The sequence below is a fragment of the Clostridium sp. LS3 genome (genome assembly GCF_055330225.1).
In genome coordinates this window covers 2770728-2828398 of the sequence record NZ_CM143921.1, presented here as the reverse complement: position 1 = coordinate 2828398, position 57671 = coordinate 2770728, and the positions used below count along the sequence as shown (strand labels likewise).

Annotated in this window: 49 protein-coding genes, 2 pseudogenes and 1 other annotated feature (1 of these 52 only partly in view); of the genes and pseudogenes, 43 read left to right on the top strand and 8 right to left on the bottom strand. The window is 27.9% G+C overall.

Annotated features, from left to right (window positions below; all coding sequences use genetic code 11):
• The 3 genes from ACZJV1_RS13240 to ACZJV1_RS13230 form a co-directional block, all read left to right on the top strand.
• Positions 1 to 1107 carry the 3' portion of an FprA family A-type flavoprotein gene (locus tag ACZJV1_RS13240; RefSeq protein ID WP_463650425.1) on the top strand. It extends 93 nt beyond the left edge of the window, so 1107 of the gene's 1200 nt are visible here — the last part of the coding sequence; its start codon lies beyond the left edge, outside the window; its stop codon occupies positions 1105 to 1107.
• Positions 1108 to 1340: 233 nt separating this feature from the next.
• A complete protein-coding gene (locus ACZJV1_RS13235; protein ID WP_463650424.1) occupies positions 1341 to 3362 on the top strand; it encodes a methyl-accepting chemotaxis protein in 2022 nt (673 codons plus the stop codon).
• A gap of 314 nt (positions 3363 to 3676) precedes the next feature.
• On the top strand, positions 3677 to 4246 hold the full coding sequence (locus ACZJV1_RS13230; protein ID WP_411168364.1) for a hypothetical protein: 570 nt from the start codon (positions 3677 to 3679) through the stop codon (positions 4244 to 4246).
• Between the two features lie 190 nt (positions 4247 to 4436).
• Here the strand turns inward: ACZJV1_RS13230 and ACZJV1_RS13225 are convergent, their stop codons facing one another.
• The gene (locus tag ACZJV1_RS13225) at positions 4437 to 4958 is read right to left on the bottom strand and encodes an excisionase family DNA-binding protein (protein ID WP_411168363.1); all 522 of its coding nucleotides are present in this window, start codon (positions 4956 to 4958) and stop codon (positions 4437 to 4439) included.
• Between the two features lie 319 nt (positions 4959 to 5277).
• Here ACZJV1_RS13225 and modA point away from each other — a divergent pair, with 319 nt between their 5' ends.
• The 6 genes from modA to glpK all read left to right on the top strand — a co-directional run bounded on the left by modA (position 5278) and on the right by glpK (position 11219).
• The gene (gene modA / locus ACZJV1_RS13220; protein ID WP_463650423.1) at positions 5278 to 6078 is read left to right on the top strand and encodes a molybdate ABC transporter substrate-binding protein; all 801 of its coding nucleotides are present in this window, start codon (positions 5278 to 5280) and stop codon (positions 6076 to 6078) included.
• Between the two features lie 9 nt (positions 6079 to 6087).
• Positions 6088 to 6759, top strand: a complete 672-nt coding sequence (gene modB, locus ACZJV1_RS13215) for a molybdate ABC transporter permease subunit (RefSeq protein ID WP_411168361.1) — start codon at positions 6088 to 6090, stop codon at positions 6757 to 6759.
• 11 nt (positions 6760 to 6770) lie between these two features.
• Positions 6771 to 7838 carry a sulfate/molybdate ABC transporter ATP-binding protein gene (locus tag ACZJV1_RS13210; RefSeq protein ID WP_463650422.1) on the top strand — a complete coding sequence of 356 codons (1068 nt, stop codon included), beginning with the start codon at positions 6771 to 6773 and terminating at the stop codon, positions 7836 to 7838.
• 432 nt (positions 7839 to 8270) lie between these two features.
• Positions 8271 to 8831, top strand: coding sequence for a glycerol-3-phosphate responsive antiterminator (locus ACZJV1_RS13205; RefSeq protein ID WP_411168359.1), 561 nt, complete (start codon positions 8271 to 8273; stop codon positions 8829 to 8831).
• A gap of 100 nt (positions 8832 to 8931) precedes the next feature.
• Positions 8932 to 9687 (top strand): MIP/aquaporin family protein, encoded by a 756-nt coding sequence (locus ACZJV1_RS13200; RefSeq protein WP_463650421.1) that lies wholly within the window; start codon positions 8932 to 8934, stop codon positions 9685 to 9687.
• 32 nt (positions 9688 to 9719) lie between these two features.
• Positions 9720 to 11219 (top strand): glycerol kinase GlpK, encoded by a 1500-nt coding sequence (gene glpK / locus ACZJV1_RS13195; protein WP_411168357.1) that lies wholly within the window; start codon positions 9720 to 9722, stop codon positions 11217 to 11219.
• A 290-nt stretch (positions 11220 to 11509) separates the two neighbouring features.
• Here glpK and ACZJV1_RS13190 read toward each other — a convergent pair whose 3' ends face one another.
• Positions 11510 to 12259, bottom strand: a complete 750-nt coding sequence (locus tag ACZJV1_RS13190; RefSeq protein WP_411168356.1) for a MurR/RpiR family transcriptional regulator — start codon at positions 12257 to 12259, stop codon at positions 11510 to 11512.
• Between the two features lie 183 nt (positions 12260 to 12442).
• Between ACZJV1_RS13190 and ACZJV1_RS13185 the strand changes: the two genes are divergently transcribed.
• From ACZJV1_RS13185 to ACZJV1_RS13170, 4 genes are all read left to right on the top strand, one after another.
• On the top strand, positions 12443 to 14395 hold the full coding sequence (locus tag ACZJV1_RS13185; RefSeq protein WP_463650420.1) for a fructose-specific PTS transporter subunit EIIC: 1953 nt from the start codon (positions 12443 to 12445) through the stop codon (positions 14393 to 14395).
• 75 nt (positions 14396 to 14470) lie between these two features.
• Positions 14471 to 17080 (top strand): glycoside hydrolase family 38 N-terminal domain-containing protein, encoded by a 2610-nt coding sequence (locus ACZJV1_RS13180; RefSeq protein ID WP_463650419.1) that lies wholly within the window; start codon positions 14471 to 14473, stop codon positions 17078 to 17080.
• Positions 17081 to 17095: 15 nt separating this feature from the next.
• Positions 17096 to 18784: a sugar phosphorylase gene (locus ACZJV1_RS13175; protein WP_463650418.1), complete on the top strand. Its 1689-nt coding sequence runs from the start codon at positions 17096 to 17098 to the stop codon at positions 18782 to 18784.
• Positions 18785 to 18842: 58 nt separating this feature from the next.
• The gene (locus ACZJV1_RS13170; protein ID WP_460288315.1) at positions 18843 to 20012 is read left to right on the top strand and encodes a glycerate kinase; all 1170 of its coding nucleotides are present in this window, start codon (positions 18843 to 18845) and stop codon (positions 20010 to 20012) included.
• Between the two features lie 104 nt (positions 20013 to 20116).
• On the opposite strand, the gene ACZJV1_RS13165 is transcribed toward ACZJV1_RS13170, so the two are convergent.
• Complete coding sequence (locus ACZJV1_RS13165; protein WP_460288313.1) at positions 20117 to 20581, bottom strand: GreA/GreB family elongation factor; 465 nt, start codon at positions 20579 to 20581, stop codon at positions 20117 to 20119.
• 371 nt (positions 20582 to 20952) lie between these two features.
• On the opposite strand from ACZJV1_RS13165, the gene ACZJV1_RS13160 reads away from it, so the two are divergent.
• The 14 genes and pseudogenes from ACZJV1_RS13160 (at position 20953) to ACZJV1_RS13095 (ending at position 32254) form a co-directional block, all read left to right on the top strand.
• Entirely contained in the window at positions 20953 to 21921 is a 969-nt protein-coding gene (locus tag ACZJV1_RS13160) for a helix-turn-helix transcriptional regulator (protein ID WP_460288312.1), read from the top strand.
• Between the two features lie 66 nt (positions 21922 to 21987).
• A complete protein-coding gene (locus ACZJV1_RS13155; protein ID WP_463650417.1) occupies positions 21988 to 22527 on the top strand; it encodes a nitroreductase family protein in 540 nt (179 codons plus the stop codon).
• 128 nt (positions 22528 to 22655) lie between these two features.
• Positions 22656 to 23276 carry a TetR/AcrR family transcriptional regulator gene (locus ACZJV1_RS13150; protein WP_463650416.1) on the top strand — a complete coding sequence of 207 codons (621 nt, stop codon included), beginning with the start codon at positions 22656 to 22658 and terminating at the stop codon, positions 23274 to 23276.
• Positions 23277 to 23280: 4 nt separating this feature from the next.
• On the top strand, positions 23281 to 24528 hold the full coding sequence (locus tag ACZJV1_RS13145; RefSeq protein WP_460288308.1) for a cation:proton antiporter: 1248 nt from the start codon (positions 23281 to 23283) through the stop codon (positions 24526 to 24528).
• Between the two features lie 313 nt (positions 24529 to 24841).
• Positions 24842 to 25264, top strand: a complete 423-nt coding sequence (locus tag ACZJV1_RS13140) for a HutP family protein (protein ID WP_411168346.1) — start codon at positions 24842 to 24844, stop codon at positions 25262 to 25264.
• Between the two features lie 299 nt (positions 25265 to 25563).
• Positions 25564 to 26565, top strand: a complete 1002-nt coding sequence (locus ACZJV1_RS13135) for an ABC transporter substrate-binding protein (protein WP_463650415.1) — start codon at positions 25564 to 25566, stop codon at positions 26563 to 26565.
• Positions 26565 to 27461 (top strand): ABC transporter permease, encoded by an 897-nt coding sequence (locus tag ACZJV1_RS13130; protein ID WP_411168344.1) that lies wholly within the window; start codon positions 26565 to 26567, stop codon positions 27459 to 27461. Before ACZJV1_RS13135 ends, ACZJV1_RS13130 begins: the two co-directional genes overlap by 1 nt.
• Positions 27436 to 28230, top strand: a complete 795-nt coding sequence (locus tag ACZJV1_RS13125; RefSeq protein WP_463650414.1) for an ABC transporter ATP-binding protein — start codon at positions 27436 to 27438, stop codon at positions 28228 to 28230. Before ACZJV1_RS13130 ends, ACZJV1_RS13125 begins: the two co-directional genes overlap by 26 nt.
• A 272-nt stretch (positions 28231 to 28502) precedes the next feature.
• Positions 28503 to 28733: pseudogene (locus ACZJV1_RS13120) on the top strand (ATP-binding protein); the annotation flags it as partial.
• 302 nt (positions 28734 to 29035) lie between these two features.
• Positions 29036 to 29836 (top strand): Tim44 domain-containing protein, encoded by an 801-nt coding sequence (locus ACZJV1_RS13115; protein ID WP_463650413.1) that lies wholly within the window; start codon positions 29036 to 29038, stop codon positions 29834 to 29836.
• Between the two features lie 125 nt (positions 29837 to 29961).
• A pseudogene (locus ACZJV1_RS13110) lies at positions 29962 to 30099 on the top strand (NAD-binding protein); the annotation flags it as partial.
• 203 nt (positions 30100 to 30302) lie between these two features.
• Positions 30303 to 31070 carry an SDR family NAD(P)-dependent oxidoreductase gene (locus ACZJV1_RS13105; RefSeq protein WP_460288436.1) on the top strand — a complete coding sequence of 256 codons (768 nt, stop codon included), beginning with the start codon at positions 30303 to 30305 and terminating at the stop codon, positions 31068 to 31070.
• Positions 31071 to 31211: 141 nt separating this feature from the next.
• On the top strand, positions 31212 to 31763 hold the full coding sequence (locus ACZJV1_RS13100; protein WP_463650412.1) for a cysteine hydrolase family protein: 552 nt from the start codon (positions 31212 to 31214) through the stop codon (positions 31761 to 31763).
• Between the two features lie 152 nt (positions 31764 to 31915).
• The gene (locus ACZJV1_RS13095) at positions 31916 to 32254 is read left to right on the top strand and encodes a hypothetical protein (protein ID WP_460288298.1); all 339 of its coding nucleotides are present in this window, start codon (positions 31916 to 31918) and stop codon (positions 32252 to 32254) included.
• A 274-nt stretch (positions 32255 to 32528) separates the two neighbouring features.
• Here the strand turns inward: ACZJV1_RS13095 and ACZJV1_RS13090 are convergent, their stop codons facing one another.
• Positions 32529 to 33389 (bottom strand): LysR family transcriptional regulator, encoded by an 861-nt coding sequence (locus tag ACZJV1_RS13090; RefSeq protein WP_460288297.1) that lies wholly within the window; start codon positions 33387 to 33389, stop codon positions 32529 to 32531.
• A gap of 232 nt (positions 33390 to 33621) precedes the next feature.
• Here ACZJV1_RS13090 and ACZJV1_RS13085 point away from each other — a divergent pair, with 232 nt between their 5' ends.
• Both ACZJV1_RS13085 and ACZJV1_RS13080 read left to right on the top strand, forming a co-directional pair.
• Positions 33622 to 34164, top strand: a complete 543-nt coding sequence (locus tag ACZJV1_RS13085) for a DUF4865 family protein (protein ID WP_460288296.1) — start codon at positions 33622 to 33624, stop codon at positions 34162 to 34164.
• A 274-nt stretch (positions 34165 to 34438) separates the two neighbouring features.
• Positions 34439 to 34882: a hypothetical protein gene (locus tag ACZJV1_RS13080; protein ID WP_460288295.1), complete on the top strand. Its 444-nt coding sequence runs from the start codon at positions 34439 to 34441 to the stop codon at positions 34880 to 34882.
• Positions 34883 to 35042: 160 nt separating this feature from the next.
• On the opposite strand, the gene ACZJV1_RS13075 is transcribed toward ACZJV1_RS13080, so the two are convergent.
• Positions 35043 to 35684, bottom strand: a complete 642-nt coding sequence (locus tag ACZJV1_RS13075) for an undecaprenyl diphosphate synthase family protein (RefSeq protein ID WP_460288293.1) — start codon at positions 35682 to 35684, stop codon at positions 35043 to 35045.
• Positions 35685 to 35916: 232 nt separating this feature from the next.
• On the opposite strand from ACZJV1_RS13075, the gene ACZJV1_RS13070 reads away from it, so the two are divergent.
• The 7 genes from ACZJV1_RS13070 (at position 35917) to ACZJV1_RS13040 (ending at position 48713) form a co-directional block, all read left to right on the top strand.
• The gene (locus tag ACZJV1_RS13070; protein WP_463650411.1) at positions 35917 to 38799 is read left to right on the top strand and encodes an ABC transporter substrate binding protein; all 2883 of its coding nucleotides are present in this window, start codon (positions 35917 to 35919) and stop codon (positions 38797 to 38799) included.
• 543 nt (positions 38800 to 39342) lie between these two features.
• Positions 39343 to 43944: a phosphodiester glycosidase family protein gene (locus tag ACZJV1_RS13065; protein ID WP_463650410.1), complete on the top strand. Its 4602-nt coding sequence runs from the start codon at positions 39343 to 39345 to the stop codon at positions 43942 to 43944.
• Between the two features lie 353 nt (positions 43945 to 44297).
• Positions 44298 to 44639, top strand: a complete 342-nt coding sequence (locus ACZJV1_RS13060) for a zinc ribbon domain-containing protein YjdM (protein WP_460288288.1) — start codon at positions 44298 to 44300, stop codon at positions 44637 to 44639.
• A gap of 119 nt (positions 44640 to 44758) precedes the next feature.
• Positions 44759 to 45017, top strand: a binding site (T-box leader).
• Positions 45018 to 45127: 110 nt separating this feature from the next.
• The gene (brnQ, locus tag ACZJV1_RS13055; RefSeq protein ID WP_463650409.1) at positions 45128 to 46474 is read left to right on the top strand and encodes a branched-chain amino acid transport system II carrier protein; all 1347 of its coding nucleotides are present in this window, start codon (positions 45128 to 45130) and stop codon (positions 46472 to 46474) included.
• Positions 46475 to 46712: 238 nt separating this feature from the next.
• A complete protein-coding gene (gene tlp, locus ACZJV1_RS13050; protein WP_460288285.1) occupies positions 46713 to 46943 on the top strand; it encodes a small acid-soluble spore protein Tlp in 231 nt (76 codons plus the stop codon).
• 460 nt (positions 46944 to 47403) lie between these two features.
• Complete coding sequence (locus ACZJV1_RS13045; protein WP_411170712.1) at positions 47404 to 47856, top strand: GNAT family N-acetyltransferase; 453 nt, start codon at positions 47404 to 47406, stop codon at positions 47854 to 47856.
• A 245-nt stretch (positions 47857 to 48101) separates the two neighbouring features.
• Positions 48102 to 48713 carry a cyclase family protein gene (locus tag ACZJV1_RS13040; RefSeq protein WP_463650408.1) on the top strand — a complete coding sequence of 204 codons (612 nt, stop codon included), beginning with the start codon at positions 48102 to 48104 and terminating at the stop codon, positions 48711 to 48713.
• Positions 48714 to 48779: 66 nt separating this feature from the next.
• Here the strand turns inward: ACZJV1_RS13040 and ACZJV1_RS13035 are convergent, their stop codons facing one another.
• Positions 48780 to 49514 (bottom strand): GntR family transcriptional regulator, encoded by a 735-nt coding sequence (locus tag ACZJV1_RS13035; protein ID WP_463650407.1) that lies wholly within the window; start codon positions 49512 to 49514, stop codon positions 48780 to 48782.
• A gap of 361 nt (positions 49515 to 49875) precedes the next feature.
• Here ACZJV1_RS13035 and ACZJV1_RS13030 point away from each other — a divergent pair, with 361 nt between their 5' ends.
• A complete protein-coding gene (locus ACZJV1_RS13030; RefSeq protein WP_463650406.1) occupies positions 49876 to 51066 on the top strand; it encodes a phosphopentomutase in 1191 nt (396 codons plus the stop codon).
• Positions 51067 to 51159: 93 nt separating this feature from the next.
• The gene (locus ACZJV1_RS13025; RefSeq protein ID WP_460288280.1) at positions 51160 to 51765 is read left to right on the top strand and encodes a YczE/YyaS/YitT family protein; all 606 of its coding nucleotides are present in this window, start codon (positions 51160 to 51162) and stop codon (positions 51763 to 51765) included.
• 111 nt (positions 51766 to 51876) lie between these two features.
• On the opposite strand, the gene ACZJV1_RS13020 is transcribed toward ACZJV1_RS13025, so the two are convergent.
• Positions 51877 to 52389 carry a flavin reductase family protein gene (locus tag ACZJV1_RS13020; RefSeq protein ID WP_463650405.1) on the bottom strand — a complete coding sequence of 171 codons (513 nt, stop codon included), beginning with the start codon at positions 52387 to 52389 and terminating at the stop codon, positions 51877 to 51879.
• A 126-nt stretch (positions 52390 to 52515) separates the two neighbouring features.
• Here ACZJV1_RS13020 and ACZJV1_RS13015 point away from each other — a divergent pair, with 126 nt between their 5' ends.
• Complete coding sequence (locus ACZJV1_RS13015; RefSeq protein ID WP_460288278.1) at positions 52516 to 52851, top strand: winged helix-turn-helix transcriptional regulator; 336 nt, start codon at positions 52516 to 52518, stop codon at positions 52849 to 52851.
• Between the two features lie 54 nt (positions 52852 to 52905).
• On the opposite strand, the gene dusA is transcribed toward ACZJV1_RS13015, so the two are convergent.
• On the bottom strand, positions 52906 to 53952 hold the full coding sequence (gene dusA, locus ACZJV1_RS13010) for a tRNA dihydrouridine(20/20a) synthase DusA (protein WP_460288276.1): 1047 nt from the start codon (positions 53950 to 53952) through the stop codon (positions 52906 to 52908).
• 161 nt (positions 53953 to 54113) lie between these two features.
• Between dusA and ACZJV1_RS13005 the strand changes: the two genes are divergently transcribed.
• The 4 genes from ACZJV1_RS13005 (at position 54114) to ACZJV1_RS12990 (ending at position 57273) form a co-directional block, all read left to right on the top strand.
• A complete protein-coding gene (locus ACZJV1_RS13005) occupies positions 54114 to 54815 on the top strand; it encodes a DNA alkylation repair protein (RefSeq protein ID WP_460288275.1) in 702 nt (233 codons plus the stop codon).
• Between the two features lie 165 nt (positions 54816 to 54980).
• On the top strand, positions 54981 to 55622 hold the full coding sequence (locus tag ACZJV1_RS13000) for an ABC transporter permease (protein ID WP_460288274.1): 642 nt from the start codon (positions 54981 to 54983) through the stop codon (positions 55620 to 55622).
• Positions 55622 to 56527 (top strand): glycine betaine ABC transporter substrate-binding protein, encoded by a 906-nt coding sequence (locus ACZJV1_RS12995; RefSeq protein WP_460288272.1) that lies wholly within the window; start codon positions 55622 to 55624, stop codon positions 56525 to 56527. Before ACZJV1_RS13000 ends, ACZJV1_RS12995 begins: the two co-directional genes overlap by 1 nt.
• A gap of 17 nt (positions 56528 to 56544) precedes the next feature.
• Positions 56545 to 57273 (top strand): ATP-binding cassette domain-containing protein, encoded by a 729-nt coding sequence (locus ACZJV1_RS12990; RefSeq protein WP_463650404.1) that lies wholly within the window; start codon positions 56545 to 56547, stop codon positions 57271 to 57273.
• Positions 57274 to 57671 lie beyond the last annotated feature (398 nt).

Genomic DNA, 57671 nt, shown 5'->3' with positions numbered 1-57671 from the left:
AGGGGTGTTTCATATAACTCATATTTACTATTAGATGAAAAAACTGTACTATTCGATACTGTGGATTGGTCAATTTGTAGACAGTTTTTAGAAAATGTACAAGCAGTTCTTGATGGTAGGCCACTTGATTATTTAGTGATAAATCATATGGAACCTGATCATGGAGCTTCTATTGAGGAAATAATATTACGTTATCCTAATGTCAAGATTATAAGCACTGAGAAGGCTTTTCTATTAATGAGACAATTTGGATTTGACATCGATGGGAGAATAGAGGAGGTTACTGAAGGCGATACAAAATCTTTTGGAAAGCATGAAGTAACATTTGTAGCTGCACCAATGGTACATTGGCCAGAAGCTATGGTTACATTTGATACTACAAACGGTGTTCTTTTTTCAGCTGATGCTTTTGGATCCTTTGGAGCATTAGATGGTAAGCTATTTAATGACGAAGTTGACTTTGACCGTGATTGGATTGATGACGCTAGAAGATATTATACAAATATTGTTGGAAAGTACGGAGCTCATGTTCAATCATTATTAAAAAAAGCAAGTGGACTTGATATTAAAATGATTTGTCCACTACATGGTCCCGTTTGGCGTACAGATCTTGGATATTTTATTGATAAGTATGATAAATGGAGTAGATATGAACCAGAAGAAAAAGCAGTAATGATAGTATATGCTTCAATGTATGGTAATACAGAAACTGCAGCTACCTCTTTAGCTACTAAATTTGTAGAAAGAGGCATAAAAGATGTAACTATGTATGATGTTTCAAGTACTCATGTATCTCAGCTAATTTCTGAGACCTTTAGAGTTAGTCATGTGGTTTTAGCTTCTGTAACTTATAATCTTGGAATTTATCCACCTATGCATAATTATCTTATGGATATGAAGGCACTTAACCTTCAAAAAAGAACCTTTGCAATTATTGAAAATGGTTCCTGGGCATGTAAGTCTGGTAAGTTAATGAGTGAGTTCCTAGATGAAATGAGAGAAATGACAGTTCTAGAAGATAAAGTTTCACTTGTATCCTCTATGAATGAGGACAATGATATAGATATGGATTCACTTGTTGAAAGTGTTATAGAATCAATGCAATAGATATACTAAACATGATATAAAATAAATTATGATTTTACTTTTATAGTAATGAGGTACCTCCAATAAAATTCTTATTAATAGAAATTATTATTAACTTTAAATTTAAGGTGAGTATTATCCGAATTTTTAGATAATACTCATTTTTATTATATCAATAATATTAAGTTTTAAGATTATATATCGATAGAAGTAAGGTATGCTTTTAAATAAAGTAAATTAATGGGGGTAGGCAGATGAAAAAGAAAGTAGAAAAAGTAAGTTTTAAAAGTATTAAAATTCAATTATTAATAAGTTTTATCTCTTTAATAGTTGCTATTTGCATAGGAATCTCTTTAATTTCTTCTTTAATATCAAAAATATCATTAAAAAATACCGTTCAAAAAACTTTACCAGAAATTTCGGTTCAAGCTTCAAAGGCTATTGAAAATGGACTTATTGCAGAAATTCAGGCTTTAGAAATAATTTCTGAGAACAATAATTTAAAAGACCCCAAAATATCTATTAATGATAAAGTTTCTACTTTAAAATCAATAGCTAAAAATAGAAATTATACAGCAATGAATTTTATTACCTTAGATGGTACTGCTAGCAGAACAGATGGAACTAGTTTTAATGCAAGTGATAGAGATTACTTTAAAAATGCTGCTTCAGGTACATCATATGTATCTGATCCAATTGTTAGTAAGGCATCAGGAGAAATTGTAGTTATATATTCTGTCCCAGTTAAGTTCAATGAAGATGTAATAGGTGTTATCACAGCTGTTAAAGATGGAAATGAACTTAGTAGATTCGTTAGTGATGTTAAGATTGGTTCTACTGGTCAAGCTTTTATACTAAGTAAATATGGGACAACAATAGCACATAAAGATAAAGAATTAGTATTATCTCAAAATAACGATTTTGAAAATATAAAAGAAGACCCAACTCTTCAATCTATAGTAGATATAGAAAAAAAAATGGTAGCTGGTGAAACAGGGTATGGAGACTACACTTATAACGGTGAATCAAAATACGTTGGATATGCTCCAATAAAGCTTACAAATTGGTCCACTGCTATAACAATAGATACAGATGAAATTTTAAGTGAAATACGTACCTTAAATATAGGTATAGCAATAGTATCTATTATATTTATAATAATTGGTGGATTAATCGTAGTGCTTATATCAAAATCTATAAGTAAACCTATTGATGGAGTAATGATTCATTTAAAAGAAATATCAGAGGGAGATTTAAGTAAAGAAATTTCCGAGGAGCTTTTAAATAGACAAGATGAGATAGGTAAGATGTCATCAGCCTTAGATGTTATGAAAGGTTCAATTATTAATATATTAAATGATATAAAGGAAAGTTCTACTGGTATTGATACTCAAACAGATAAACTTTCAGTAACAGGGGATGAACTATTGTCTTCAAGTAAAAATATCTCAATAGCTATTAACGATGTCTCAAAAGGCACTATGAATCAAGCCACAGATTTAGTTGATATCACTGCAATACTTCAAGAGTTTAGCGCAAAGTTAGAGGATATGGTTAAGATAATAAAAGATGTAGATGTAAATACAATTAATATAAAATCTATGGCTAATAATAGTAATGATGATATGGAAAATGTAATTGAATCAGTTAGAAATGTTAATAAAGCATTTAATGATTTAATTCTGAAAACACAAGGCGTTGGTAAAAATGTAACAAAGGTAAATGAAATAACTAATTTAATAAATAGTATTTCTGAACAAACTAATCTTTTAGCTTTAAATGCAGCTATTGAAGCTGCAAGGGCGGGAGAGGCTGGCCGTGGTTTTTCAGTTGTTGCTGAAGAAATAAGAAAGCTTGCTGAACAAAGCAAAGAATCTTCTATAAATATAGCCACTATAATATCTCAAATATCAAAGGATACAGAATTAATGGTTGAAACCACAGACTCAGTTAAGTCAGAGCTTCAAACTCAAGAAAAAAATATATTTACTGCTATAAAATCATTTGAGAATATAACAGTAGCAGTAAATGAAATAACACCTAAAATTAATGTTGCAAATAATTCAGTTGAAGATTTAAATGAGAATAAGGATGTAATATTAGAAAAAATAGAAGGGGCTTCGGCTATATCTGAGGAAGTATCTGCATCTGCAGAGGAAATATCAGCATCCACTGAGGAAATGACTAGTTCAACTAAAGTTGTTGCTGAATCATTAAATGAGTTAAGTGACATGAGCAAAAAGATGATGGTTAATGTCAATAAGTTTAAAATATAAATTAATGATGCGATGGGTAACTATTAGTACCATCGCATCTACTAAGAAACATCAGTAATATGATGGTTTTTTACTCTTTAGGAAATTATATTTTTATGTTTATTGTGAATAACTATTGTAAAATATTTAGTTATTAAGGTTATATCCTAAAGAGGAAAAATAAGACTATATTTTTAATTTACTAAATAAGTTTTATATAATGAATTTGTATAATTATTTTAAATATACTAAAATGTATATATAGATAATATTAAATTATATAAAGAAAGTAGTGTAATGACTTTCTATTGAATTATTTAAGGAGATGTATTAGTATGAATAATTCAGAAAAAAATATAAAAAAAATTAGTAGACTATTTAATTCAATTGATAACTTTTTAATTGAGGGAAAAGAACAAAAGTTAAAAATGACTCTGAGTAAGAAAATAAAAGATTGTATATTTACAGATGAGATTTTAACAAAGCTTAATGAACATGATTTTACTGGAGTTGTTGATAAGGAAGAGGATGTAGTAGTACTTTTTTCAACTATATTCCCTATATTTATAAAAGAAAATGATACTATATTTAGGTTGTATAAGCATAAAATTGAAGTTGATTTATCTGATGAAATGAAAGATAGGTATATTTACATGTTTTCTGATGGAAGATTAACTTCAGGATTATTTAAGTGTTATAACATTAGTGATGATGAATATGTATATGGAATAAAAAGAATAATAGAGGTTATTCCAATTTTTAAGTCTGCTATATTAGAAACTCTATCTAATTATGAAAGTATTATAAATTCAAATAATAAAATAAAAGACTTAAAATCAAGAGAATCATTAGCTGAAAATAATTATGATGAATTAATATCTTATTTATCAGAAAAAAATAAATAAAATTAAAAGTGAAGAGTTAAAAAATGATTAAGTACTAACCATTTTGCAACTCTTCTTTTTTTATTTTAACTTATGTTAAAACAATAGCTAGTTAAAAAGATTTAGTGTTGAGCAAGTTTATATAGATATTTATAAAAGTATTAGTATTGATAATAAGATATTTAATTATTAATTGACAACAAGGAAAATACTATTTATAAACTTTTACAGACATAGTTTTGAAAATGGCGAAAAGCTCCATTCCTTTTTCTATACCCATTTCATTTAAGGATTTTTTTGTTATTAGCGCTACTAAAGGAATACCAACATTTAAAATTACTTTTGCACTATTTCCATCTATTATAATATCCGCTACAACGCCTTTATGAACATTTCGTGCACTACTTATAAAGGTACCTTTACTTAGTATGATATCTTCTGGATGAATACAAACTTTTACTTTTCCTTCTAGTTCAGTATTAACTTGAATTTTAACTGAGTTAATATATGCAAACATTTCTTCATTTTCATGAATTAAGGTTGCTTCATAGCTGTTTTCATAACCTTTAGATTTTAAAAGATAAATATCAAATTGTGAGTTAGATATACGAAGATGCTTTCCCATACGATGAGCATCTAAATCTCCACGTTTTATCATTTCGTACACAGTGCTTTTAGTTATCTTTAATTTTTGAGCAATTTCATCTGGTGTATATAAGATATCTTCATTCATTTCATTCACCTTTTCATTTTATTATTTAATATAAAAATAATTTAACATAATAATTTAAATATAACAATTAGGAGTTACCTTTTTTGTTAAATTTTAGAACTATATATTTGGTTTTAAATATCATCTTATAGATTTCAAATTTAGTTTAATTGGTAAATAAACCTAAAATTGAAAATAATTTGACATAAGGAAATGTTTACATTATAATTTAAATTATTCATTTTAGTTATGTTTAGTTCGGTTTTGTTGTGTTTTATCAAGATTAAAACAACTTTACATTTCTAAACTTATAATTATTTAATAAATGGGGGTATAGAGAATGAAAAAAAGAATAAGTTTAATTTTAAGTATGTGCTGTTTAGTATTTTTTGCTGTTGGGTGTAGCAAAAATAAAGCTACAGAAAATGTAAAGGATAGTCAAACTAAAGAAACAACTATAACTGTTGCAGCTGCAGCAAGTTTAAAAAATTGTATGGAAGATAAGTTAATACCAATGTTTAAAGAAAAAAATCCTAATATTAAGGTCCAAGGAACTTACGATAGTTCAGGAAAGTTACAAAGTCAAATTGAAGAAGGTGCAGAAATAGATGTTTTTATGTCAGCGGCAATGAAGCAAATGAATGAATTAAATAAAAAAGGTTTGGTTGATGAGAGTTCTATTGTTGAACTTCTTCAAAATAAAATCGTGCTTATTGTTCCAAAAGGTAGTAATAAAGATATAAAGACTTTTGAGGATATATTAAAGTCTGAAAAAATTGCTATTGGAGATCCAGAAAGTGTACCAGTTGGACAATATTCAAAACAATTATTTGAAAACCTTAAAATTTGGGATCAAGTTTCTTCAAAGGCAAGCCTTGGGACAAATGTTACAGAAGTTTTAAATTGGGTTGCTGAAGCTAGTGCTGATGCTGGAGTTGTATATTCAACAGATGCAGCTTCAAATAGTAAAGTAGAAGTTGTTACAGAAGCTAAAGAAGGAAGTGTTTCTAAAGTAATTTATCCAGTAGGTATAGTGAAGAGTACTAAAAATCAAGAATCAGCAAAGAAGTTCACAGAATTCTTGCAATCTGATGAAGCAATCAAAGTATTCGAATCTTATGGATTTTCAGCTAATAAATAGGAGAATATAATGGATATATCGCCAATAATAATTTCTTTAAAAACTGCAACCGCATCAATGGTCTTAACATTTTTGTTAGGACTTTTTGTAGCAATATTTATTGTAAAGATAAAGTCAGAAAAAATAAAAATGATTTTAGATGGTATATTAACATTACCATTAGTTTTACCACCAACAGTAATGGGATTTTTCCTTTTGATTATATTTGGTGTAAATAGGCCAATAGGTAAGTTCTTGTTAGATTTTTTAGGAGTAAAAATAGTTTTTTCTTGGGCAGCCACTGTAATAGCCTCTGTAGTAATATCTTTTCCGCTTATGTATCGTTCAGCAAGAGGTGCATTTGAACAAGTTGATCAAAACTTAATAATGGCTGCAAGAACATTAGGAATGTCAGAGAAAAAAATTTTTTGGCGTATAATGATGCCACTTGCATTACCTGGAGTTGCTTCAGGGGGTATATTAGCCTTTGCAAGAGGGCTTGGAGAATTTGGAGCTACAGCAATGATTGCAGGAAACATAGCAAATAAGACAAGAACACTACCTTTAGCAATTTATGCAGAAGTATCAGCAGGGAATATGGGGGTCGCTTTTGACTATGTTCTAATTGTCACCATAATATCATTTATAGTTGTTGTTTTAACAAATTATTTTACTCTAAGAGAAAGAAAATATTTGAAGTAAGGAAGAATTTAATGAGTTTATTTGTTGATATAAAGAAAAAGTTAAAAGGTTTTTCTCTTGATGTTTCTTTTGAAACAAATGGAGAGTATCTTGGAATTTTAGGTGCTTCTGGCAGTGGGAAAAGTATGACTCTTAAATGTATTGCTGGAATTGAAACTCCTGATGAAGGACGTATTGTACTTAATGGAAAAGTATTATTTGATTCTGAAAAAAAAATTAATCTTAAGCCTCAAGAAAGAAATATAGGATATTTGTTTCAAAATTATGCTTTGTTTCCGAACATGACTGTAGAAGAGAATATTGGAATAGCACTATCAGATTCAAAAAGGGAAAAAGAAAAAAAGGTAAATGAAATTATAAAATCATTTCATTTGCAAGGATTAGAAAAGAAATACCCAAGTCAACTTTCTGGAGGTCAGCAACAAAGAGTTGCTATGGCTAGGTGCATTATATATAAACCAGATATATTGATGCTTGATGAACCATTTTCTGCATTAGATTCATATTTAAAAGAGCAGCTTCAAACTGAGGTTTTAGAATTGTTAAAATTGTATAATGGAGAAGTTTTAATGGTTACTCATAGCAGGGAAGAAGTATATAAGTTTTGTAAAAATATTGCTATTATTGACAAAGGTAATTCAATTTTATTAGGAAACACTAAGGAGATTTTTAAAGAACCAAAATTGTTTGAAGCAGCAATACTTACAGGCTGCAAAAATATTTCAAAATGCCAAATTCTTTCTTCAAATAGGGTTTATGCTACTGATTGGAATACCATCTTAGAAACAGAAAAAATAGTACCTGAAAATATAAATTATGTTGGAGTTAGAGCTCATAACTTTAAAATCATTGATGATGTTAACACACGGGATGAAAAAAATGTTCTGGAATGCAAAATAATTAAGATAGTAGAAAACGTATTTGAATATAACATAATGTTTGAAAATAAAAATATTAATGAAAAAAGTGATAACAGTGTTATATTGTATAAAGTTAAGAAAGAGGAATGGGATAATAAAAAAAATAAAGAGAACTTATATTTAAAAATACCTGAAGATTCAATTTTGCTTTTGGAGTAATAATTTATGGTGATGATATAGTAACTTAATAAGTAAAGTTCTTAATTTATAATACAAAATTTAATAATGATTAGACAAAAGGGATATTTTTATAGCTGAAAATATCCCTTTTGTTTACAGTATAAATAGGTTAGCAAAATTTTTTTATTAATTTATTATTTTTTATAATTAATATTTTAAGAAAATATCTAAAAGTTGTTAAAATTTTATCCTAATTATTTATGAGTCAAGTCATAATTTATAAGACAAATAGAGCTTACTATCGGGAGGAATTTAATTTAAATTAATATATTATTTTTTTGATATAACCATTTTTGTTAAATAATAAACAAATATATAAAAATAGGGATATATTGACAATTGAATATATGACGTGATAGAATAATATCGTACTGTAAATGATTACAAAAAATAGAGGGATAGAGGAATAAAATGAGTAATTTTAAAAGAGTTTTAGAGGACAATCCTATAGTCGCAGCAGTAAAAGATGAAAAAGAATTAGAGTTAGCTTTAGAGAGTGATATACAAGTTATTTTCGTTTTATTCGGAAACATATTAAATATTAAAAATATAAGTGAAAAAATATTTAATAGTAATAAAATAGGTGTTATTCATATAGACTTAATAGAGGGGATTTCAAGTAAAGAAGTATCTTTGAGATTCTTAATTGAAAACACAAAATTCCAAGGGATAATAAGTACAAAGCCTCAAGTAATAAGATCAGCTAAGAGACTTGGACTTATAGCCGTTCAAAGAGTATTTATGATAGATAGTTTGTCTAAAGAAAATATAAAAAATCATTTAGTAGATGAGTGTGATGCTGTAGAGATTCTTCCAGGATTACTTTTCAAAATAATTAAGGAACTTTCTTTAAGTCTTAATAAGCCATTAATAGCAGGGGGATTAATTTCAGATAAGGAAGATGTAATGGAAGCCTTAAAGTGTGGTGCGACATGTATATCTACAACTAAAAAAGAAATATGGTCTATGTAGAAAAGAGAGAATAAGAGAAAAAGCTACATAAGATTGCTCATGCAATTTTATGTGGTTTTTTTTCTTAAAATAATAATTTTTAATAAAAGGGGAGAGCAAAATGCAAGCATATTTAGCAGAGTTCTTAGGTACACTTATTTTAATTCTACTAGGTAATGGGGTTGTTGCCAATGTAGTACTAAAGAAAACAAAGGGAAATTCTTCAGGATGGATTGTAATAACAGCAGGATGGGGGTTTGCTGTAGCAGTAGCAGCATATATTACAGGATGGATGAGTGGTGCTCATCTAAATCCAGCAGTAACTATTGGACTAGCTTCATCAGGATTATTTGCTTGGGGAAAAGTACCAATGTATATAATAAGCCAGATGTTAGGAGCCATGGTTGGGATGCTTATTGTTTATATTAACTATAAGCAACATTATGATGAAACTTCAAATGGAGAAGATATAAGAGCAACATTTTGCACAGCACCAGCTATAAAAAATAAATTTTATAATTTTGTAGGTGAATTTACTGGAACCTTTATATTATTATTGGGTATAAGAGGAATAACTTATAGTGAGGTATTTAAAACTACCTTCCAAGGTTCAGGAGGAGAAATAATAGGAACAGTAGGAATTATGGGATCATTTCTGGTAGGTATTTTAGTATGGGGTATAGGATTGTCTCTTGGAGGTACAACAGGATATGCAATAAATCCAGCTAGAGACTTAGGACCAAGAATAGTACATGCTATATTACCTATGAAAAATAAAGTTGATTCAGATTGGAGCTATTCTTTAATACCAGTTATAGCTCCTATACTTGGAGGAGTTGTTGGAAGTTTAGTATTTGATTTAATTATTAAATTATAAATTCGAAATTGAAAAATGAGGGAGAGATAACTATGGGAAAGTATATTATAGCACTAGATCAAGGAACAACAAGTTCAAGAGCAATTGTATTTGATAAGGAACAAAATATAGTAGGAATAAGCCAAAAAGAATTTACTCAAATATATCCTAAAGAAGGATGGGTTGAGCATGATCCAATGGAAATATGGGCTACTCAATATGGAGTACTTCAGGAAGTTATAGCTAAAACTAATATTACTCAAGATGAAGTAGCAGCTATTGGTATAACAAATCAGAGAGAAACTACTATTGTTTGGGAAAAAAGCACAGGAAGACCTGTTTATAATGCAATTGTATGGCAATGTAGAAGAACAGCAGATATATGTGATAATCTAAAAGCTAATGGATGGGAAGATTATATTAAGAAAAATACTGGATTAGTTGTAGACGCTTATTTTTCAGGAACTAAAATAAAATGGATACTAGATAATGTAGAAGGTGCAAGAGAAAAGGCAGACAGAGGAGAACTTTTATTTGGAACTGTAGATACATGGCTTGTATGGAAGTTAACTAATGGTAAAGTTCATGTTACTGATTATACTAATGCATCAAGAACTATGCTTTATAATATAAAAGAGTTAAAATGGGATGACAAAATTTTAGAGGAATTAAATATACCAAAGTCAATGTTACCAGAAGTTAGAAATTGTTCTGAAGTTTATGGTGATACAAATCTTGGTGGAAAAGGTGGAGTAAGAGTTCCTATAGCTGGTATGGCAGGAGACCAACAAGCTGCTTTATTTGGGCAAACTTGTTTTGAAAAGGGTGAAGCTAAGAATACCTATGGAACAGGATGCTTCTTGTTAATGAATACAGGCGAAGAAATGGTAGAAAGTAAAAATGGTCTTTTAACTACTATAGCTATAGGTCTTGATGGAAAGGTTCAATATGCTTTAGAGGGATCTGTATTTGTAGGAGGAGCTGTTATTCAATGGCTTAGAGATGAGCTAAAAATAGTAAATGATTCAGTAGATACTGAATATTTTGCATCTAAGGTTGATGACAATGGTGGAGTGTATATAGTACCAGCTTTTGTTGGACTTGGAGCACCTCATTGGGACATGTATGCTAGGGGAGCAATATTTGGAATAACAAGAGGAACTAATAGAAATCATCTTATGAGAGCTGCTCTTGAGTCCATAGCATATCAAACAAGAGATCTTATAGATGCTATGAAAGAGGATGTTGGATCAGATCTTAAGAGTATAAAAGTAGATGGAGGAGCAAGTAGAAATAAATTCTTAATGCAATTCCAAGCAGATTTATTAGGTAAAAAGGTTGTAAGGCCTATAATATCAGAAACAACAGCATTAGGAGCGGCTTATTTAGCAGGTCTTGCAGTAGGATTCTGGAAGGATAAAGAAGAAGTTAAGAAATTCTGGCATATGGCTGATGAATTTGATGCAAAGCTTGATAAAGAGCAAGTAGATAAGTATTATAAAGGATGGAAAAAAGCTGTTAAGAGATCCTTAAGATGGGAAGATGAAGAGTAGTACTAAATAATATTCCGATGATTAATATTTATAAATAGTAAAATTATATTTTTAAGAGGTATATGTCTTAGATATTATATTCTAAGACATATACCTTAAATATATATCGCTATAATATATATTTTTATATAATGGAATTTCTATTGCTGAGATAGTAAAATGTCTTATGTATTTATTATAAGATCAAAATAAGATTAATATATAAATTAGAATCTTTTATAATAATAGAAGAAAATTTAGATAAAGATCCATATGAGAAAGTAAAATAGCCTGTCATAGATTAAGACGGGCTATTTTTTTATTGTATTGTTAATATAATAAGCGAAAATAACGTCAAGAATAATTAAAAGAGTAGATCTTGCTGTTATATCATAACCATATAAATTGCTTTTTTCAGAATAAGTGTTTATAGAAGTATCTACAAGTTTAGATAAGGAAGAATCAGGAGTATTAACTATAGCAGCAGTTTTAAAATTTCTATAGCTTAACTTTTCAGCTATATTGGTTAATGTATGAGTTTCTCCACTATTAGATATAAATATAATTAAATCATCATGAGTTGAACTTTTATCTAGAAGATCAATTATGTGAGATTCGTATATATAAAAGCTACTTTTATTAGCTTGCATTAGTAGTTTAGAGAAGTATTCCCCCATGGGTTTAGAAAGTCCAACAGAAACTATAATTATTTTCTTAGCTTCTTTTATCATATTTACTAATCTATTTATGTTATTAATAGAGAGTTTATCTAGTGAAAGATTTATATTATTTTTGATAGCTTCTATATAGTTATCTATATGAGGATTGGTATCTATATTAATAGTTTTTAATATGTATTTAAGCTCTGAAAAGCCTGATAAGCCTAGTTTACTACACATTCTAATAATTGTAGTTGTACTTACATTGTTTTCATCTGCCATTTTAGTTAAAGATTCTTTTTTTGATTTTTCTAAGTTTGAGTCAATATAATAAAAAATATGTTTTTCAGCATAAGTTAAATTATTTAGCTTATCAGAGAAGTAATTAACAAGAGTACTCATAGATATAACCTCCAAATAAAAAAATTGTATATTTAAAATCATTATACACATTTAGATATAAAAAAGTAAAATTATACTTTCATTGTATAACAAAAATTTATATAAGTATGTAATAATAGGCTTGTAAAAGATTGCAAAAGATATAAAGCGATGTACATTAAAATTAAAAAGGAGAGAATGAAGATGGATTTAAAAAAGATGACCAATAATAATCTTATTCTTTTAAATCAAAAGTGTTCAAATAAAAAAGAAGTAATAAAAAAATTAGTAGAAAGACTTTATGATGATAATATAATTTCATCAAAAGAAGAATTTTTACAAGCAGTTATGGAAAGAGAAGCACATTCTCCAACAGGGCTTGAAAGAGGAGTTGCTATTCCACATGGTAAGTCAACCACAGTAAAAAAAGCAGCTTTTGCAGTGGCAAGATTAGAAAAGCCTATAATGGATTGGGAAAGTGTTACTGATGACAATAATGTTGATTTAGTATTTTTATTAGCTATTCCAAAAGCTGAAGAAGGATCAACTCACTTAAAATTATTAGCTGAATTATCATCGGCTTTAATGTATGAAGATTTCACAACTAATTTGAAAAAGGCTAAAAATAGTAAAGAATTTATTGAAGCCTTAAATTATAAGAAGGAAAATAGTGAAGTTAAAGAATATAATAAGACGGTTTTAGCTGTTACAGCTTGTGCTACAGGAATTGCTCACACATATATGTCTGCTGAAGCATTAGAAAAGGCAGGAAGAGAAATGGGAGTTAGAATACTTGTTGAAAAGCAAGGGGCTAATGGAATAGAAGATAAGCATAGCAAAGAAGATATAAAAAATGCTGATGGAGTAATATTTGCATGTGATATAGCTGTTAAAAATATTGAAAGATATAATGGCAAAAATTTTGTTAAAGTAAAAGTTGCTGAACCATTAAAGGATGCTAAGGCTTTAATAAATAGAGTTTTAGAAAACCCAGAAGGAAAGGTAAATGGAGGAGAAGTAGCAGACACATCAAAGGATAATGAAAAGAAAAAGGGAATTTTATCTGAAATGATGGAAGCTGTAATGACTGGTATTTCTTATATGATTCCAGTTATAGTTGCAGCAGGTCTTATGATGGGAATAGCAAAGCTTTGGGCTATGGGACTAGGTCAAATAGATAACTTAGGGCAGCTTGGAGAAAGCTCAAATCAATTGTATGTATTCTTACATTATTTAGATAAGTTTGGTGGATTAATATTTAAGTTTATATATCCAGTATTTGCAGCTTATGTTTCTTATTCAATAGCCGATAGACCAGGTCTTGTACCAGGATTCATAGGAGGTGCTTTTGCCGGTGGATTACATTATACATTCTGGGGAGTTAAGGGTGGAATACCTTCAGGATTCTTAGGTGCTTTAGTATTAGGTCTAGTTGCAGGTTATTTAAGTAAATTCTTAAATGAGAAGATTAAATTACCAAAAAATCTTCAAGCAATGAAACCAATGTTTTTATTACCTGGTATATCAGTATTAACTATATTTATATTGAATTTTTATCTTATAGATCCAATTTTTGGAGGAATAAATGGTTGGTTATCGAATTTAATAGCTTCTTTTGATACAGGAAGTACGTTACTATTAACATCTGTAATAGCAGCTTGTACAGCGTTTGACCTTGGAGGTCCAGTAAATAAGGCAGCTGGAGCTATAGCTATGGGACTAGCGGCAGATGGCATATTTCCTCTAACAGGAAGAGTATTATCTATAATAATACCTCCAATAGGGTTGGGGCTTGCAACAGTTTTAGATAAATTTGTCGTTAAGAGAAGAGTATTTGATGAAAGTTTAAGAGTTGTTGGTAGTACATCAATTATGTTAGGACTTATAGCAGTAAGTGAGGGAGCTATACCATTTATGTTAAAGAACCCATTAATAACTATTCCAATTAATATGCTTGGTGCAATATTTGGATCATGTACTGCTGTTGCTTTAGGTGCAGTTCAGTGGAATCCATTACCAGCAATATGGGGATGGCCTTTAGTGGAGAACTTATGGGCTTATATAGTAGGGCTACTAGTAGGAACATTATTTATAGCTTTGGCAAATATATTTATAAGATATTACTTAATTAAAAAAGAAGAGAAGAACATAATGTAATAATGAATAAGGAACTAAAAACTATATTTATAGTTTTTAGTTCTTTCATTAGGAAGTAAAATTAGGAGGATAAGAATGAGTAGAAGAAAAAAGGTATATGTAGTACCACATTCACATTGGGATAGGGAGTGGTACTTTACAATAGAGGATTCAAACCTACTACTAAGTCAAAATATGTCATATCTTATGGATGTATTAGAAAAAAATTCAGAATTTAATTCATATACATTTGATGCTCAGCTTTCAATTGTTGATGAATATTTAAAAATTTATCCAGAAGATAGGGAAAAGTTAGAAAAATTAATAAAAGAAAGAAGAATCTTTGTAGGGCCTTGGTATACTCAAACTGATAGTTTATTAGTAAATAAGGAGTCTATAATAAGAAATTTACTATATGGAACAAGATTAGGAAATAAGTTAGGTCATTCTATGAAGGTAGGATATTTACCTGATATTTTTGGGCAAAATCAATATTTACCTTCAATTTTTAGAGAGTTTGATATAGAAAATAGTGTACTTCAAAGAGGGGTGTACACTGATGAGTTAAAGGGAAATTTGAACTTTAAATGGACTTCACCTGATGGAGAGACTGTAAAGGCAAACAATATTTTCTTAGGATATGGACCAGGAAAATTTTTATCATCAGATAAAGAGTATATAGAAGAAAAGCTTATGCCTATGCTTAAAAAACTAGAGGATTTAAATAAGGATTCAGATAATCTTTTATTACCAGCTGGTGGAGATCAAGTTCTTATTAGAGAGCACTTTCCAAAGGTTGTGAAAGAACTTAATGAAAAACAAGATAAGTATGAATTTATATTATCTAACTATGAAAATTTTATGGCGGATACTTGGAATGCTGATTTTGAAAATGAAATAAGAGGAGAGTTAATAGCTTGTCAAAAATCAAGAATCCATAATACTATAAAATCTCAAAGATATGATATTAAAAAAGCTAATTATGACGTGGAAAACAAGATACTTTATATTTTAGAGCCACTTGCTGTTATAGGAAAATCTTTAGGTTTAAAATATCCAACATCCTGGATAGATATAATGTGGAAATTATTATTTGATGTGCATGCTCATGATAGTATAGGTGGATGCAATTCTGATGATACAAATAGAGAAATTCTAAATAGATTAGAAAAGGTAAATAGAATTTGTTCAGGATTAATAAACATAATAAAGAAACAAATTACTATAGCAATTAGTAATAAGATTGGAAAGGAAAATATACTTGTACTTTTCAATACTAAGGTGCAAAACTCAATAGAAAATATCAAAACAGTAATATTCACTAAAGAAGAAAACTTTATACTAGAAAATTTAGATGGAAGCAATGTAAGCTTTGATTTAATAAAGCAAGATTATTTAAGCGGGGGAAAACAAGTTGTAGTAACAGCTGAGGGCGAAAAGGAGATAGAACTTCCAGGGTACTATAGAAGTGAAGTAGTTATAAATAATCAGGAGCTTTTAGCTATAGGATATAAGACTATAGTAGTTAATGATGGAACAATAAATAAAGAAAATATTCTAGAATCTATTAAAGAAAATAAAATAGAAAATGAGAGCTTTAAAATAGTGGTTCAGGATAATAATATTATATTAGTTAATAAGAAAACTAAAGAAGAAATTAAAAATATGTTCTACTTTGAGGATACTGAAGATTGTGGTGATTCTTATGATTATTCACCAGCAGAAAGTAATGAAAAAACACTTCTATTAGAAGCTATATTTTTAGGTGTTAAAAAATCTAGAAACATAAATAAGATGTTTATTCAGCATAAAGGATTTAACTTAAAAGCTGAAGAGGTAATTGTAAATACAGAAATAGAGCTTAGAAGTAATGAATCATTTATAAGAATAAAACACAGTATAGATAATAATGTTAAGGATCATAGGGTAAGAGTTATATTAAATAGTAACGTAAACAGTACAACATCTTTAAGTGATGAAGGATTTTCCTTTGTTGAGAGAAATAATATAAACACATGTTTTAATACATGGAGAGAAAAAGGCTTTGCAGAAGCTCCAGTACCTATATATTCCTTAGAAAATATAGTTGCATTAAAGAATGAAAATAATATTTATGGAATTATTGCTAAGGGAATTAAAGAATTTGAGATTTTAGATGATTCAAAGATAGCACTAACACTATTTAGAAGTGTTGGAGTACTTGGAAAAGATAATCTTCTATGGAGACCAGGAAGAGCTTCAGGAATAAATAATAAGGTTGTTTACACTGAAGATGCACAACTAATTAAGGAAATGAATTTCGAGTATGCAATAGCAATGATAGATTCAACAGAAGAAGAATTATTTAAGCTAGCAGATAAGTATATTGAAAGATACACAACTTATCAAAAGCAAAGCTTAAACCTTTTTGAAGAGAGATTGGAAAGATTTGAAATTCCATTAAATTATGAAGTTAATAAAGAGGAATATTCTTTAATTAAAATAGATAATTGTAATGTAATACAAAGTGTATTTAAAGAATCTTATGAAAAAGATGGATATATATTAAGACTATTTAATCCTAGTGATAAAGAGGAGAGTGTTAGTTTAATGGGAGATTTTAAAAAGTTAACATTAACTAATCTTTATGAAAGAGAGATTGAGGAGATCACAAAAGAAGTTAAAATTAAGCCTAGAGGATACGTAACTATAAAGGTAGGATTATAAATTTAGGAGGTCTTTATGAATAAACTAGAACTAATTAAATCTATAGTTGAAAAAATAAGATTTGTATATAATTCAGATTATAAAGAAGAATTTGAAGTGGAAATTGAAAAGCTAATAAATAAGTGGGATGAAGAAAGCTTTATAATACCAGAGGCTATTTCAGAAAAAAATGTATATTTAATAACTTATGGAGATAGTATTTATGAAGATGGAATACCAACAATAAGAACTTTAAATAAGTTTTTAAAGGAAAATGTAGAAGATACTATAACTGATGTACACATACTTCCAATGTTTACTTATACTTCTGACGATGGATTTTCTGTAGTTAATTATATGGAGATAGATAAAGATTTAGGAGATTGGAAAGATATAAAAAATTTATCTAAAGATTATAGATTAATGTATGACTTTGTAGCTAATCATATTTCTAAATCTAGTAGCTGGTTTAAGGGATACTTAAATAATGAAGAAAAATATAAGAATTATTTCATAAAAGATGATAATAACTTTGATAGTAAGAATGTAGTAAGGCCTAGAACATCACCGCTATTTCACGAATATAAAGGTGAAAATGGATTAAAGACAGCTTGGACAACATTTAGTGAAGATCAAATTGATGTTAATTTTGGACATTTCCCAGTTTTTTTAGAAATGACAGATATATTATTAAACTATGCCCAAAATGGTGCCACATCAATAAGATTAGATGCTATAGGCTTTTTATGGAAGGAATCAGGTACAAGTTGCATGCACCTTCCACAAACTCATGCCATTATTGAGATTTGGAGAATGCTTTTAGATTATTTTAAGCCAAATACTCAAATAATAACAGAAACTAATGTACCTCATAAAGAGAATATAAGTTATTTTGGTGATACAACTAACGAAGCTAATATGGTGTATCAATTTGCTCTACCACCATTAGTTTTACATACTCTTACAACTCATAACTCTAAAAAGTTAAATGAGTGGGCTAAAACTATAGATAAGGTATCTAACACGGCCACATACTTTAATTTTCTATCAAGTCATGATGGCATAGGAATGAGACCAACAGAAGGTATATTATCTGACGAAGAAAAGCAACTTTTAGTAGACAAGGTTATTAAAAATGGTGGTAAGGTTTCTTATAAGAATAATACTGATGGAAGTAAGTCTGTATATGAGCTTAATATAAATTATAATGATGCTATTATAAATTTAGAAGAGGATATTGAATTAGAAAGTCAAATTAATAAGATAGTTGCTTCAAATTCTATATTATTATCTTGTGTAGGAGTACCAGCAATATACTATCACTCACTATTAGGTTCAAAAAATGACTATAAAGGCTTAGAAGAGTCAGGAATAAATAGAAGGATTAATAGAGAAAGACTTGAGTTCTCAAGAATATCTACTGAATTAAAGTTAGATGAAAGAAGAAAAAAGATATTTAATAGAATAAAGGAATTAATTAAAATAAGAAAAGAACATTCTGCATTTTCACCATTTGCGTCTCAAAAGGTTTTAAATCTAGGAGAAAATATATTTGCTTTAGAAAGATTTAATGAATACACAAAGGAGAAAATAACTTTTATAGTAAATATAGATTCTAAAATATCAAAAGTAAATTCAATTATTTCTGGTAAAGATATAATTACAGGTAGAGAAATAAGTAGTAACATAGAATTAAAACCGTATGAATTCTTATGGATAAAGTAAATTAAAATAAGATATTGATATATTTTGAAATCTACTAACTACATAGGAGTGAACTTATATGGGAATTAAAAAAATTATATTAGCACCAGATTCATTTAAGGAAAGCATGACAGCAAAGGAAGCTTGTTTTGCTATGGAAAAGGGAATAAAAGAAGTATTTAAAGATGTTGAATGTGTTCATGTACCTATGGCGGATGGTGGAGAAGGAACGATGGAATCTTTAGTTGATGCTACAGAAGGTAAATTATATACTGTAGAAGTTACAGCACCATTAGGAAATAAAATAGAAGCAAAATTTGGTGTTTTGGGAGATGGTGTAACAGCAGTAATAGAAATGGCAGAAGCAAGTGGACTTAATTTAGTTAAAAGAGATGAAAGAGATCCATTAGTTACAACTACTTATGGTACAGGAGAACTAATAAAATCAGCGTTAGATATTGGAGCAAAGAGGCTGGTTATAGGATTAGGTGGAAGCGCTACAAATGATGCTGGAGCAGGGATGCTTCAAGCTTTGGGAGTAAGTTTAAAAGATAAGAATAGAAATGAGCTTAAATTTGGCGGAGGAGCTTTAAAAGATTTAGAAACCATAGATTTAAGTAATTTTGATAAGAGAATTTTAGAAACAGAGATAGAGGTAGCTTGTGATGTAAAAAATCCTCTAACAGGGAAAGATGGAGCGAGTTATGTATTTGGACCTCAAAAAGGAGCCAGTAAAGAGACTATAGAAATTTTAGATAAAAATTTAAAGCATTATGGAAATATAGTTAGAAAAGAATTAGGTAAAGAAATAGATAATATAGAGGGAGCTGGGGCAGCAGGAGGCCTTGGAGCAACCCTTGTAGGTTTTTGTAATGGGAAACTTAGAAGTGGAATAGATCTTGTGATTAAGTATTCAAAGTTAGAGGAAAAGATAAAGGATGCAGATTTTGTTTTTACAGGAGAAGGAAGTATAGATTTTCAAACTAAGTTTGGAAAAACGCTAGTTGGAGTTGCAAATATAGCTAAGAAATATGATATTCCTGTAATTGCCTTTGCTGGTAAAGTTGGTTCGGATATCGAAGAATTATACGATTTAGGAATAGATTCAGTTATAGGAATAATGTCTGGAGTAGCTACTATAGAAGAAGCATTAAAGAATGGGAAAAATAATTTAGAAATTTCAACTAATAATATAGCAAGAATAATTAAGCTATCAGAAAAAATATGCATTCAGAGGAAGAGTTTATAGGAATTAGGGATATTTTCTTTGTAGAATTTAGTAAAGCCATTAGAGTGTGCATAAATAAAATCCACGATAAATTATCGTGGATTTTTTAAGTAAAATATTTTTTATTACAATATCTCTAATACTTCTATTGTATATTTATCTTCGGGAGCATTAACTTCAACTATATCATGAGCTTTTTTGCCTATTAATGCTTTTCCTAAATCTGATTCAATGCTTATAAACATATTTTCAGGATCGGAATCCATAACAGTTACTAATGTTAATACATCTTCGAAGTCATCTTCTACAAATCTGATTTTAGCTTTACTATTAATACCTAATGCCGATTTATCTATATCTTTATCATCTACAACAGTTGCCGTTGAAATCATAGTTAGCAAATATTGAATTCTATTATCATTTTCTCTGTAATTTGCACAAGCTTCTTTATATTCTGCATTTTCAGATCTATCACCATGTGCAGCGGCTATTGCCTTTTCTTTTGCAATTTCTGCTCTTTTTACAGTCATTCTATATTCTAATTCTTCTCTTAACTTTTTTATATTTTCTTCTGTTAATGTATTATTCATAAAAACCAAATCCTTCCCAAATATATCATGTTAATATTATATAATATATAGAAAAAAATAAAAGATATTTTATCTAATTATAAAAATTAAAAATAGAAGATAGGCTAAATATAAAAGATAGTAATCAATATAATTAACACTGACAGGTTTGTGTCAGTATTAATATGATATTATTACTTTAAAATTAATTAAAAGATATAATTCTTATATGAGATAGAAATAAAAAACATAAGGAGGTTTTTCTATATATGTAATTTAATATATATAAAAAGATAAGAATAAGAAAATTTTTATGAAGAAAAGAAGTGGAGAAATATGAGGAAAATTAATATGAGAGATATAAAATATATTTTTATATATGGTAATATGTTATGCAGAAAATAGAAAGGCTAATGGCTATTATTTTAGCATTAAAAAAGAATAAGAAAATGACTGCTAAAGAGTTAGCGGATACTTTCGAGGTAGATATTAGAACGATTTACAGAGATATTCAAGCTTTAAGTGAAATGAATATACCAATAATATCTTATACTGGAAGTGAAGGGGGATATGAAATATTAGAAAATTATTTTATACCTCCAATTATGTTTAACGAAGATGAAGTTTTTTCTTTACTTTTATCTAAAAAAATTATTGATACAGTTAATATTCCAGGCTATTCAGCTTTTATAAACTCTGCATTTTTAAAAATAGAAAATATAGTTCCTAAATGTTTAAAAAAAGATTTTGAGGATATTCAAAATAAAATAATTTTTGATTTAAAATATAATGATATAAATATAGAAAATGCTTATGTTTTTGATATTGTAAAAAAAGCTCTTAAAAATAATTTGAAAATGAAAGCAATTTATAATGAAGATGCTAAATCTAATTTAGTGGAGCATATAATAAGAGCTTATGGCATAGTTTTTGAGGATGGAATATGGTATATTGTTGCATTTTCAGAATTAAGTAATTCAAAAATACGCTTAAATATTGAAAGAATAAAGAGTATTTCATTATTAGATGAAGTGTTTGAGGATACTAAAGATTCTAATATGGAAAATTACTATAGTACAAGTTGTTTTAAAAGCGCATATAGAAACAAGGAAAGTGTACTTATAAAATTAAAAATAAAGAAAGAACTATATCCTGATATAAAAGACTATGTATTTTTTAAATATGGTGAAATTATTGAAGAAAAAGATAGTTATATTATAGATATAAAAACCATGAAACCAGATTTTTATATATCTCTTGCATTTAGGTTTTTTAGAAGCATGGAAGTTGTAGAACCTTTATGGATTCGTGAAAAGATTAAAGAAGAATTAAATAATTTAAATAAAATTTATGAAAGTTGATCTTAAGCATTAAAGTACAAACAATATATTAAATAATAGAGTTAGATAAATTTAGGGGGAGTTTATATGATTAAAGAAATTGAAACTCGTAGAAGTGTAAGAAAATATAGTAATAAACCTGTAGAAGATGAGAAAATTATTAAATTGATTGAAAGTGCAAGACTTGCTCCATCAGGTAGGAATAAACAGCCTTGGCATTTCATTATAGTTAAATCAGAATCAACTAAGGAAAAAATATCAAAAGTATCTCATGATCAAAAATGGATGAATACTGCACCAATTCATATTGTGTGTGTTGCAGATATACGTGAAAGAATAGAAGAGGATATAGAGATATCTCTTAATGAGAGTAGTCCACAACCAGAGCTTAAAATTGTAATAAGAGATGTTTCAATTGCAATAGAGCATATGGTACTTGAGGCTGAAAGGTTAGGATTAGGTACGTGCTGGGTTGCTTGGTTTACTCAAGATGAAATTAGACCAATATTAAATATACCAGAGGATAAATATGTAGTAGCTGTTATCCCTGTTGGATATGCAGATGAAACTCCTAAATTTCGTCCAAGAAAGAATATAGAAGAAATAATACATTATGAATATTGGTAAAGATTAGTGTATTTGGATTTTTACTTTACTATTTACAAAATAATAACATTTAAATTGTTGACCATATGGTTTGTTTTTGTTAGAATAAAAATAGACCATATGGTCTGTATTTGTTTGGAGGAAAGGAAATGAAGCAAAAAGAAAAAAATAAAATTAGCAAAGATAAAATATTAAATGCAGCTATTGTAGAATTTGGAACTAAAAATTATGAAAATGCATCTTTAAACAATATTTGCAATGATAATAATATTTCAAAAGGACTTATCTATCATTATTATAAAAATAAAGATGATTTATTTTTAAGTTGCGTAAAGTATTGTTTTGATGAATTTGTAGGTTATATTCAAAGTGAAGAATCTAATGAAAATGATTTTCAGAATATTATGCAAAAATATTTAGATTTAAGATATCGGTTTTTTAGGGAGAATATTTATTTAAGTCATATATTTTTTAATGCAGTTTTACAGCCACCTATGCATTTAAAAAAAGAAATTAAAATTCTAAGGAAGAATTTTGATAATCTTAATATAAGTAATTATAGATTTGCTTTAAGTAAAATAACGCTAAGAGAAGGTATAACAGAGGAAGAAGCAATAGAATATTTTTTGATTTTTCAAGAAATGTTCAATGGATATTTTGAAAGTAAAACATATGAGGACTGTGAGCTTAATGGTTTGATTAAATCACATGAAATCAAGCTTGAAAAAGTATTAAATATTATGCTTTATGGAATTATAAAGGAGGAATAAAAATATGGTATTTTCAATATTAAAATTATCATTAGCAGTTGTATTTGCCTTTTTTATGGGTAAATTAATTTCAAAGATAAAACTACCAGCTATTTTAGGATGGTTACTTACGGGGATGATACTTGGTCCTCATGCAGTAGGACTTATAAATGAAACTATTTTAAATGCTCAATGGTATCAAATTATTATACATATTCTAGAGTGTGTAGTAGGGCTTCTAATTGGAACAGAGTTAATTTGGAAAGAAATTAAAAAATCAGGTAAACAACTTATAATAACAACTTTAACTCAATCCTTAGGAACATTTTTTATAGTTAGTTTAGTTTTTGCAGTTGTATTTTACTTTGCAGGTATCCCATTATATCTTGCGTTTATTTTTGGAGGTATTGCTCTTGCAACAGCTCCAGCACCAGCATTATCAATTGTAAGAGAGTTTAAAACAGATGGGCCTGTAACTAGAACACTAATTCCTATGGCAGCACTTGATGATATGGTGGGAGTCGTTGTTTTCTTTTCAACTATTGGAATTATATCTGCTAATATTTCGGAACAAAAGGTTCCTATATATATAGTTTTATTTGTTGTTTTATTACCAATCATCATTGGAGTAGCTACAGGATTCTTGGCAGGATTGTTACTTAAAAAAGAGAATACATTACAAAAAACTATGTTTATTTTAATAGTAACTATATTGATATCTGCAGGTATAGGATTTATATTTAATAATATAATTTTACCTAAGCCAGTATTAAACTTTATGTTAATCGGAATGGCTTTTTCAGCTACATTTGCTAATATGATTTCAGAAGATAGATTAAAGGAAGTAATGAGTGCATTTAGTCCTATTTTAGATATATCTATGATAATAGTAATATTAAATTTAGGTGCACCACTTGATTATCATTTAATATTAGGCGCAGGTTTATTTACTGCAATTTATATTATTTCAAGAGCGATAGGAAAGTATAGCGGAGCATTTTTTGGAGCATCTATTACTAATTCACCACAAACTGTAAAGAAGTATTTAGGATTTACATTATTGCCGCATTCAGGAGTATCATTAGTATTTACAGGAATAGCAGTTTCAACTTTAGTAGGACCGGCTCCAGAATGTGCAAAAATTGTACAAGGTACAATAGCAGCAGCAGCAGTAATAAATGAAGTCATTGCAGTAATTATTGCTAAGAAAGCTTTTGAATGGTCAGGAGAGTTTAATAAGAAAAATGATGTTGAACTTTGTGAAAGTAATTAATATAAATATAAAACGGAATTAATTTATTAATAATAAATTTCTAAGTATAAGAATTTTAAGTTGTAAGTAAAGTAGATTTGCTTACAACTTTTTTAGTTTATATTTATTTTAGTGTTAGTGATACTAGAAAATATATTAATTTAGCAAAGGATATGATTGAGAAAATAAAACAAAAACATAATTATAAGTTAAGTAAAATTCAAGACGTAATTTTTGAATAATTAAAAAAGTTATATAGTAAATATGTTTATTATATATTATGATATAATGAAACATAAAAAATAATTTTATGATTGAACGGAGTGTGAAATTGATGGAAAACAAAAGTACAGATGTTGCAAAAGCATCTATTATGATGGCTATATCAACAAGAGAATCTGAGGAGGTATTAATAAAAGATTTTAAAAATAAAGAAATATTAGCTACAGCTGTAGATATAGGTGGTGATTTTTCTAAGTCAACAGCTAAAATAATAGAAAGAACTTTGGTTGCTGCTAAAAGAAGTGGATTAATTTATGATTGCCATCTTCATGATGGAGCAGTAGCAGGAGCTACTAAAGAAGTGCTTATGCAAATAGCACCTAAGGCATATGGATTAAATGTTGGAGGGAAAATAGGAATTGCACGTTCACATGAACATATAAGTGTATCCATATTTTTAAGTGGTGGATTACTTCATTTAAATGAGGTAATTATGGGAGTTGCTCATAGGTCTATTCCTGAATTACATATATAATTTAGTTTAAATTAGCATTAAAAAAGAGATATAGATAAACATTTATTGTATAATATTTTCAAAATAAAACAAAAAAATTCAATAATTATTTATTGACAATGATTATAAATTGATATATTATAAGTCTAACAAAAACACATCAATATTTATTATTGAGATTAATAATTACTGATGTAAATAGAAAAGTAGTTTTGTAGTATAGAAGAAATGTAGTTTTGTAGCATATTGTGTTTAAAAAGCTGTCTTTTTCAAGATAGCTTTAATTTTATAAAAAAATTATATATATGGAGGATGGTAGTATGGTAGGAAAGAAAATTCTTACATCAATTTTGGGTGCTGTAATTAGTACCTCTATTCTAGTTGGCTGCAGTAATGATAACGCAGCAAAATCAAAAAAAATTGCAAATATAGGAGTTCTTCAGTTTGTTGAACACTCAGCTTTGGATTTATCCTTAGAAGGTTTTAAAGCTGGACTTGAATCAAAGGGGCTTAAAGAAGATGTTGACTTTACAATAGATCTTCAAAATGCTCAAGGTGATATACCTACAGCTCAAACTATGGCAAACAATTTTGTGTCAAATAAAAAAGATTTAATATTTGCAATAGCTACTCCAGCTGCACAAGCAGCTTATAATCTAACAAAACAAATTCCAATATTATTTACAGCTGTTACAGATCCTGTTAAGGCAGAACTGGTAGAATCAATGGAAAAATCTAATACTAACGTTACTGGGACAAGCGATGAGTTACCTTTAGATAAGCAGTTTGATTTAATAAAAAAACTAATACCTAATGCAAAAAAAATAGGAATATTATATAACACAAGTGAAATAAACTCTGAGCTTCAAGTAAAAAAAGCTACAGATTTAGCTAAGGAGAAAGGGTTTGAAATAATTTCTTTAGGTGTTAATAGTTCTAATGATATGTCTCAAGGATTGGCTAATATATTGCAAAAAGTAGATGTATTATATACTCCAACTGATAATTTAATAGCTTCATCTATGCCACTTATAAGTGAAAAGGCTATAGAAAAGGGTATTCCAGTTATAGGTGCTGAAAAAGCTCATGTAGATGGTGGAGCTTTAGCTGCAGAAGGAATTGATTATTACAACTTAGGATTCCAAACAGGTATAATGGCTTCTGAGATTATTGCAAATGGAAAGAATCCTAAAGATATGTCTGTAGAAACTTTAAAGGAAACAACTTTAGTTATAAATGAATCTACAGCTAAAAAATTAAATATTGAAATACCTGAAGACTTAGCAGCAAAAGCCAAGTTTGTAAAGGATGGTGGGAATTAATGCAAGATATTCTTATAAACATCCTTGAACAAGGTTTAATTTTTGGAATGCTTTCTATTGGAGTATATATAACTTATAAAATTTTAGATTTTCCTGATCTATCTGTAGATGGAACTTTTGTTTTAGGAGGCGCTGTAAGTGCAGCAGCATTACTAAAGGGTTTAAATCCATATTTATCTCTATTATTAGCATTACTTTCTGGGATAATAGCAGGTGGGGTAACTGGATTTTTAAATGTAAAGTTAAAGATAACTAATATTTTATCAGGAATTTTAGTTATGATAGGATTATATTCTATTAGTTTAAGAATAATGGGTAAGGCAAATATAGCTTTATTTTCTAAAGACAATATATTTGAAGGTTCAAACTCTAAAATTATAATTATTTTAATAATGGCAATAGTAGTAAAATTAAGCATGGATTTATTTTTAAAGACTAAATCAGGTTTTTTACTAATAGGAGCAGGAGATAACCCTCAAATGGTAACATCTTTAGGGGTTGATGTTGGAATGATAAAAATTTGGGGACTTATGATTTCCAATGGAATAGTTGCTTTTTCGGGAGGGCTAATGGCCCAATATCAAAAATTTTCTGATATATCAATGGGAACAGGAACAATAATTATAGGGCTTGCTTCAATAATATTAGGTGAATCATTATTTAAAAATGTTAAAATTTTAAAAAATACTTCTATTATTGTATTAGGTGCTATTTTGTATAAATCAACAATATCAATAGCTTTAGCTCTTGGATTACCACCAACGGATTTAAAACTTATAACAGCTTTAATAGTAGTAATTGCACTTAGTTTTAATAAAAATGCAATTAAAATTAATATAAGAAAGCTATTTACAAAAGGAGGTGAGGATCTTGCTGAAGTTAACGAATATAACTAAAGTAGTTAATAAAGGAACTGTAAATGAAAAAACAATTTATAAGAACCTTTCATTAGAGATAAATTCTGGTGATTTCGTAACTATAATAGGTAGCAACGGAGCTGGTAAATCTACACTTTTAAATATTATCTCAGGATTAACTAATCATGATAACGGCAATATATTTTTAGAGAATAAGTCTATAGGAAGTTTACCAGAGTTTAAAAGAACAAAGAAAATGGGTAGAGTTTTTCAAAATCCTGAGCTTGGAACAATACCATCTATGACAATATTAGAAAATATGTCTATGGCATTTAATAAGAGTAATCCATTTGGATTTTCATTTGGGTTAGGAAGTGATAAAATTGAATTTTTTAAAGACCTTTTAAAAACCTTAGATCTAGGACTAGAAAATTCTTTAAATACTAAAGTATCATTTTTATCAGGTGGGCAAAGACAAGCTCTTACTTTATTGATGGTAAGTTTATCTGAACCTAAGATTTTACTTTTAGATGAACATACAGCAGCGCTAGATCCTAAAACATCTGAAATTATAATGAAACTTACTGATAAAATAGTTGCCCAAAATAATATTACAACTCTTATGGTAACACATAATTTAAGTCATGCTATAAATTATGGCAATAGAATTATAATGTTTCATAATGGGGAAATTATATTAGATTTATCTGGTGATGAAAAAAAGCTTTTAACTAAAGAAAAGATTTTAGAAATATTTAATTCTGAAGAAAATAATAAAATCTTAAATGATGAAATTGTGTTAAACTAATATACTAGTGAAATAAGGCTAATGGGCTTTTTCTAAGCGAAATTAATACTAAATTAGTAGGATTTAATAATATAATTAAAGAATAGTATAAAAATTTAAAAGATGATTTCTATATTTTTAGAAGTCAACTCAGAGTGTCGACAAAGTCGACACTCTTTTGTTTTGATGTAAAATACTGATTGGGTGATTAAAAATGTTGATAAAGAAAAACAATGAAGGAAGAAATAAAATAGTATTGTAAGTTAACTACATAGATAGCTTTTAATCAATAGGCATTAGTTCAAATTATTAACTATGGCCAATCCATACCACAAGTGGATTTACCATATATATTTGATAGATTTTATAGAATAGAAAAATCAAGAAATAGTAATATAGGAGGTTCTGGATTAGGCCTATCAATAACCAAAAATATTATAGAGCTCCATAATGGAACTATATCTGCTTATAGTGATAATGATAAAACTATATTCGAAGTTAGATTGCCAATAGAACTAATTTAAAATAATATTTATTTAATCAATTAAGGTATTTCGAGGTTATCATTTTAAATACCTTTCATATTTAAATAAATTTGTATTTTAATATTTATATAAGAGAAAGAAAAAAGCTAAATATTGAATATAGTATATAAGTAAGTTATTTTGTGAAAAAATAGTATGTGATAAAATATACATAAGTTACAATAAATATTTTATATGTTATTAAGACGTATAACTAATTAATAGTGTTCAAGTAAAATTAGTGTTTTAAAAACTTATGTAAAGTAAATAGTAAAGTTTATACATTTAAAGGGATGAGAATAATGAACAATTTTAAGGTTAGTGATTTTCTAAAAAGGGTTTCAGTAATAATACTAGTAATTTTATTTGTTAATGGTCCACTAGTTGCTTATGCTAGAGCTGGCGGTGGAGGCAGCGGAGGTGGAGGAGGTGGAGGAGGTGGCGGCGGAAGCAGCAGCTCGTCTCACGGTGGTTCACCAGGTGGAAGTTATAGAGGAAGAAGTAATCCAATAGCTTCAATAATTAATATTGGTATGTTTGTTATTATTGGATCAGCAGGAACAATTGTTTTAAAAGTAAGACTTAGTAAAAAGAAAGTAAAAAGTATTTCTGCTATAAAGAGTTTAGCTAAGAATGATCATAATTGGGATTATGATAATATAAAGAATGACATAGAAGAAGCTTTTTATAAGGTTCAAATTGCTTGGATGGAGAGAAATCAAGATTTAGCTAAAGAGTATATGAGTGAAAAATTATACATAAGGCATAAATCAAAAACAGAATGGATGAAAGTAAGAAAAGAAAAAAATATCTTAGAAAAAATGAAATTATTGAGTACTACTCCTATTGCATTAAAAGATGAGGATGGAACTAGTAATGATTGTTTATGGATTCATATAAGAGCAAAATCAATTGATTACACAATAAATGAGGAAACAAATCAAATAATAGAAGGTAATAAGTATAGAGTTACTCATTTTGAAGAGTATTGGAAGTTTATAAAAAGCGAAAAAAGATGGGTATTATATGAAATAAAACAAATTGATGATATTAATGATTTGGATTTCTTTGATATAAATATAAAAGATAAAGAATCTAAGTGATAGTAAAATATTTATAAAAAGAAGTTTAAGTTAATAAAAAGAGGTTTAAAGTAGTTGCTTTAAATCTCTTTTTAAATATTTCTAGTAAATTTAATGACTAAGATCAGTTAACAAGGAGAATTAAAATAAACATTATTATAGTCGGTGCAGGTAAAGTGGGATATACTTTGGCTAAATATCTATCCATAGAAGGAGATAATATAATTGTTATAGATAATAAAGATAAAGCTTTAGAACATATTAATAATAATTTGGATGTAATGTAATGTGAATTAAGGGAATTGCATTAGTTTAAAAGTGTTTGATGAAGCTATTTATATGGCCTTATATTGCAATATCTATAGTTGTATTTTATGGGCTTTACTTAATAATAATATTTTACAAGACTTTTTTTCTATTTTGATATATAATAGACTAAATGGAAAAAAATGTAAAATGGTATGATGAGGGTATGGGAGGTATAATTATGTTTGATTTAAAAGGTAAAATAGCAGTTGTTACAGGTTCATCAAGTGGGCTTGGAAAGGATGCAGCAATTGCATATGCTAAAGAAGGTGCTAATGTATGTTTATTAGCAAGAAGAGCTGAGAAAATAGGAGAATTAGCTAAAGAAATTGAAAGTTTAGGAGTAAAGGCTATCGCTGTTAAATGTGATGTTACAGATGAAGAAGAAGTAAAAGTAGCAGTAGAAGCTATAGTTAATGAATTTGGTAGAATTGACATTTTATTAAATAATGCAGGTATAGCAGTTCGTGGTGGGGTAGACACACTTAGTGAAGACGATTGGAATAAGAGTATGGATACTAATGTAAAAGGTATTTATTTAATGAGTAAGTATATTATTCCAGTTATGAAAAAACAAAATTATGGTAAGGTAGTTAATGTAAGTTCAATTAATGCATTATTAGCAGATAAAAATGATGTGTTTATTAGACATTCTTATAATGCTTCCAAGGCGGCAGTTTTAGGGCTATCAAGAGGTATGGCAGCATCTTATGCTCAATTTGGTATAACAGTAAATTCTGTTTGCCCAGGATTATTTGAATCTGAAATGACTGAAGATACATTATTTAAATCTCAAGAATTTTTAGCTAAGTATAATTTGCTTTGTCCAACATCTAGACCAGCTAAAAAAGGTGAGTTAAATGGAACTATTTTATATTTTTCTTCTGATGCATCAAGTTATGTAACAGGACAACATATTGTAGTAGATGGTGGATTATCAATAGTATAATATAATAAATATTAAAGGGTGAAATATCACCTTTTAATTTTTTACTTAAAATGTATAAAATATTAAGAGAGAACTTCGATAGAAATATAGAATGAGAAATAAGATAAAAAATAAAGGTGTTGGAATCTAGGGGGGATTACATTGAGAAAATTATTAGTAGTTATTGATTATCAAAAGGATTTTGTTGATGGAACATTAGGGTTTGAAAAAGCTATAACTTTAGAAGCAGGAATATATGATAAAGTAAATAAATATTTAGATAATAATGATAAGGTGTTATTTACTTATGACACACATTTTGAAGATTATTTAAAAACTAGAGAGGGAAAAAACTTACCGATTATGCATTGTATAGAAGGTACAGAAGGTCATAAACTATATGGAAAGTTAAAAGATTTCTGGGGTAGAGAAAATACGATACATTATAAAAAACATTGTTTCGGAATGTCTCCAAGTGATATGCTAAAGTTAGCTGATGAAATAGGAGAAGATATTGAAGAAATTGAGATTGTTGGAGTAGTTACTAATATATGCGTAATAAGTAATGTTGTAATGTTTCAATCACAATACAAAAATGCTAATGTTATAGTTGATGGAAGTCTTTGTGCTAGTTTTGATGAATCCTTACATGAAAAAACTTTAGATGTAATTGAAGGATTACAAGGAAAGGTAGTAAATAGAGAGAAACAATAACAATAAATTAAATAAGAAAACATCTTTTTAATGTTAATGCCTTCTGACAAAGTGTCAGAGGGCTTCATTTTATTTAAAAGAATATTTATTAACTTTATGGCACATTTTTTATGTAAGAGAATAGCATATTATTGGAAGGGAGGAATTCAAAAATGAATTTAGAAGGAAATAATTATTATAGGGACCTACATTCTTTACAGGATGAATGCAAAAGATGTTTACACTTTCATGTTGTTGTAACAATGGTAGACGGAAGTACGCTTGATGGAATTATCCAAGATATGGATAAGGATCGTGTTATAATATTAGTTGGTGAGGATGTAATGGAGCAAGATGATGGAATGCAGTTTGATCCACAACGACAAGGTGGACGTCAGCAAAGAAGATTTAGACGTTTTAGACCTAGAGCGTTTCCATTTAACTCGATAGCTGGATTAGCTCTATTAGGATATCCTTTCTTTGCACCACCATTTTTCTTCCCTGTTTGGTAATCATTGACAAGTGATATTGTAAATAAACGCGTAGTAGCATTTTTCGTTATCTGTAATTTACCAAGTTATTTTTTTAATAACGAGGTTTCTAAAATAATAACTGGAAGTGAATTTTAAATAAAATAATCACTTCCAGTTATTATTTTTATGGTGATAATTAGAATTATTTAAGTTTATAGTTAGTAAGTTATATAAAATTCAATTATATTAAAAGTAATAGATATCATCCAAATGCATTTTATAGTTAAAGAATATAGACCTAACAACATAAAAATTATTGAAAAAAATTTGTTATATATTTATTAGATATATCAATAAAGCTTTTAAGTGAATCATTAATTTGTATATTTTTATTTACTACAAATTTAATTGTTAGTTCATTAAAATAATCTTTTAAATCATAAACATTAAAATTGTGCTTTTTAGGTAGAATGCTTTTAGGTAAAAGTGATACCCCCAATCCCTCAGATATACCTTTAAGAATAGATTCTAAAGTATCAAATTCAATTATATTAGTAGGCTTAGAATTATTAATAGTAAACCACTTTTTTAGAAGGTTACGATAGGGACAATTATTATCTGTAGCTACTATTATTGGTGCTGTAATATTACTAGTGTCATCAATATTTATAGAGGATATTAGAGCAAATTCTTCTTTGAAACTAAAGACTTCCATAACTTGTGCAGATGTATAATTATCATATATAAAAGCACCATCTAGATCACCTTTTATAAGATTATCTAGAAGAGCCTCTTTTTTTTCTGTTTTTAATTCTAAAGATATTGTAGGATTTTCTTCGTGAAATAAAGTAAATAATTTAGGTAATTGAGATGCAGAAATAGTCTGGGTAGCACCGATTTTAAGTTTACAATTAATTTTAGGAAAGATGAATTCTTCGTAAGCTTCATCTACTAAATTAATGATTTTATCTGCATATTTAAGTAGCTTTTCTCCTTGGGAAGTAATAATGGCACCTTTATTGTTCCTTATAAATAAAGTAGTTTTCAATTCACTTTCAAGCAATTTAATTCTCATCGTAATATTTGATTGTGCATATCCAAGATTTAAAGCCGCTTTTGATATAGATTTTTCATAAGCAACCATTTGGAATATTCTTAAATCGTTAATCTCCATACTATAAATACCTTTCAAAATAGTAATTTATATATTTAATATCACTAATAATGATATTAAATATTATTTATAAGTATTATACAATTTTTATATAGAGAGTTAAACTATAAGTGTTAAAACTAATAAATAAATTATTAAATAATATAATTAAAATTATTACCAATTGATTTGAAAATTAAGTTTTAGTTGAAGCATACAAGTGAAATAGAAAGCAAAGAGAGGATATAATTAAATGATAGCAACTCAATATAATATTGTATTACCAAGTAATTATGATATGAAGATAATAAAGGATAGAGTAAAGGATAATGGATATAAAACAGATGGATTTGATGATTTGAAATTTAAACTATATTTAATAACTGAAAAAGGAAAAAATAAAAACTTACAGAATAGTTATTGTCCTTTATATCTTTGGAAGGATAGCAATGGATTAAACAAGTTTTTATTTAATGGATTTTATGATAATATAATAAGTTCTTTTGGATGGCAACAAGTAAATATAGGAATACCATTAATTGATACAACAACATATAAAATTAAAGATATTAAATATTTATTTGAAATAACAAGAGAAATATCACCACAAGAAAGTTTAAGGAATATAAAAGATGAAATAGAAAAAGAAATGCCTAAGATTGAAAATGTTGAATATGTAGTCATTTATAACCCAGATAAATGGAAATATAATATTTTTTATTTTATAGATGATCTAAGTAAGGTAAAAACAGAAAAAGGGATAGTTTATAATATACTTCATGTATCACAAGAATAACACCATGATTTTTATATCTATTTAAAGACTTATTAAATAGATTATAAAAATTTTATTTTTATAAATTAAAAGGATATTTAAAGTAATTTGCTTTAAGTATCCTTTTTTTACTAACGTTATTTAAATTATTAAGAGAAATATATATCAAAAATAAAGAAAAGCGTGATGAATTATGAACTAATTGATTATTGGTGGAATAAAATAATATATATAATGTTTTTTTACGTCTATAGTTAGATTATTATAAACAAAAGATAGAAATGAGTGATAAATTATGTTCAATATGAGACAAGGGAACTATAGATATATTGGTTCAGGTTCATCACGAAATGTATTTGACTTAAGAAATGGATATGTTATGAAAGTGGCAAAAAATAGAGCTGGAATTGCACAGAATAAGACTGAATATAGAATCTCATCAATAGATTCCTCGCATTTATTTGCAAAAGTTATAAAAGCTTCAGAAGATTTTAGTATCGTAATAATGAAGAAAGCATATAAGATAAATGATTTTGATGAGGTACTTGATTATTTTAGAGTTAGAAGCATTGAAGAACTCTTTAGTTTAAGGAAATTTAAGAATATTAAATACAAATATAATTTATTATCGGGTGATTTATGTAGAGCCAGTAGTTGGGGAATAATTAATGGAAGACCAATAATTATTGATTACGGTTTTACAAGAAAAGTTAGACAAAAGTATTATGATGATTTTTAAAAATAGAGTAGTATTCTATTAAGAATGTAAAATAGTCTGTGAATCTTTTATAATAATAATTTATTATAGCATCTTCTGAAGCTTACACAGGCTATTTTACACTACCTAAAAGTGGTTAAATTCTAATAAAAATTAATTACATTTTCATAAAGTTAGTTTTTTAACCGCCAAGAGTAACATCTTGTTCGTTATACCACTCTAAAGCATTATAGAAATCCTTAGAAGTGAAATCAGGCCAATAAGAGTCTATTACATAAAAGTCAGAGTAAACAGACTGAACTGGTAAAAATCCACTAAGCCTTCTTCTACCTCCCCATCTTACAATAAGGTCAATTCTAGAAATGTCCTCTGAATGTATATAAGGTAAAATGTGCTTTTTGGAGGAATGAGATTCTTTTAATAAATTCAAATCCCATTCCCAACCGTAGTGAATTAAGAAGTTTACTTTAATACCACCAGATCCAAACTTTTGCCTAGTAGTAAATAAAAGCAACTCTTTTGGAAAATTTTTTGATTCAGTATTTCCAATTACTAATATTTCACAATCTTCTTTTGTCAAAAGCATGACAGAGTCAATACAAGCTTTGATAAATGCAAGCTTCTGCTCAGAAGGTCGTTTAGTGTTATCTACAGTAAAACCATAGAATGTTATTTCTTTTATATTTTCTTTCTGACAAAGTTTAAATAATTCTAGGCCAGGATTTATCCCGTACTCATATCCTTTATCTTTTGTTAGATTATTTGATAAAGCCCAACGTCTATTACCATCAGGAATTATTCCAACATGTTCTGGTACTCTCATATTTCCTCCATAAAAGTTAAAATTTATAATAGTAGTTTATCCAGAAGAATGTGAAATAAACGTAAATTTATGTTTTTTATTGTAGAAAAGAATGGGTATTTTAAGTATAATTAAAATGATTAGTTATGGTAAAAAGTGTATTAAAATGGAAAAATGATTTACAATTTAATAAAAATAAATAGAAATTATAATTTAAATAATCAAAATCTATATCTTTATAGGGAGGGATATTTTGGAGGGGAAATTTAAAAAAGTTTTTATTTTCACTATAATATTTTGCGGGATATTATTCAGTTTTAAATTACCTGTAAAAGCTGAGGAAAATAAAAAGGTATTAATTTTAAATTCTTATAGCGAAGAACTTCAGTGGACTAGGGATATTCAAAGGGGTATAGAAAGCGAATTAGACACTAATAACAGTGTACTTTTATATTATGAATTTATGGACTTAAAAAACAATAGAAGTGACAAATATATAAATATGTTATATAAACTTTATAAAAATAAATATAAAGATACTAAATTTGATGTAATTATATGCTCAGATAACGATGCATTAAATTTTATGGTGAGTTATGGAGAAGATATATTTGGAGATTCACCTATAGTTTTTTGTGGGATAAATGATTTTAATGAAGATATGCTTAAGGGTAAAACTAATTTTACTGGAATAGTTGAAGAAATAGATGTTAAATCCACTATAGACAGTATATTATATATGCAGCCATATATAGAAAATATAGCTATTATATGTGATAGTACAACCACTGGAAAAATTAATGAAGAACTAGCTAAGAAGGTTATATCTAAATTTAGTCCTAATGTTAAATTTTATTTTTATAAAGATTTAGAAGTAACAGAAGCTTTAAAAGAAATAGATAGCTTAGGCGAAAAAACAGCAGTATTAAATATTGGACAGTTAAAAGAAGAAGATGGAGAATACATAGCATATGAAAGACTTCAAAATTCATTAGAAGGATTTAATAAACCTATTTATGTTTGTTGGGATGTTTTGTTAACCGATAAAATAATGGGTGGAAAAGTTATAGATGGATATAGTCAAGGTAAAGTAGCAGCGCAAATAACAGCTGAAATTTTAAAAGGAGAAAAAGTAGAAAACATACCAATTATTAAAAAATCTCCAAGTGAATTTATTTTTAATTATAATGAATTAAGTAAGTATAAAATAAATATAGATAAATTACCAAGCAATTATAAAATAATAAATAAGCCATTTTCTGTTTATGAGGATTATAAGCTAGAAATACATATAATAATAGGATTAATTATTTTTCTTTTAATAGTAATAATATTATTAATTTCAAATATTAGAAAAAGAATTTTAACAGAAAAAGAGTTAAATAGAAATTATGAGGAACTAAATGCAGTTTATGAAGAACTTGCAGCTACAGAGGAGGCTCTTGAAACTCAATACAATGAGCTTCAAATAATTGAGGAAAGATATAAACTTGCTATTGATGGTTCAAATGATATTATATGGGAATATGATTTTAAAAATAAGGAATATTATGTATCAGATAAACTTAAAAGTTTAATTAGTTATAAAATTGATTATAGTGATGATATAAGTTCTATACTAAGAAAAATAGTAATTAAAGAGGATATATCAAAAGTAGTAAACCTATTTTATGAGCATTTAAATAAAGAGTCTCAATATTTTAAGGTGGAGTGTAGGATATTAGATGACTTAGATGGAATAAAATGGGTTTTTGTAAGGGGGAAGGCTTTAATAGATAGTACGGGAAAACCTGTGAAAATGTCTGGCTCGATATCTGATATTACTGAAAGAAAAAAAACAGAAGAGAAAAACAGATTTTTAGCATTCTATGATCAATTAACAGGTTTGCCTAATAAGCATATGCTTTTAGAGACCGTTGATAATGAATTGTTAAAATGCGTAGAAGGTGGCAATGAAGGAGCAGTATTTCTAATAGATATTGATAATTTTAAAAATATAAATGATACATTAGGACATGACTATGGAGATGAATTTTTAAAAAATGTTTCAAGAAGACTTTCGGAAAGTTTAAAACACAATGAGTTTATATGTAAGCTTGCTGGAGATGAATTTCTTATATTAAAATTAGGAATTAAAGACAAAATAGAAATAGAAAAGCTTGCTATAGAAATATTAGATTTGTTTAAAAAGCCATTTTATATAGGAGATAAAAAGGTGTTTACAACAGCAAGTATTGGAATAAGCATGTTTCCAAAGGACGCTTTAGCCAAAAATGAGTTGCTTAAAAATTCAGATATAGCAATGTATAAAGCAAAAGAAAAAGGGAAAAACAGACATTTGTTTTATAGTGAAGAAATGTCTAAAGATATAATAAGAAAATCACAATTAATAGATGGGCTTAGAAATTCTATTGTTAGATCTGAGCTTAACTTATTATACCAACCGCAAGTAGATTTAACTGATGGTAAAGTTAAAGGAGCTGAGGTTTTACTTAGATGGGCAAATGCTAAATTTGGAAGTATATCTCCAGTTGAGTTTATCCCATTAGCAGAGCAAACAGAGCTTATAGTTCCAATAGGGGAATGGGTTCTTAAAAATGCATGTATAAAAACTAAGTCTTGGATTGATAAGGGCATTAATCCTATACACATATCTGTTAATGTTTCTGTCACTCAACTTTATCAGAAAGATTTTCTAAATACAATAAAGGAAATATTAAATGAAACTAAATTGCCACCTGAATATTTAGAGATAGAAATAACAGAAAGTATACTTATGAACAATATAGAAGAAAACTTGAAAATTCTTAAAGATATAAGAGATTTAGGGATTAAGATTGCTTTAGACGATTTTGGAACAGGATATTCTTCATTAAACTATTTAAGATTGCTTCCAATTAATAAATTAAAACTAGATAAATCCTTTATAGATAATATACATACAAATAAAAATGATAAGGATATAGTTGAATGCATAATTAAACTTGCACATGAAATGAATATTACTGTAGTTGCTGAAGGAGTAGAATTAAAAGAGCAACTAGATATATTAAATGAAATTGAATGTGATAAAATACAAGGTTACTATTTTAGTAAACCAATTTCTCCAGGAGAATTTGAATTACTTATAAAATAAAGGGCGTTAGTTTACGTCCTTTATTTTTTGTCCTTATTTAGTAGGATTAAAAGTGATTTAAATTAGGTTAATGCTAAGTAACACTTATGTATTTAATATATTTTTGAATGATATTAAAGTATACAATATAGAACGAAATAATTTTTAGGTAAAAAAACTATGGAAAATATTTACAAATGCAAAGAGTATATGATAAACTAATATATGTAATTACATTTCATTAAAAAAATAAAATTATGAAATACAAAAACGGAAATTTTTTAAAATATAATATATCAAAGAAATTTAAAATAAGTTTCAATTTATATAAATTTTCAAAAAAACTAGCAATAATTTAACATATATTTAATTATCTGTTAAGTTCAAAATAGTATTGTAAAATATAAGTTATTCTCTTTTTTCAGATGATTTATTTTATATTTAATTAATGTATTCCACATTGAGTGATGAAAATGCTGTATGTAAAAGTATTTAAAGCTCTATATCGTTAATTATATAGAGTTTTGAAATAGATTAATAAATATTTTTATAGGGGGATGTTTTATGAACAAAAAAATAAAAATGAGAATTGCTAGTTTATTAGTTTCTCTTTCTGTTTTAATTAACTTTATACCACCAACTAGTGTAAAAGCATTAGGTGATTTTGGAATATCATCACCAGCAATTTCTAAGCCAATAAATAATTATAGTGTAAAGTTGGCACCAGGAGTAACTGAAAAGGGGTATACCTTTGAAGATGTAACTGGTAAAAGAGTTGAAAGCTTTGTAATAGAAGTAGATACCAATAATAAAAATGTGAGTATAGAAGCAGCAACTCCGAATGATGAAAGTGCATATGGTTTACAACCGGTAAGAAAACAAGCAGAGGCTCTTCTAGCAAAGGGAGAGCAAGTAGTTGCAGGAGTAAATGCTGACTTTTATAATATGGCAACAGGAGAGCCTGTTGGGATTTTAGTAAAAGATGGAGTTGTAATTAAAGAACAAGCACCTGGATGGAAGTTTTTTGGAATATTAAAGGATGGAACACCAGTAATTGGAGATAGTAATAAATTTAATGAAGTAAAAGAAAATATAGAAGAAGCTCTAGGTGGAAATGCTATTTTAGTTAAAAATGGAGAAGTTTTTGAAGCACCTATCACTGGAGAGGAAAAGGGGCCCAGAACAGCAGTAGGCATAAAAGCAGATGGAAAAGTATTCTTTTTAAGCTTAGATGGAAGACAAGAACCATATTCAGTAGGAGCATCAATGAAAGATTTGGCAGAATTGATGATTTCTATGGGAGCTGTTGAAGCACTTAATTTAGATGGTGGAGGTTCAACAACGCATTTATCTAGAATACCAGGAGCAGATACTTTAGATGTTAAAAATAGACCATCTGATAATTCAGAAAGAAGTGTTGCTAACTCATGGATGATAGTATCTAAAGAAGCTATAACACATGAGTTTAATTCAGCCTATATCGAACCAAATGAAAAGAGCTTTACTCCAAATTCTACTATACAATTTACTGCTAAAGGAATGGATTTTGCTGGAGCTTCCGCAACATTACCACAAGAAGGATTATCATGGATGGTTTCTGATAATTCCTTTGGGGGGGTAGATTCTGCTACAGGTTTATTTACATCCACTGGAAAAGAGGGACAAGCTAAAATATTATTAAGCTATAATGGTAAAGTAGTAGGAGAAACAAATTTTGAAATAGCTAAACCAGATGAAATTTGCTTTTATAGTAAAGAAATAAGTATTGATAAAAATCAAAGTAAGGATTTGGGGTTAAACACTTTATTTAATAAAAGAAATGTTAAATGTGATGAAGATGATATAATTTGGGAAATTCCAGAAGGAATGGGTACTGTAGATAAAGATGGTGTACTACACTCATCAGACAAGAATTTTTCAGGTGAAATTAAAGCTATATTAAAAGGAACAAATTTATCTGCAAGTATAAATGTCACTGTAGGACAATTGCCAATAATGTTAGAGGATTTTGAAAAAGGTTTAGGTGAATGGAAAACGTCTACAGCTAATCGTGGGGAAAGTGCTTCACTTGGACTAACAACATATCCAAATGAACCTACAAGATTTGATACTCATTCATTAAAACTAAATTATGATTTTACTAATTCGCAAACTGGAACTACGCTTGGAGTTTATGCAGGTCCAGGAAAAAATATTGAAATTCAAGGTAGTCCAAAGTCTATTGGAATGTGGGTTCATGCCACAAAAGAAGCTAATGGCTATTGGCTAAGAATGAACTTAATAGCTGGTGATGGTAAAAGTAAAACTATAGATTTAGTAGATCAAAGGCCAGGGATAGATTGGGAGGGGTGGAAGTATATAGAGGCTGAAATACCAGAGACATATATAGGACCATTTTCTATACATTCTACTCAAGCAATAAGATTGATGTCATTAAAGTCTGGACTTCCAGGAGAAGGACCTATGACAAAGGGAACAATTTATGTAGATAACATTAGAGCTGTGTACGGAAATAAAGTGGATGATTTATATTCACCAGTAATAGAGTCAATTAATATAGCAAATAAAGATTATACTAATAATGCTGTTAATATTACAGCTAAGCTATATGATTATGAAAATGATCAATATAAGAGCGGTATTAATTGGGATAGAGTAAGAGTAAAAGTTGATGGAATTGATTATACAGAAAAAGAAGGACATTTTTCTTATGATAAGGATGGAACAGTTTCTTTATCAGGATATAAGTGGGCAGATGGTACTCATAGAGTAGATGTAATAGCTCAAGATAATTTTGGAAATGAAACTACAAAGACAGAATATTTTACTGTAAATACAAATTCACCAAAGATTATTATTGAAGCTAAAGACAATAAGGCAGTATTAGGTGGAAGGCTTAATTTGGTTTTAAAATCAAATTGGGGAAAGGATATAAAGAAGCTAAATACAAAAATTAAGATAGATAATAAGTTTCTTGTAGAAGAAGTTAGTTTCTCAAAACTAACACAAAATGGAGACTGGAAATATAATAAAGATACTGGAGAATTAGAACTATATTGTGAAAATACATCAATGATAAATAAGGAAGATATAATAGCAGATATAAAAGTAAATATATCCAATACAGTTCAAATTCCTTCAGATGTAAATTTTGAAGTTATTAATTCCACAATAGAATATGTTACAGAAAAGGATAATAATTTTGTAGGAACATCATCTTCTAAGATAACAAGCATACCAGTAATTAGTCCTTTTAATATATCTATAGAAGAAATATTAGTAGGAAAACCAGGTATTATTAAGGTTACAGATACAGATGGAAATGCAGTAAAAGATGCAAATTTAGTAATGGAAAAAGAGGATGGAACTAAAGTTGATTTAGGAAAAACTAATGTTGAAGGCTTAGTTAAAAGTAGTGAACTAACAGATGTTGTTAAGAAAATTTCTATATATGCTGAAAAGGATGGCTTAAGTTCTACAAAGATAAAAACACAATCTTATGCACCATTAAAAGATAAAAATCCATCAAATATATTATTTGGAACTAGTGAAGATGCAAAAATAGAAAAATCAATTTCATGGATGTCAAATCCTTTAACATCAGAGGATAAAGTAGTGGTTCAATATATATTAAAGTCTAAATATAATTCTAAAGGGTTATTTAATAAAATAAGTACAAAAGAAGTTGAAGGCGAATATAAAAATCTTACTTTTGCTGGTAATAGCAATATTGATCTAAATGGTATAGTAAGATCAAATAAAGCAAAAATAACGGGGCTAGAGCCAGGTACAACCTATATGTTTAGAGTTGGAGATGGCAAGAATTGGTCTGAATTTATGGAGTTTACTACATTAGAAGATAAAGAAAATATGAAGTTTATTATTCTTGGCGATACTCAATCACCATCAGAACAAGGTTTATCAGAATTAGATAAAATCCTTAATGTTCTTGAAACAGAGCATAGTGATGCGGATGCAATGATACATTTAGGAGACTTTATTGACGATTCATCAATATTCCAACAATGGGACTGGGTAACATCACTTTTCCAAAAGTACAGTAATATTAATTCAATTGATACAATACATCTTTTAGGAAACCATGAATATATGGGGGATCCTAATGGAGATAAAGGAAAAGCAATATTTAATAACCCAACTAATGGACTAGATGAGAATATTGGTGGTGTATATTCGGTGGATTATAATGATGTTCACTTTAGTGTAATTAGTTTTACATCAGACAAGGAACTTTTAGAAAAAGAACTAGAGTGGTTAAAAGAGGATGTTAAAAATTCAGATAAAAAGCTAAAAGTTTTATTAACACATCAGCCACCATATTATACTAATCCAGATGGGGGAAATGCTTTGATTAAAGAAATGTTACCTCCAGTAGTAGATGAGCTAGGAATAGACCTAGTATTCTCAGGACATGATCATGCTTATGGAAGAACAAAGAAGTTAAAAAATGGGGTAGAAGATAATGAAGGAGCAATATATATAGTTGGTGGTACAACAGGGCAAAAACATTATCAAGCTGTTAACGATGGAAGCTTTGAAGTGTATAACGATGAAAACACAGGAATATACACTACTTTAGAATTTAACAATGGTGAAGCTAGAATAGTAGCAAAGAAAACTGATGGAACAATAATAGATGATTTTAGTTTAGATAAAAAAGCTCCTGAAATAACTATAAATGGTGTAGAGGATAATAAAGTATATATTGACTCTAAGGTTAAAATCCAAGTATCTGTTGATGAAGAAGCAGAAGTATCAATAACTTTAAACGGAGAAATATATAATGGAGAAGAAATATCTAAAGAGGGTAAATATGAACTTACTGTAGTTGCAACTGATAAATTTGGAAATAAATCTACTAAAACAGTTAATTTCACAATTTCAAAGTCAGAGGAAAATGGTGGGAATGGCTCTGATACTGAAGAAAACAATAATGGTAACAACGGTAATGAAAATAATAACAACAACGGAAATAATAATGAATTCGAAGATAATAATACAAATAACTCAGAAGGAGAATTAGGAAAAGGAGAGTTGGTTCAAACAGGAACACCATATAGCTCAAATACATTAGTTATAATAGCTGTAATATTAGTAGTGTTAGGAGCCTCTTTAAGCAAGAAGGTTAAGAAAGATATAATATAAAAATTACTTTTCTGATTTTAATTAAATTATTATATTATAAATTTGAGTTGTAGACTGTAGGAAGAACTTATTCCTACAGTCTTTTTTGATTCCAATAGTATTTGAAAGAGAATAAATGTAGTTGTAGCTGTAGTTATTCTGATAAAAATAAGTGTAATAAATTATAATTGGTACTATTAGTAGAGTATTTGTCAATATAAAGGGACTATGATAGTATATAACCATATAAGGAATTCCTTATATATTTTTTTGCAAATTTTAAGCTATTAATTGTATTATTATAAAAGTGCAAAAAAAATTTAAAGTAATTCTTATAATTAGAATTATTAACAATGAATGGAGGAAATGAAATTATGGCTGATTTACCAAATTGTCCAAAATGTAGTTCAGAATACACTTATGAAGATGGAAGCCTTTTAATTTGTCCAGAATGCGCTTATGAGTGGACTTTAGATTCAGGAAATGAAAATAGTGAAGATGAAAATATTGTAAAAGATTCAAATGGAAATATTTTAAATGATGGAGATTCTGTAACAATAATTAAAGATCTTAAAGTAAAAGGAAGCTCAGCACCATTAAAACAAGGTACAAAAGTAAAAAATATACGTTTAGTTGATGGAGATCATAATATTGACTGTAAAATTGATGGTTTTGGTGCTATGAAACTAAAATCAGAGTTTGTTAAGAAGATATAAAAGATGTAATTAACTAATTCAATAAAATATCTAAAAATAAATGTTAAAATTTTATTAATAAAAGTATTGACATGAAATATAAACAGGTATAGTATATTAAGAAATAAATGGAAATTAAAATAAATTCTATGAAGAGAAAAAGTAGGTTATTATTTTGTTCAACAGAGAGTTGGTGTTTTGCTGAAAGCCAATGTTCAAGATTTAACTGAATATCATCTCTGAGAAGCAGTGCTGAATTTTTAGTAAGTATTGCCGGAGTCTTTCACCGTTAAAAGATAAGCGTATTGATAGATACGTAACTAAGAGCTATAAAGGACTTATTTATATAAGTTTAATTTATAGAATTAGGGTGGTAACGCGGATAATTCCGTCCCTTGTTTTTCAAGGGACGGTTTTTTTATTTTTAAAAGGGGGCTTTATATGGATATCGAAGGTGAGATTATTAATTAAAAAATGAAAGTAAACTATTAATTAGGAGGAAATTTAATATGAAAAATTTATCAAGAAAAGATTTATTACTCATAGGACTTATGCTTTTTTCTTTATTTTTTGGGGCTGGAAACTTAATATTCCCTCCATTTGTAGGTCAAGCAGCAGGTGAAAAAACATGGATAGTTATGAGCTCATTTTTTATAACAGCAGTAGGCTTTCCAGTGCTTGGAGTAGTTGCCGTTGCTAAATCAGGAGGTTTAACTAACTTAGCAAAAAGAGTAAATCCTGTATTTGCAACTATATTTACTATACTAATATATTTATCAATAGGACCTTGCTTAGGAATTCCAAGAGCAGGAAGCTTACCCTTTGAAATGGCGGTAGCACCATATTTACCAAGTAGTATATCAAATACTTTAGCTTTATTACTATATACATTAGTATTTTTTATAGTGGCATATTGGCTTTCTTTATCACCAAATAAATTAGTAGATCGTATGGGAAAGGTATTAACTCCTGCTTTGCTACTTTTAATTTTAGTTATGGTAGTTGGTTCTTTCTTTAAGCCTTTAGGAGGTTATGGAGCTGCTACAGGAGAATATGCTACATCTTCCTTCATTAAAGGGTTTTTAGATGGATATTTAACTATGGATACAATAGCAGCTTTAAATTTTGGTATAGTTATTGCATTAGCAATAAAATCAAAAGGAGTTACTGATGAAAAATTAGTAGTATCTTCATCAATAAAGGCAGGAGTAATTGCGGGGATTTTATTGGCAGTTATATATGCTTTACTAGCACATTTAGGGGCAGCTAGTGGAGGTAGATTCGCAATGGCTGAAAATGGGGCACAAACTTTAACCAATGTTACAACCTATATATTTGGAAAGCCAGGTGCTTTATTATTAGCTCTCATATTTACTTTAGCGTGTTTAACAACTTGTGTTGGACTTATAACTTCATGTAGTCAATATTTTGCAACATTAAGTAATAAAATATCATATAAAAATTGGGTTAGAATATTGACTATTTCTAGTATGCTTCTTGCTAATATGGGATTAACAAAAATTCTTATTGTATCAGTACCTGTATTAAATGCTATTTATCCAATATCAATAATGCTTATAGTACTTTCAATGTTAGATGTTGTCTTTAAAGAAAGTCATACAGTTTATGGACTAACTATATTATTTACTGGAACTGTAAGTGTAATTGATGCATTAGGACAAGTTGGGATAAAATTAAGTTTTTTTACAGGACTTGTTAGTGAACTACCTTTTTATAGTGAAGGTTTAGCATGGTTTGTTCCAGCATTAATAGGAATGGGGTTAGGACTAACTATTAAGCTTGTACAAGATGCTTTTAAGAGAAACAAAGTTTTAAGTGAGGAAAGAAGTATTTAATATATATTATAGAAGAATCTCTTTAGCTATAGAATAAATATATCTAAGGAGATTTTTCGTTTTGTAGAAAATTATAAAAAATTTAAGAGCCTTTTAGGGCTCTTTTAAATTTCTTAATTAAGTAAAAGTATATAAATAATTAAATATTTGCTAAAAGTTTTAGTAGACTAACTGCGAATAAATAGATGGACATTGAACAAAATATTAATGAAATTTAATTATGTAAGGAGGAATTAAAATGAAGCACAACCCAGATGATAGAAGAGATAATGTAGATAGAATTCAACATAATATTAGCAATACAATAAGAAATATTGAGTTAGCTAATGAAATGATTGAAAAAACAGATGATCCTAAAACTAGAGAAAATTTAGAAGAAAGAAATGAAAGAAGAGAAAAATCTCTAAAAGGTCTTCGTAAGGAAATTAAAGATGAAGCAATAGCTAATGAGGTTAAAGAAGGTTTATAATTAAATAAAAATTCTTAAAAATAGCATTATTCATCAGATTATTAGATAATAGTTATAGTAGTAAAAGCTGTACCATAAAGGTTCCTTAAAAATTTATATTAACTTAGAACTTCTTGTAAGATATAAGATTTTAAGCTTTAGTTATATAGGTACAGCTTTTACAGTATCTTTATACGTTTTATAAATGTATAGCAAAACTAACTTAAGCACATTAGTACTATTAATACAGTATAAATAGCAATGAAAAAAATATATTATTTCTATATAATAAAAGCATACAGTTAATAAAATTTCTGTATGGGAGGTAATAAATATGGAAAAGAATAATATAAAAATTAGAAAAGGAACATATCAAGACGTTGATGCAATAGCTAATCTTATTTATTGCACAGAAGTTCATCCTGATTATGTTTGAGGGGGAGAATCTAAACAGGAAAGTTTAGATAACTTAAAAACTTTAATAAAAACAAAAGGTTCAAGATATAGCACAGAGTATATAACAGTGGCTGAAGTGGATGAAAAAATATTAGGTGCTATGATACTAATACCTTATGATGAACTAGATAGATTAAGTATAAAAACTGACTTTAAGCAACTTAAGAAAATGGAAGGTTTTAGCGAAAAGTTCTATTATATAGTTACTAGAATAAAATACATGCTATTTAGAGAGTGCAGAAGAGGAAATCTATATATTTCAAACATAGCTACAGATGAAAAAGCAAGAGGCCTTGGAATAGGAAAAATGCTAATGAAATATGCAGAACAAGTTGCTAAAAAAGAAGATTATGATGGAATATCGTTACTAGCTAAAAATGAAAATGTAAGTAAATTCTATGAAAAGCTAGATTATGATAAAGTATTTGATAAAGTACTTTTAGGTGAAAGAATAATAAAAATGGCAAAATGCTTTTAATATATATGTTTTTAGTTCCTTAGAATATTTCTAAGGAACTTTAAAATTAGTAGATGATGATTTAATAAATAGCATATTTATAAATGATGCTAAATTTTCAGTATTACAAAGATAGTTATTATAAAGTCAAGAATATAACATGAATATTCTTGACTTTATTTTTATGATAAAATTAAGATAATAATGAAAATAATGATTTTTTATTAATATTTATTTTGTAATAATTAACAAAAGGAGAGGTATATATGATAGTTGATATTACACAAACAACAAAAATAGGAAGAGTTTATAGAGACGGATCAGAACCTTTAAAGGTCGAAACTGTTAAAAGATATTCAAAAAGTGGTAGTGAGTATAAAACAATATCATTTTCATGTGATACACATAATATGGGAACTCATATAGATGTAATGGGAGTAGATGTTTTTATTGAAAATGAAAGGTTAATATCAGAAGGGATAAAATTTGATGTTTCTAGTATAACAGATAGAGAAATTAAATTAACAGATCTAGATCTTTCTCGTGTGAAAGAAGGAGTATATGTATTTTTTCAAACTAACTATGATAAGTATTTTGAAGATGAAGATAAATATAATAATCATACTGAAATATCTATGGAGGTAATAGAATACTTAGTAGATAAAAAAGTAAATATGATAGGAATAGATGCTTTAGGATTAGGAAGAGGAAGAAATCACGGATTAATAGATGTATACTTAGGCAAGCATAAGTCTTATACTATAGAAAATTTAGCTAATCTTGATAAAATACCAGAAGAAGGATTTAAAGTGTATTGTTTACCGATGAAAATAGAAGGAATTGATGGATTACCAGCTAGAATATTAGTCGATTTTTAGACAAAAAATAAACTATCATTACATTGCTTTGTTTTGTAATGATAGTTCATTAATTATTGTATAGATTTATTTTGATGTATGAATTTTAATTGATGTATTTAATAAAGGTAAATAATGCTTATTAAAAGCAATTGGATGTTCACTATTTTTATATATAGATTCTTCAATTAAATAATATTGCTTTTCAGATGAAATAGAATATTTTTTAGTTGCAAACTTACCTGAGGATGAAAATTTAATATCTATAGAGCTATGGCTACATTGAGTATAAATATCATTTTCTATAAATTTAAGAAACTCATCATTATTATTTAAATCTATGTTAAAGGCAGAGATAGTCTCAATAGGTATAACTGTATAGGTGTATGCAAGAGCGTTTCCATTAGACATATACCATCTATCAATATTTACTGCTGCAACAGGCTTTCTACCTAAAACCTTTATAAAATAATCAGATGGAGGCTCTATATGAAAATCCATTTCTACATAATCTATTTTATCTTCTAAAGATTTGTATACAATATGTCCTACTTTCTCAAGTCCAACACTTTCATTTTTTTGATTTTTAATAATAAAATTTCCTTTTCCACGGATATTTTTTATTAACCCATCATCTTGTAATAATGATAATGCTTGACGTAGGGTTGTTCTACTGACCCCTAAATCTTTTGCTAAATCAGGCTCAGAAGGTAGTCTACAATTATCAGGAAAGGTTCCCTCATTTATCATCTTAAATAATTTATTATAGACTTCAACATATCTTAATTTTTTTGATTTTTCAATAATATTGATTTTATTCATAATGTAACCTCTTTCTATATAAATAAACAAGTTTAATACAAGTTTAATTGATATTTATTATAATATAATTATAGAATAATTTATCAAATTTATCTAATAAAACCGCAAGAAATTTCAATAAAATCACAAGAAATTTCAATATGAAAACGTTGACCGGAATGTGTAGGATATAGTATTATAAATATATAGAAAATAGACAAGTTAATAGACAAGTTTGGTGGTGTATTATATATTCTAGTATGGTATAATTTAGTTAATTAAAAGTTTCAGATTAATTAATTTAATTAAAACAAATACTAATATAAAATAATATTATTAACTTATATTATTAAATGAAGTCACATTTGAAAGGAGTAATAACATGAAAAAATATAAAAGAATTTTTACAGTTGTAATAGACTCATTAGGTGTTGGAGAAATGGAGGACGCAAAGGAGTATGGAGATGTAAATGTTGATACTATTGGACATATTGCAGAATCAGTAGAATCTTTTAAAATTCCTAACCTTGAAAAATTAGGAATTGCAAATTTACGTCCGGTAAAGCATTTGAAAAAACAAGAAAAACCATTAGGATATCAAATGAAAATGAAGGAAGCAAGTACAGGTAAAGATACTATGACAGGCCATTGGGAGATGGTTGGGCTGCATATTACAAAGCCATTTCAAACATTTACTGATACAGGATTCCCTCAAGAATTATTAGATGAATTAACTAAAAGAACAGGTCACAATATAGTTGGAAATAAAAGTGCTAGTGGTACAGAGATTTTAGACGAGTTTGGAGAACATCAAATGAAAACTGGAGATATGATTGTATATACTTCAGCAGACTCAGTATTACAAATATGTGGACATGAAGAAACTTTTGGATTAGATGAATTATATAGATGTTGTGAAATTGCAAGAGAAATAACCTTAAAGGATGAATGGAAGGTTGGTAGAGTAATTGCAAGACCATATGTTGGAGAGAAAAAGGGAGAATTTAAAAGAACTAGCAACAGACATGATTATGCATTAAAGCCATTTGGAAAAACAGTATTAAATGTATTAAAAGATAATAAGTATGATGTTATTTCTGTAGGAAAAATTAATGATATTTTTGATGGTGAAGGAATAACAGAATCACATAAGTCAAAAAGCTCAGTACATGGTATGGAGCAAACATTAGAAATTATGGATAAAGACTTTGAAGGATTATGCTTTGTAAATTTAGTTGATTTTGATTCATTATGGGGACACAGAAGAAACCCACAAGGTTATGCTAAAGAGTTAGAAAATTTTGATGTTAAGTTAGACAATTTATTAAACAAGCTTAGAGAAGATGATTTATTAATTATTACTGCAGATCACGGAAATGATCCAACATATACTGGAACAGATCATACAAGAGAATACGTACCATTTTTAGCTTACTCACCTTCAATGAAAGGTAATGGAGTATTAGATGTATGTAATAGTTTTGCTTCAATAGGAGCTACAATAGCAGAAAATTTTGAAGTGAAAATGCCACAAAATACTATTGGAGAATCCGTTTTACAAAAATTAAATTAGATTAAATAAAATTAAATAGATTAGTTTCATTCGTTACCTAAATAATGCTTTTAAATCAATTTTACAAAAGATAAATCAAAGGAGAGTATACCTATGAAGGGATTTAAATTGTTAATGGTTGTTTTAGGTTCTATATTAGTAAGTCTTGGTGTATCAATTGCAGTAAATTCAGGTTTAGGGGTAGATCCAATTACCTTATTATGGACTGGAATATCACAGGTGTTGAATATAACTTTAGGTCAAGCATCAATGTTGACCTCAGCTATTATGTTAGCTATTGTATTAGTAATGGATCGTAGTCAAATAAATATCGGTACAATAGTAAATCCTTTTATAGTTGGAGTATCAACTGATTACTTTATTGCTCATGGGTTTAGAAGTAATAATATGGCTGTTAATATAGCATTACTTTTAATTGGTTTAATTTGTTTAGGGGTGGGACTAGGAGTATATACTTATGCTAATTTTGGAAGAGGACCTTATGAGGCTTTAGTTTTAGCTTTAGTTAATAAGTTTAATATTAAATTAGTATATGTAAGATATATGTTTGATTTATCATTTTTAGTTATAGGAATTCTATTAGGGGCTAAGCTTAGTATTGGACCAATAATAGCTTTAATGATAATGGGATATATAATTCAAGAAACTATGAAATCGCTTGGAAGAATACAAAAATTAAGATTAATAAATGAATATTAATTTTAGTAAAAATAATATTTTTAGAGATAAATCTGATAGATATTAAACACATTTTATATAAAAACAAACTATTACTATATTAAACTTTTATAGTAATAGTTTGTTTTTTATCTACTCTTCTTTTATAAATATTTTTTCAACTTCAGCTATATAAAGAGTATGATAGTCTTTTTGAGGATACCATTTTTTATCTAGTTCTTTTTCTATAAAACACTCAGGTTCAAGATTTTGAGCATATAACTTCTTACATATAATAGTCAGTTTAGCTTCTTCAAAGTAAGGCGTGTCCTCTAAGTAGCTTACTGTTAAATTAGTTTTAGAAAGCTTATCTTCATCTCGTCCAGATACAGTTCCTAAGTAGTTTAGATCTTTTCTAAAGCTATTATCAAAGAATGTAAGTGAAAATCTAGAAGAAGCATCTATAAACTCTTTAGTAAAGCGTTGAGGTCTTAGAACTATAGAAACAACGTTTTTCCCCCACATAATGCCAAAACTACCCCAGGAAGCAGTCATCGTATTAACTTTACCTTCCTTTTCAGCTGTAATAAGCATCCAGTCATTACCTATTAATTGAAATGCACTTTCATTTAAATCTTCAGGTCTAATTTCTTTAATAGTATTCATAATATGTTCCCCCTTAGTGATTTATTTTATTTTGAAAATATTGTCTATATACATTATTATATAGATATAGTAAAAAAAATAGTATGCACTTTAAAGTAAGATACTTACCAAAAGGAGAGTAATGAAATGGATAAAAAAATAGAAGTTAACACAGAACCTTTTGAATATACATTATCTATAATTGGTGGCAAATGGAAAATGGTTATAATGTTTTGGTTATCTAAATGTGAAGTTATGAGATACGGAGAGCTAAAGAAGTCCATTAAGGGTATTACTCATAAGATGCTAAGTAGTCAATTAAAGGAACTTGAAAATGATAATATAATAATACGTAAAGAGTATAGTCAAATTCCTCCTAAAGTAGAATACTTCTTATCAGAAAGAGGATGGTCTCTTATGCCAATTCTAAATGAAATGTGCCATTGGGGAGGAGAAAATTTCAAAAGTAGATCTTTAAATTAAATAAATAAAAAAGAGAGTATGATATAAAATCTACTCTCATCTAATTAAGATACTTTAATTATTTTCCCATAAAATTGATTGAGGCATTATTTCAAGAATATTATTAAGTATTTCTGCTATATTTTCTTTTTTTACATTAGAAGAGGATAATAGCTGCTTATATTTTTTACTTCCTTTTTGACCTTGAAATAAACTTTGAAGTGGAGCAATTAAAGCATGGACACTACTACCTTTTTCAAGTTCTTCTAAAATATATGGAGTATAAGCTTTAATAATTTCTCCTCTTGAAATAGTTTTTATGTTTTGATTATCTTCATAAAGTTTATGGAAGTTAGCTAAAAGGTAACAATCTTCATAAGAGGCTCTTCCTATCATTACTCCATCTACTTTTTCTAGAGCTCCTTTAATTGAATTTAAAGTTTTAAAGCCACCATTGATTTCTATATTCAGATAATCAAATTCTTTTTTTAGTTTATAGACCATATTATAGTCAAGAGGTGGTATTTCTCTATTATCCTTTGGACTTAGTCCTTTTAATATAGCAGAACGTGCATGAATAGTGTATCTATCAGGTTTTGCTTTAGATACGGTATCTAAAAATTCTAATAAATCTTCATATCCATCCATTATTATTTTAGACTTAGGATCATCTATTACACCTGTTCCATCTATTCCTATTCTATGTTTTATAGTAATAGGCTTATTTGTTGCTTCTTTCATTGCAGAAAGTATTTCATAAACTAACTCTTTAGATGACATTAGAGCAGCCCCCATTAAGTTACCTGAAACTCTATCTGATGGGCAACCACAATTTAAGTTAATCTCACTATAATTATAATCATCAGCTAATTTAACTGCCTTATAAGCATCTTTAGGATTAGAAGCTGCTATTTGAAGAGCAACAGGACCTTCTTCTTTTCTAAAGTAAAGAATCTTATCTCTATCGCCTTTTATTATTGATTGTGCTGTAGCCATTTCTGTATAAAGTAGGGCATCTTTAGTTAGAAGTCTAGAAAAATATCTAAAATGCCTATGGGATTTATCTACCATTGGAGCAATACTTATCTTAGGAGTTTTTATATTTGAAATATATTTTTCCATCATTTGTTTCCTTTCTTATAAGTTAACTACTATAGTTTTTATTATTATAGCATATAGAATTAATAAAATAGCAATGTAATAAAAGTAAAATGTGATAAAATATAAGATAATAATATAAATTAAGATGATAGTAGTAAAAACTATTTTATAGGAGAAAACATATGAAATTAAATGAGGTAATGGAAAAACTTAAAGAGCTTGGAACAGATCAAACTAAAAAAACATTGATGAATCATGGAATTTGTGAGCCTTTATTTGGTGTTAAAATAACAGACATGAAAAAGTTAGTTAAATATATAAAAAATGATGATGATTTAGTTAAGGAGCTTTATAATACAGGAAATTATGATGCTATGTATTTAGCTGGATTGTCTATAAATCCAAAGAATACTACTAAGGACCTATTAGAAGATTGGGTTAAAAAATCAAATTGTTATGCTACTTCAGAGTATACAGTGGCTAGGGTTGCAGCGGAAAGCAAATTTGCAGTAGAGCTTGCAAAAGAGTGGATAAACTCAGAGAATGAGATGATAGCTACCTGCGGATGGAGTACATACAGTAATTATATATCAATTAGTAATGAAATTAATTTAACTGAAATAGAGGAACTTCTAGAATGTATATCTAAAAATATTCATAAGCAGAGAAATAGAGTTAAATACATTATGAATGGATTTGTAATTAGTGCCGGAGCTTATATAACAGAATTGAATACTAAGGCACTAGAAGTTGCTATTAATATAGGAAAAGTTGAAGTAGATATGGGAAAAACTAGCTGTAAAGTACCTATTGCCAAGGATAGTATAGAAAAAATAATAAATATGGGTAGAGTGGGAAAAAAGAGAAAAAGATGTATATGTTAATGTAATTTAAAAGGGTCTACTAAAACTGTAGGTCCTTTTTCTGTATACTAACTTAATTAGTAATATATTTTATATTTTTATCATATAAAAATGAGAGGAAAGTTTCTAATGATAATAAAAATATAATGATTATAAAAAATTTTACTAAATAAATGGAGGAAATTTATGATTGAAGAATTAGTTAAGTTGTATATTGAAAGAAGTGATTTCTTTTTAAAGCTTACTTTAGAGCATCTAAAGATTTCAGGCATTTCAATTATCATAGCAGCAACAGTGGGACTAGCTCTTGGAGTATTTATAAGTGAGTATAAAAAAACATCATCTTTTGTAATAGCAATAACTAATTTTGTTTATACAATACCATCTATATCATTTCTTGGATTTTTAATACCATTTTCAGGAATAGGAAACACCACAGCTATAATAGCACTTTCAGTATATGCATTACTTCCAATGGTGAGAAATACTTATACAGGAATAAATAATATAGATTCATCAATTATAGAATCAGCTAAAGGTATGGGAAGCACTAAGATTCAAATACTTTATAAAGTTAAACTGCCACTGGCTACTCCAGTAGTGTTGTCTGGATTTAGAAATATGGTTGTAATGACTATTGCATTAGGAGGAATATCATCCTTTATTGGAGCAGGAGGCCTTGGAGTTGCAATTTATAGGGGGATAACAACAAATAACTCAACTATGACTATTGCAGGAAGCTTACTTATTGCAGTTTTAGCCTTATTTATAGATTTTATAATAGGGACTATTGAAAAAATAATTAAAAGAAAATGGAGGTTAGAATAATGGCTAAAAGATATTTGAAAAAAGTTTCATTTATAGTTATATCCATAATTCTAGTAAGTCTTGCTGGGTGCTCTAAATCTAAAGGGAATGGAACTATTAAAATCGCAACAAAGCCAATGACAGAGCAATTAATATTAGGTGAAATGATATCTTTGCTTATTGAAGAAAATACAGATTTGAAAGTAGAAATAACTAAGGGTGTTGGAGGTGGAACAAGTAATATTCATCCAGCATTACTTAAAGGTGATTTTGATTTATATCCAGAATATACAGGAACAGGATGGAGTTTTGTACTAAAAGAGGAGGGAATACCAGATGATGAAACTTTGTATAAGGAATTATCTGAAAAATATGACAATGAATATAAGTTAAAATGGGTTGGATTATATGGGTTTAATAATACCTATGGCCTTGTTATTAGAAAGGATATCGCTGAAAAATATAATATAAAAACATATTCAGATTTAAAAGATCATGCACCTGAATTAAATTTTGGAGCGGAATATGATTTTTATGAAAGAGACGATGGTTATAATGCACTGTGTAGAGCCTATGATTTAAAATTTAAATCTGCATCAGATATGGACATAGGTTTAAAATATAAAGCTATAAACTCAAAAGATATAGACGTGATGAATGTTTTTACTACAGATGGTCAATTATCTAATTCAGATGTAGTAGTGCTTAAAGATGATAAGAATTTTTATCAAACATATTATTGTGGAACTGTAGTACGTAATGATACGTTAGAGAAATATAAAGAACTTGAAGAAGTTTTAATGAAGATGGACAATATTATAAATGATAGTGAAATGGCAAAGCTGAATTATGAGGTAGAAACAAATAAAAAAGATGAAAGAGAAGTAGCAAAGGAATTTTTAACAAGTAAGGGATTATTAAAATAAAACAAGAGGGATTAGCTATGGTAAAAGATATAATGATTGAGTTTAAAGGTGTTTCTAAAAGTTATGGAGAAAATATAATATTAGATAATTTCAATTTACAAATACAAAAGGGAGAATTTATAACTATTATAGGAACTTCAGGATGTGGAAAAACTACTGTTTTAAAATTAATTAATGGATTGATTTTCCCAAATAAAGGAGAAGTTTATATTGATGGGAAAAATATCTCAAATTTAGATCAAATAAATTTAAGAAGAAACATTGGGTATGTTATTCAAGGAGTTGGTTTATTTCCACATATGAATATAGCTAAAAATATAAGCTATGTATTAAATTTAACTAAAACTAATAAAATTGAAATAGAGGAAAGAGTAAAGAAATTAATAAAAACAGTTGGAATGGAAGAGAAAATATTAAAAAGATACCCTGGTGAACTTTCAGGGGGACAAAGGCAAAGGATAGGTATAGCAAGAGCTTTAGCTGCATACCCAGATATACTTCTTATGGATGAACCCTTTGGTGCAGTAGATGAAATTACAAGAAAATCTCTTCAAGAAGAAATATTAAAAATTCATAAAGAATTTAATATGACAATTGTGTTTGTAACTCATGATATCAAAGAGGCTTTAAAGCTTGGAACTAAGGTAATAGTTATGGATGATGGAGAAATAATTCAAATGGGAACTCCTGATAAGATAAGAAATAGTCCTAAGACACAATTTGTAAGAGATTTGATTGGAGCTTAGGTAAATACTATAAAAGTACTATAGAGTCTTATAATCTGTAGTATTTTTGTAGTAGAATAGTAGAATAAAAGTATTGATACAAATACATCCAGGAAAATTCCTTTAGAAATATTAAAAATTAACAGCCCTTAAATCTAAAGGTGAAAGCGTTGACAATAATAAGATAGTATCCTATAATAAAGCTATAGTAAATTGGATGGTGATTGTTTACTTACAAGCTAGACCTATTTACATGTAAAATAATCAACTTTTAGGTTGGGACTATTTTGCATGTAAATGGGTCTTTTTTATTAATAAGAGTTTTTAAAAATACATTAGTATTTTCATATAATCCCGCCATAATTACAAATAGTTCAGAGTATCTTGATTTTATAGAAACAGAAAAAATAAGTTAAGCA

Bases quoted from the DNA above. Each gene is read 5' to 3' on its own strand.
- ACZJV1_RS13165 (WP_460288313.1), bottom strand. From the start codon at position 20,581: ATGAATAATACATTAACAGAAGAAAATATAAAAAAGTTAAGAGAAGAA.
- ACZJV1_RS13035 (WP_463650407.1), bottom strand. From the start codon at position 49,514: ATGAATAAAATCAATATTATTGAAAAATCAAAAAAATTAAGATATGTT.
- ACZJV1_RS12995 (WP_460288272.1), top strand. From the start codon at position 55,622: ATGGCTAAAAGATATTTGAAAAAAGTTTCATTTATAGTTATATCCATA.
- ACZJV1_RS13230 (WP_411168364.1), top strand. From the start codon at position 3,677: ATGAATAATTCAGAAAAAAATATAAAAAAAATTAGTAGACTATTTAAT.
- modB (WP_411168361.1), top strand. From the start codon at position 6,088: ATGGATATATCGCCAATAATAATTTCTTTAAAAACTGCAACCGCATCA.
- ACZJV1_RS13210 (WP_463650422.1), top strand. From the start codon at position 6,771: ATGAGTTTATTTGTTGATATAAAGAAAAAGTTAAAAGGTTTTTCTCTT.
- ACZJV1_RS13030 (WP_463650406.1), top strand. From the start codon at position 49,876: ATGAAAAAATATAAAAGAATTTTTACAGTTGTAATAGACTCATTAGGT.
- ACZJV1_RS12990 (WP_463650404.1), top strand. From the start codon at position 56,545: ATGGTAAAAGATATAATGATTGAGTTTAAAGGTGTTTCTAAAAGTTAT.
- ACZJV1_RS13085 (WP_460288296.1), top strand. From the start codon at position 33,622: ATGATAGCAACTCAATATAATATTGTATTACCAAGTAATTATGATATG.
- ACZJV1_RS13160 (WP_460288312.1), top strand. From the start codon at position 20,953: ATGCAGAAAATAGAAAGGCTAATGGCTATTATTTTAGCATTAAAAAAG.
- ACZJV1_RS13080 (WP_460288295.1), top strand. From the start codon at position 34,439: ATGTTCAATATGAGACAAGGGAACTATAGATATATTGGTTCAGGTTCA.
- ACZJV1_RS13175 (WP_463650418.1), top strand. From the start codon at position 17,096: ATGAATAAACTAGAACTAATTAAATCTATAGTTGAAAAAATAAGATTT.
- ACZJV1_RS13105 (WP_460288436.1), top strand. From the start codon at position 30,303: ATGTTTGATTTAAAAGGTAAAATAGCAGTTGTTACAGGTTCATCAAGT.
- ACZJV1_RS13065 (WP_463650410.1), top strand. From the start codon at position 39,343: ATGAACAAAAAAATAAAAATGAGAATTGCTAGTTTATTAGTTTCTCTT.
- ACZJV1_RS13145 (WP_460288308.1), top strand. From the start codon at position 23,281: ATGGTATTTTCAATATTAAAATTATCATTAGCAGTTGTATTTGCCTTT.
- ACZJV1_RS13225 (WP_411168363.1), bottom strand. From the start codon at position 4,958: ATGAATGAAGATATCTTATATACACCAGATGAAATTGCTCAAAAATTA.
- ACZJV1_RS13180 (WP_463650419.1), top strand. From the start codon at position 14,471: ATGAGTAGAAGAAAAAAGGTATATGTAGTACCACATTCACATTGGGAT.
- ACZJV1_RS13115 (WP_463650413.1), top strand. From the start codon at position 29,036: ATGAACAATTTTAAGGTTAGTGATTTTCTAAAAAGGGTTTCAGTAATA.
- ACZJV1_RS13200 (WP_463650421.1), top strand. From the start codon at position 8,932: ATGCAAGCATATTTAGCAGAGTTCTTAGGTACACTTATTTTAATTCTA.
- ACZJV1_RS13060 (WP_460288288.1), top strand. From the start codon at position 44,298: ATGGCTGATTTACCAAATTGTCCAAAATGTAGTTCAGAATACACTTAT.
- ACZJV1_RS13235 (WP_463650424.1), top strand. From the start codon at position 1,341: ATGAAAAAGAAAGTAGAAAAAGTAAGTTTTAAAAGTATTAAAATTCAA.
- glpK (WP_411168357.1), top strand. From the start codon at position 9,720: ATGGGAAAGTATATTATAGCACTAGATCAAGGAACAACAAGTTCAAGA.
- dusA (WP_460288276.1), bottom strand. From the start codon at position 53,952: ATGGAAAAATATATTTCAAATATAAAAACTCCTAAGATAAGTATTGCT.
- ACZJV1_RS13015 (WP_460288278.1), top strand. From the start codon at position 52,516: ATGGATAAAAAAATAGAAGTTAACACAGAACCTTTTGAATATACATTA.
- ACZJV1_RS13040 (WP_463650408.1), top strand. From the start codon at position 48,102: ATGATAGTTGATATTACACAAACAACAAAAATAGGAAGAGTTTATAGA.
- ACZJV1_RS13150 (WP_463650416.1), top strand. From the start codon at position 22,656: ATGAAGCAAAAAGAAAAAAATAAAATTAGCAAAGATAAAATATTAAAT.
- ACZJV1_RS13000 (WP_460288274.1), top strand. From the start codon at position 54,981: ATGATTGAAGAATTAGTTAAGTTGTATATTGAAAGAAGTGATTTCTTT.
- ACZJV1_RS13075 (WP_460288293.1), bottom strand. From the start codon at position 35,684: ATGAGAGTACCAGAACATGTTGGAATAATTCCTGATGGTAATAGACGT.
- tlp (WP_460288285.1), top strand. From the start codon at position 46,713: ATGAAGCACAACCCAGATGATAGAAGAGATAATGTAGATAGAATTCAA.
- ACZJV1_RS13185 (WP_463650420.1), top strand. From the start codon at position 12,443: ATGGATTTAAAAAAGATGACCAATAATAATCTTATTCTTTTAAATCAA.
- ACZJV1_RS13190 (WP_411168356.1), bottom strand. From the start codon at position 12,259: ATGAGTACTCTTGTTAATTACTTCTCTGATAAGCTAAATAATTTAACT.
- ACZJV1_RS13095 (WP_460288298.1), top strand. From the start codon at position 31,916: ATGAATTTAGAAGGAAATAATTATTATAGGGACCTACATTCTTTACAG.
- modA (WP_463650423.1), top strand. From the start codon at position 5,278: ATGAAAAAAAGAATAAGTTTAATTTTAAGTATGTGCTGTTTAGTATTT.
- ACZJV1_RS13155 (WP_463650417.1), top strand. From the start codon at position 21,988: ATGATTAAAGAAATTGAAACTCGTAGAAGTGTAAGAAAATATAGTAAT.
- ACZJV1_RS13090 (WP_460288297.1), bottom strand. From the start codon at position 33,389: ATGGAGATTAACGATTTAAGAATATTCCAAATGGTTGCTTATGAAAAA.
- ACZJV1_RS13130 (WP_411168344.1), top strand. From the start codon at position 26,565: ATGCAAGATATTCTTATAAACATCCTTGAACAAGGTTTAATTTTTGGA.
- ACZJV1_RS13140 (WP_411168346.1), top strand. From the start codon at position 24,842: ATGGAAAACAAAAGTACAGATGTTGCAAAAGCATCTATTATGATGGCT.
- ACZJV1_RS13205 (WP_411168359.1), top strand. From the start codon at position 8,271: ATGAGTAATTTTAAAAGAGTTTTAGAGGACAATCCTATAGTCGCAGCA.
- ACZJV1_RS13020 (WP_463650405.1), bottom strand. From the start codon at position 52,389: ATGAATACTATTAAAGAAATTAGACCTGAAGATTTAAATGAAAGTGCA.
- ACZJV1_RS13170 (WP_460288315.1), top strand. From the start codon at position 18,843: ATGGGAATTAAAAAAATTATATTAGCACCAGATTCATTTAAGGAAAGC.
- brnQ (WP_463650409.1), top strand. From the start codon at position 45,128: ATGAAAAATTTATCAAGAAAAGATTTATTACTCATAGGACTTATGCTT.
- ACZJV1_RS13025 (WP_460288280.1), top strand. From the start codon at position 51,160: ATGAAGGGATTTAAATTGTTAATGGTTGTTTTAGGTTCTATATTAGTA.
- ACZJV1_RS13135 (WP_463650415.1), top strand. From the start codon at position 25,564: ATGGTAGGAAAGAAAATTCTTACATCAATTTTGGGTGCTGTAATTAGT.
- ACZJV1_RS13005 (WP_460288275.1), top strand. From the start codon at position 54,114: ATGAAATTAAATGAGGTAATGGAAAAACTTAAAGAGCTTGGAACAGAT.